Origin of the sequence: Collinsella sp. An271 (assembly GCF_002159695.1) — a bacterium.
GTDB classification, from domain to species: Bacteria; Actinomycetota; Coriobacteriia; order Coriobacteriales; family Coriobacteriaceae; genus Collinsella; species Collinsella ihumii.
This window is the reverse complement of the sequence record NZ_NFJE01000013.1, coordinates 1-57,671: the sequence shown is the minus strand read 5'-3', so window position 1 is coordinate 57,671 and position 57,671 is coordinate 1. Positions and strand designations below refer to the sequence as shown.

Genomic DNA, 57,671 nt, shown 5'->3' with positions numbered 1-57,671 from the left:
GGTTGTCGAAGGGATCCCAGCGGACGCCGTCGCACGCCGGCTCGAGCTCCGCCTGGAACTGCGTGTTCGCCACCATGCGCCACGGATCGAGGTTGCCGAAGTAATGCAGGCGCCTGGCCTCGTCGCCCTCTCGACGCGCCGAGGACCCGAACGAGCAGTCGGCCCACAGCCAGCCGTACTCTTCGGTATAAAACATCGCCCAGTCATGCGGGCCCACATGGTCGGGCGCAACGTACAGGCCCGACTGCCAACGCGCGGGGATGCCGGCGATGCGGCACATCGTGATGAACGTGAGCGCCATCACGCCGCAATCGCCGCGCAGGGATTTCGCGCAGGTGTCGGCGATGCAATCGAGCTGGGCGTACGAGGGCTGGTAGCGGTAGTCGACGTTCTTGGTGATGTAATCGTAGACGGCGCGCGCCCGGTCGATGGGCCGCTCGATGCCTGCGACCACACGCTGGGTCAGCGTGACGAGATAGGGCGTGAACACGATATGGGGAGCGAGCTCGCACAGATCGGCATCGGTCACGGTGTCGTCCGGCACCACATGCTTCTCCGGCGCGGGCGCCAACGTGTCCACATACGGCGCGCGGATATGGTAGGCGTACGTCGCCTCGAAGTCGTGATGCTCGCGCGAACCCCAAAACGCCGTGCGGGAGGGCGCTCCCTCCTTCCCCACCAGCACGCCGGGGGTCCAATCGGTCACCTCGATGTCGGACTGCTGGGGGCATGCGGTGGGAACCGGCAGCCAAGCCCGCAGCATCTCGCCCAGTTGAGCGCCCGGAACGGAGATCGACGCCTTGAGCGTGATGACGCGCTCGGCGCCCCCGTGCTCATGCATGTCCTCGAGCATGGCGGAGCGGGCGGCGGTATCCACGGGATCCGCCGGCTTGAGGCCAGGGACCTCCTTGGGATAGACGCGCAGCGAGTCGATGAAGTTCTCGAGGAAGCGCTGCTCCCCATCGATATAGCGCCAATCGATGCGCCTGCACGCGATCAGGCCGTCAAGCTGGCCCTCGTCGAACTCAGGCCACTCCCTGCGGATCGCCTCGAGCGCCGCGGCACGGGTCACGCAGAACTGCTGCGCAAGGCGTCCCATGCGATGCCGTTCGACGCGAAGGCAGGCCGCCATCTCCGGTGTCGGATCCTGCGCGAGCAACGCGTCGCAGGCCTCGATCGCCTGGGTGAGATGGCCCGCCGCCTTGAGCCGCTCGACCTCGGGCGGAAGCCCTATCACCAGATACGGATAATCCGCGTTGGAAACCTCATCCGTGCAGCCCACGGGCCCCGACGTCACGAGCTTCCCCTCTTCTGGCCATACCGTTTGAACAGCCATGTTCTCCCCCTTATGCATGTGCGCCCCCGGCGCACGTATTCCTGACCGCCCCATTGTACGCAACGGATCTGAGCAAAATCGACCCCACCCCAAAAAGCGCCAAGAGACGAGAAAGGCCCGTCGGAAAATCCCGACGGGCCCAGATGCGAGCTCAACGAACAGGCGGAATCTACGCCTTGTTGACGGAACCGAACTCCTCCATGAGCTCCTTGGTGCGTGCGACGATCGCGTCGCGACCGGGCTTGAGGAGCTTGCGGGGGTCGTAGCCCTTGCCCTGCTGGTCCTTGCCGGCCTCGATGTACTCGCGCGTAGCGGCGGCAAAGACGAGCTGCAGGTCGGTGTTGACGTTGATCTTGGAAACGCCCATGGAGATGGCCTTCTGGATCTGGTCGACGGGGATGCCGGTGCCGCCGTGAAGGACGAGCGGCAGGTCGCCGACCTTCTCCTTGATCTCGGCCAGACGGTCGAAGGACAGGCCCGCCCAGTCGGCAGGATAGACGCCGTGGATGTTGCCGATGCCGCAGGCGAGGAAGTCGACGCCCAGGTCGGCGATCTGCTTGCACTCGTCAGGATCGGCGAGCTCGCCGTTGGAGGCCACGCCGTCCTCGACGCCGCCGATGCCGCCGACCTCGGCCTCGATGGAAATGCCCTTGGAGTGGGCGAGCTCGACGAGCTCCTTGGTGCGGTCGAGGTTGATCTGGAAGGTCTCCTCATGGGAGCCGTCGTACATGATGGAGGTGAAGCCCGCCTCGATGCACTTGAAGCAGTCCTCATAGGAACCGTGATCGAGGTGCAGGGCGACCGGGACGGTGATGCCCAGGGCCTCGACGGCGGCCTTGACCATGTCGGCGCAGACCTTGTAGCCGCCCATCCACTTGGCGGCGCCGCCGGTGCACTGCATGATCAGCGGGGACTTGGCCTCCTCGGCGGCGGCCAGGATGGAAAGCGTCCACTCCAGGTTGTTGGTGTTGAAGGCGCCGAGCGCGTAGTGGCCGGCCTCGGCCTTCTTGAGCATGTCTGCTGCATTGACGAGCATGTAAAACCTCCCTGTAGGTTTGCTCTGGTACTCCGATTGATTTTACCACTGTCCAAACTGGCCAGATATCGCAATTGAAGAACCTAGGACCGGATAACACCTACCATGTTGCGACCCGCCCCCGTCAAGCGGCGACCTCTTTGGCCCGCATGCTCTCGTGGTACCTGCCCTCCACACCGATCACGTCGCGCACGAGCCGCATGTAGAAGCCGGCGAACTCCGCTTCGGGCTTGCGCAGGTAGTCCTCCGGATGCATCTCCCCCGGACCGTCGGACTGGTACGCCGACGGGCTCGAGCGGTCGTAGAGGTACACCTGCCCGACCGCCTGCCACGCACCGTCCACGCATGCGATCCGCACGCCGATCGACCCGTCGACCCAATGCTCCACCTCGCAGATATGGGGGTCGTACACGTCGTAGCGCCTGTCGGTCCGCACGTCCACAAGGACTACCATGCCCGTCTCGCGGTCCTTGTCCTTGATGGCGAAGCGCGAGAACAGCTGTGTCTCGTCGATCTGGCGCAGCACGTCGGCAGCGCCCGCGGGCGCGTCCGAGGGAGGCTCGTCGGCGAGCATCTGCAGCGGCGTCCTCCCCCGGCGCAGCGGACGCTCGAACAGGACCCATTCGGTGAAGCACATGTTGAGGTAGACGACGTCGCCCTCCGTCAGGCAATCCTGATAGCAGACGGCCGGATCGACGAACTCCATGAACTCCTCGTTGGCCTCGTTCAGAAACGTCCATTTCCGCTTGACCCACCACTCCGCAGCAAACTGAACGGCATCTTTGACATCTTGATAATTTCCCATGATTCGTTCCTTTCGCTTTGGATTAATTGGGTATCCAAAGCTTACGTGCCTGACGATGGAACGAACCGAGACTGGGATAATTAGGGATGTGGACGCTGACGCATCTCGCATGCATCCTTGCGTGCATCCGGCCCGCATCCGACAAGGACCCTACAAGCGCGGGTCAGACGATGAGGCCCGGCATCTCGCAACCGAGATGCCGGGCCCCGCCTCATGGAACCTATCGAATCTGCACGCAGGCACAAAATGCCGGCGGCGGTCAGTAGCCCATGCTGAGGGCGCGCCGGACGAAGACGTTGTTCTCGAGCTCGGCGGACACGGTCGTGTTGTCGTTATGGCCGACCAGGCAGAGCGTGTCGGGCGGCAGCAGGCGGAACATGTGCGCCAGCGAGTGCATGATGGTGGTCTCGTCGCCGCCGGGAAGGTCGGTGCGCCCGTGGCTGCCCGAGAACAGCGTGTCGCCGCAGAAGGCCACGTTGCCGGTCTCGGTCGCGGCGAACAGCACGATGCCGCCGGGCGTGTGCCCCGGGGTGGCGATGACCTGGAGGCGCACATCGCCGAACGCGACCACGTCCCCCTCGGCGAGCAGGCGATCGGGCGCCGGGGGCTGATCGGTCGCGATCCCCCACATCTCGCGCAGGGAGGCGGGATGCGTGGCCGCCGTCTCGACATCGTCCGCCGAGATCATGAAGGGGATCTTCTCGCCCAGGACCCGACGCAGTCCCGCCAAGCCCCCGGTATGGTCGGCATGGCCGTGCGTGCAGACGAACGCCACCGGGCGCACGTCGGGATGGCGCGCCGTGAAACGGCGCGCGAGCTCCTCGCCCTCCCACGCGGGATCGATGATCACCGCCTCGTCACCGGAGATGACGAAGTACGTATTGGTCTGGATGGGACCGTTCACGACGCGCTCGACGGCAAGCGAGCCGTGCGGCGCCATATCGAGCTCGAACGGCGTGGTATCCATGGAAATCCTTTCTGATGGGACGACGCGGCGGCGCTACCCGCGGCGGCGCATGGTGATGTTGCCCTCGCCCGGCATGAGGCGGCGCACATCGTAGACGCTCTCGACGGCGGAGATGGCGGAGAACAGCGGCTCCAGTCCGCTCGCGTCGGAGATCTCGACGAGGAAGCGCAGCGTCGCGATGCCCTCGCGGTCGGTGGCGGTCGCCGCCGACAGGATGTTGCCGCCCGAATCTCCGATGGCGATCGTCACGTCCTTGAGCAGCCCCATGCGGTCGAGGCACTCGACCACGATCTCGACCTGGAACAGGGCGTCGGCGTCGTTGTCCCACGCCACGTCGATCATGCGCTCGGGATGCTCCATGAGGCCCTTGACGTTCGGGCAGTTGGCACGGTGCACCGACACGCCGCGACCGCGCGTGATGAAGCCCACGATGTCGTCGCCCGCCACCGGGTTGCAGCAGTGCGCCAGGCGCACGAGCAGGTCGTCGCCGTGCTCGCCCTTGACCACGACGCCGCTTTTGGACTTGCCGGCGCGGGGCTTGCGGTTGGAGCCGCGCGGGGGCTGCTTCACGGTCTCGGCGATGGCCTCGGCCTTGCTGACGGGCGCCTCGGGCTTGGGGTCCAAGATCTGCTCGACCTTGTTGCCCACCATGCGCACGGCGAGCTTGCCCGCGCCGATGGCGGCGAATATGTCCTCGGGGCGCTTGTAGTTGAGCTGCTCGGCGACCGTGTTGAGCGCGCGCGTCGTGCGCTGCGTGGAGATGCCGTAGCCGCGCTTCCGCAGGTCCTTCGCGAGCATGTCGCGGCCGGCCGCCGCGTCCTCGTCCTTGGTGACCGTCGCGAAGTAGCGGCGGATCTTGGACTTCGCAGACGGCGTGCGCACGATGTTGAACCAGTCGCGCGAGGGCTTGGCCGCCTTGTTCGTCATGATCTCCACGCGGTCGCCCGTCGTCAGCTTGTGCGACAGCGGCGCCACCACACCGTTAACCTTGGCGCCGACGCAGTGGTTGCCGACCTCGGTGTGGACGGCGTAGGCGAAGTCGAGCGGCGTCGACCCGGCGCGCAGGCTCATGACCTCGCCCTTGGGCGTGAACACGAAGATCTCCTGGTCGTACAGGTCGGTCTTCAGCGTGTGCAGGAACTCCTTGGGGTCCTCGATTTCGTCGGAGGCGACCCAGTCGAGCGAATGGCGCAGCTGGTTGATCTGGTCGTCGAGGCGCTGCGCCTCGGAGGTCTTGGATGCCGACGAGCCGCCCGAGCGCTTGTACAGCCAGTGCGCGGCGATGCCGTACTCGGCCTGCTCGTGCATCTCGTAGGTGCGGATCTGGATCTCGAGCGGGCGCGCGGTGGGACCGATGACCGTCGTGTGCAGCGACTGGTAGTTGTTGAGCTTGGGCATGGCGATGTAGTCCTTGAAGCGCCCGGGCATGGGATGCCACAGGGTGTGCACGGCGCCCAGAGCCGAATAGCAATCGCCCACCGAGCCGGTGATGACGCGAAGCGCGACGAGGTCGTAGATCTCGGAGAACTCCTTGCCCTTGCGCTTCATCTTCTGGTAGATGGACCAGTAGTGCTTGGAGCGGCCGTTGATCTGGTAGCCGGTGAGGCCCACGCGCTTGAGCTCGTCATCGAGCGTCTTGATGGTGTCGGCCAGGAAGCGCTCGCGCACCTCGCGGGACTCGGCCACCATGCGCGCGATGCGCTGGTAGGCCTCGGGTTCCAGATAGAAGAACGACAGGTCCTCGAGCTCCCATTTGATGGAGGAGATGCCCAGGCGGTCGGCGAGCGGCGCGTAGACGTCCATGGTCTCGCGCGCCTTGAACAGGCGGCGGTCTTCGCGCAGGGCCGCCAGCGTGCGCATGTTGTGCAGGCGGTCGGCGAGCTTGACGATCACGACGCGGATGTCGTGGCTCATGGCCAGAAACATCTTGCGCAGGTTCAGGGCCTGCTTCTCGTCCATGGTGTCGACGTCGATGTTCGTGAGCTTGGTCACGCCGTCGACGAGCTCGGAGACCGTGTCGCCGAAGATGCCGGCCACGTCGGTGAGCGACGTCTCGGTGTCCTCGACCGTGTCGTGCAGCAGCGCCGCGCACACCACGTCGCAATCCATCTTGAGCTCAGCCAGGATGATGGCGACCTCGACGGGGTGGTTGATGTACATCTCGCCGCTGCGGCGCCGCTGCTTGGCGTGCTTCTCGGCCGCAAAGCAGTACGCGCGCTCGGCCTTGGCGCAATCCGCCTCGCTCATGTACTTGCGGCAGAGCTCAGCCAGACGGTCGTAGTTGTCCGCCATGATCTCGTAGGGCAGGTCGTCCGCATGGGTGTAGTGCACAAGTGCGGAGTTGGGCTGCAGCGAGCCCCGCTGGTTGGTGTGCTCGACCGGGCGCGCGCCCGTTGCCGTCTTGTTCGCAGAGGCGTCCATAGCGAATCCCCTCTTACATGGTTCGAGGCGTGATGGGTTTGTTCACTCGGTCAAGCATATCAGATGCAGGCGCGCTCAGCGCCCAACTCCTGAACGCGGCGAACTCCATGCGGGCATGGAGCCCCTCGAGGTAGCGGATCGAGCAGGTGAGGTCGACGCGCCCGGGATGCTCGGTCATCTGGATGCGCCGCCGCTCGTCGGCACCCGTCACGCGGGCGAAGCCGAGCTCCTCGAACACCGCGAGCCCGCACGACACCATCCGCTCCTCGACGGGGCGGCGGGCATCGATGGCGAGGCACATCTGGGCGATATCCAGATCGGACGCCTGGAAGCTGTCCTCGCCGGTGCGCGAGCGGTTCGCGCGCCACATGGTCTGCAGGGCGCGGTACAGCGTCACGAGCTCCTCGCGCTCGGGCGCCGCCGAGTCGAGCAGGCGCTCGTTGATGCGCGCGTCGCGCGTGGAATAGAGCAGGTGGATGCGCGCCGGCTTGCCGTCCCTGCCCGCACGGCCGCTCATCTGATTGAACTCGATCGACCCGAACGGCATGTGGTAGAGCACCACATGGCGGATGTCGGGGAGGTTGACGCCCTCGCCGAACGCGGAGGTCGACACGATGCAGGACAGCGCGCCGCTGCGGAACGCGTCCTCCACCCGCCTGCGGTCCTCGCGCGGAAGGCCGGCGTTGTAGAACGCGATCGAGGCGGCGAGCTCGGGGACGCGGCGGCGCAGCATCCGGGCAAGCGACATGGACTGCTCGCGCGAGTTGACGTACACCACGCACTTCTCGCCGGTCGCGACGATGGACACCAGCCGGTTCTCGCGGCTCGACAGGTCGCGCTCGTCCTCGAGCTCGAGGTTCTCGCGCACCGTGTCGTCCACGATGACCCGGTCGATGGGGATGAGGCGGCGGATCTCGTCGCACACGCGGTCGTCTGCCGTCGCCGTCGCGGCGAGCACGGTGGGGCCGCCCAGGCCCTTGAGGACTTCCGGGATGTCGAGATACGCGCTGCGCTCTCCCCCGCGGGCGAGCCCCGCGTGGTGCGCCTCGTCAATCACCACGAACCCGATGCCCGCGGCCTCGGCGAAGCGGCGGCCGTTGACGACCAGGAACTCCGGCGTCGTGAGGATGACGTCCACCTCGCGGCGCGCCAGGCGCGCGAAGGCGCGGTCGCGCGCGGGACCCAAGGTCTCCCCCGTGAGCACGACGACCCTGAGCCCGAGGTCGGCCAAGGCCGAGATGAGGTGGAACGACTGGTCGGCGACGAGCGCGCGCAAGGGGTACACCAGCACGCTCGCTCTCCGGCGGGCCAGGGCCTCGCGGGCGGCGTGTACGTGGAAGATGAGCGATTTGCCGCGGCCCGTGCCCATCACGGCGAGCACGTTCTCGCCCGCCGCGAGGGCGTCGAGGGCCTCGACCTGCGCCCGATGCGGGCGCGCCGTCCCGATGAACGCATGGATGAGCGTGCGCGTGAGCTCGTCGTAGGAAAGCTGGGACAGGATGGAGCGCCGGTCGAGGGCCAAGACGGGGTCCGCCTCGCGGGGCGCCGCGTGCACGCGGCACGCCTCCTCGAGCCGCCGCTCCGTCTCCTCGCGCTCCGACGCATCGGGGCTATCGCACGAATGGCACAAGATGTCCTTCACCATGAGCTTGGGCTTGACGCGCCCCTGCCAGTGCTCGGCAACCGCCTCGAAGACCAGGTCGACCACCGAGTCGCAGCAGACGCGCTCGGCGATATCGGGCACGCGGAACATGATGGCGGGCACACTCGAGACGCCATCGGTCGCCGTGAAGCGCATGTGCTCTCCCCCGCGGCCGACCTGGGCGCGATCGCACATGGTCACGCCCGTGGCGGCGAGCAGGGGGACCTTGTTGCCCTGGCCGAACGGCTCGAGCCGGCCGATCTGCTCGATGGTGTCGATGTCGAGCTCGGACAGCGAGACCGTCGCGGCGACCTCGTGCTTGTCCTCGAAATCCTCCGCGGGAAGCCGGCCGAGCACGTCGGACAGGCGGGCGCGCAGATCGTCCAGGCGGTCCGCCTCGACGGTGACGCCCACCGCGCCCGCATGGCCGCCGAACCGGATGAGCAGGTCGGAGCACTGCTCGACGGCGTCGAACAGGTTGACCGACCCCACCGAGCGCCCGGAGCCGCGCGCGACGCCGTCCGCGATGGAGAACAGCAGGACCGGCACGTGGTAGCGGTTGGTGATGCGGCTCGCCACGATACCCTTGACGCCCTCGTGCCAGCCCTCCCCGCCCACGACGATCACGCGGCCGCCGTCATAGGTGCGCTCGACGAGCGCCATCGCCTCGTCGGTGAGCTTCGCCTCGATGTCGCGGCGCTCCTGGTTGATCTGCTCGAGCTCGGCGGCAAGGCGGCCGGCCTCGACGGCGTCGGTCGCGAGGAGCAAATCGAGCGCCAGAGTCGGGTCGGCCATGCGCCCCGCCGAGTTCAGGCGCGGGATGAGCGAGAACGACAGGGCGTCGGCCGTGATGGTCGCCAGGTCGGTGCGCGAGATCCCGGCGAGCGCCAGGTAGCCGGGGCGCGAGGTGGCGCGCATGTGGGCGATGCCGTCGGCGACGAGCGCGCGGTTCTCGGGCGTGAGCGGCATCATATCGGACACGGTGCCCAGAGCCGCGATCTCGGTATAGGAGCGCCACAGATCGGGCATGCCGCGGCGCGCGCCGAGCACCTGCACGAGCTTGAGCGCCACGCCGGCGCCGGCGAGCTCGCGGCTCGGGCTTTCGGCGGCGAGCTTGGGGTCGGCCACCGGGATGCCGCGCGGGACGAGATCAGAGGGCTCGTGGTGGTCGGTCACGGCGATGTCGATCCCAAGCGCCGTGAGCTGCTCGACCTCCTCACGGGCGGCGATGCCGTTGTCGACCGTCACGATCAGCGAGGGGCGGCACTCCTCCGCCACGCGGGTGAGCGCGGCCGACGTGAGGCCGTAGCCCTCCTCGAACCGATGCGGGATGAACGGGTGGACCGTAGCGCCCATGGTGCACAGGGCCTCGGTGAGCAGGCAGGTCGACGTGATGCCGTCGACGTCGAAATCGCCGAAGACCGCGATGGACTCGCGCTCGTCGAGTGCGCGCTCGATGCGGTCCGCGACCTCGGCCATGCCGGGGATGATGGCGGGGTCGGCCCAGTCGCGCTCAAGCGACGGGGTCAAGAACAGCCGACCCTCCTCGGGCGTGCGGATCCCGCGCGCGACCATGATGCGCGCGACGAGCGGCGCCACGCCGAGCTCATGGGAGAGCTTCTGCTCCAGGTCGGGATCGTTTTGGGCCACCGTCCAGCGGCGCGATGTCTTAAGCGATGCCATGGCGCACCGCCGATGGCTGAAGCGGCATGAACATGCCGCGCGACGAAAGCATGCTGTGCATGGGAACACGTCCTTGGAATATGGCCCGCTGCGGCAGGCCGTGCTGTTGAACGCCTTCCATTATACGCATGGCGCGGACAGCTGCGCCGTACCTCCGGTCGGCGGTGCCTTTTGGGGCGGGGTCCGGCGCCCCGGGGGCAGATGACCCCATCCCAAACAGGCCCACTGAAAAATGTTCGCTGAGACAACGCGGGAACGGCGCGTTCGCGGCAGCGGTGCGGTAGCATGACTCTCGTTGCCCTTTTTCGCTCATATGGGAAGGTCATCCGTCCATGGCAAACCGCTATCAGCAGCTGGGGTCGTTTCTCCAGAGCCACATGACGATCTGCGTGCCCACGTGCGTCGCCGTCGGCGTGCTGCTGCCGCAGATCTTCGGCCCGGTCTCGGCCGTGGGCCCCCTCATGTTCGCCATCATGACGTTCCAGGGTTCGCTCAACAACACGTTTCGCCAGCTCATGCAGGTGTTTCGCCATCCTTTGCACCTGCTGATCATCCTCGGCGTCATCATGGTCCTCATGCCGGCGCTCGCCTTTGCGTGCGCGTCGGCGCTGTTCGCCGGCAACCCGGACCTCATCACCGGCATCGTGCTGGAATACAGCGTCCCCATCGGCGTGGTCAGCTTCATGTGGGTCGGCATGTACCGCGGCAACACCTCGCTCGCGCTGGCGGCGATCCTCGTCTCGACGGTCATCTCGCCGCTCACCATCCCCGCCACGCTCTCGATCCTGCTCGGCGCCACCGTGCACATCGATGCGCTGGGCATGGTCGTGGACATGATCTTCATGATCGCCGTGCCCGCGATCGCCGGCATGGCCGTCAACGAGCTCACCCGCGGCTGGGGCCATGAGAGGCTCTCGCCCGCCATCAGCCCGGCGTGCCGCGTGCTCATGCTGCTCAACATCACGGCAAACTCCACCAAGATGAGCGCCTACGTGCTCGACATGAACCCGCAGCGCATCGAGGCCGCCGCGTTCGTGCTCACGTTCGCCACGTGCGGCTTTCTGATCGGGCTCGCCGTCGCCCGCCTGCTGCACGGCTCGCAGGACCTGCTCGTCACCATGAGCTTCGACTGCGGGCTGCGAAACATCTCCTCCGGCGCGACGCTGGCCGCGCAGTATTTCCCCGGCGAGGCGGTCTTCCCCATCATGTGCGGCACGATCTTCCAGCAGATCCTTGCAGCGGCCTTCGGGCGCGCCATCGAGCGCATCTGCAGCGAGGACACCGCCGAGCGCGATCGCAAGATCGGGCGCGCCAGGGAGCTGATGAGCGGGCGCCGGCGCTAGCGGCGCCGCGCGATAGCACGAAACCTACGAGAAAGGCAGATGGACCCTATGGAGCAGTGGAAGCAGATGGGTGCGTTCATCGGCAGGCACATGGCCTACTTCGTCCCGCTTTGCGTGGTCGCGGGCGTCCTGTTCCCGAGCGTGTTCGGACCCCTGAAGGCCATCGTCCCGTTCATCTTCGCCATCATGACGTTCCAAGGAGCGCTCAACAACACGTTCAAGCAGCTGATCGCCGTGTTTCGCCATCCCTTGCGCCTGCTGGTCATCCTTGCGGTCGCCGAGGTCTTCATGCCATGTCTGGCCTACCTGCTCGGCTCCCTGCTGTTCGGCGACAACGTGAACCTGCTGACCGGCGTCGTCCTCGAGTACAGCGTGCCCATCGCGGTCATCAGCTTCATGTGGGTCGGCATCTACGACGGCGACGGGCCGCTGTGCCTGGCGTCCATCCTGGTATCCACCGTCATCTCGCCCGTCACGATCCCTGCCACCCTGTCGATCCTGCTCGGCGCCTCCATCCATATCGACGCGATGAGCATGGTCAGCGACATGGTGGTCATGATCGCCCTGCCCGCGCTCGCCGGCATGCTCGTCAACGAGTTCACGCGCGGCTGGGGCCACGAGAAGCTCTCGCCGGTGCTCAGCCCGGCGAGCCGCCTGATCACCATCGTGCTCATCACGGCCAACTCGACCTCCATGAGCGAATACGTCCTGAACATGACGTGGCAGCGCCTCGAGGTCGCCCTGTTTATCCTCGTTTTTGCCACGAGCGGCTTTTTCTGGGGCCTGCTCGCCGCCCGCATCCTGCACGGCTCCCAGCCGCTGCTCGCCACCATGAGCTTCACCTGCGGGCTGCGCAACATCTCGTCCGGCGCGGTGATCGCGGCGCAGTACTTCCCGGGCGAAACGGTCTTCCCCGTCATGTGTGGAACGCTGTTCCAGCAAATCCTTGCCGCCACGTTCGGCCATATCATCGAGCGGCTGTGCGCCGAGGACACCGAAGAGCGCGAGCGCAAGGTATCGGTCGCGCGGCGGCTCGTCGGACGCAAGCACTGAGCGTTCGATGCGCGTGTTGTCGGGCTTGGAGCGATCTGGGGGAGAAAAAGCCGGCCTCGATGGAACTCTGGTGCCAAAAATGACGGAAATGCGTATTGCCTCTATGTTAATAACATTTTAATCTACCAGTGTTGCGCAAAGGTCGTGCTTATATATTCAGTTTTGCTATGGCTAGGCCTGCTCTTGGGCACGTTGAAACTGCTACGTAACATAGAGCAATACGCATTTCCGTCATTTTTGGCACCGAGGCGTCAGATCCTATCAAACATGCACCAGCGCACCGCCTGATCCGCCGGTGGACGGTCAGGTGCTGCGCAGATGTTGCGCGCAACCCGACATGAACGCCGTCACGCAGCCGTCTCCTGGACACGCCTTCCGGCGGCTGCCTCATGCTGTCGAAGACCGCGTCGCACGGTCGTCCTTTATCCAGCGGTCGAACGTGCTCACGCACACGCCGAGCTGCCCCGCGGCGGCCTGGCGCGTCGTCTCCCCGCGCAGATACGACGCCTTGACCGCCGTGTACGACGCGGGTTTCGCCTTCCTCGGCCTGCCGAATTTCACGCCGCGCGCATGCGCCGCGGCGATCCCCTCGGCCTGCCGTTGCCGGATGTTCTCGCGCTCCACCTGCGCCACGTAGGAGAGCAGCTGAAGCACGATGTCGGCGATCAGCATGCCCGTCACGCCATCGTGCTCGCGGCGCGTATCCAGAAGCGGCATGTCCAGCACCACGATGGCCGTGCCCTTCACGCGCGTGATGATGCGCCATTCGTCGAGAATCTCCTCGTAGTTGCGCCCCAAGCGGTCGATGCTCTTGATCACCAGCACGTCGCCGGGCTCCAGCGCGTCGAGCAGCCTGCGGTAGGCCGGCCGCGCGAAATCCTTTCCGCTCGCCTTGTCCGCAAACACCCTCCCCTCCTCGACCCCAAACGCGCTCAGCGCGTCCATCTGCCGATCGAGGTTCTGCTCGCGCGTAGAGACGCGCGCGTATCCGTACACCCTGTCTGCCATGGTTCTTCCTTCCTTACGCGGTACACGAACAGGGGCGGTTGCTCGGCGTATTCGCCAAGCAACCGCCCCTGTGCAACAGCGTAGAAAGGGCACCTGCACTGGGTGGCATGGCAGTGAGGCAAAGGGATTGTCGCCCCGGCCGCTTGATTACTGGCCGGCGGCCTCGAGCAGGGCGGTCTTCAGGTCGGACTCGATCTGGCGCATACGGCCCGCGGCGTCCTCGCGGGCAGCGCGGCCCTCCTGCTGGATCTTGATCGTCTCGTTCAAGGTGTCGATCAGGCGCTTGTTGACCTCCTCGAGCGTCTCGATGTCCACGCTGCCGCGCTGGGTGGCGCGCTCGGCGTCGACCGCGCCCTGCTGCAGCGCCTCGGCGTTGGCACGCAGCAGCTTGTTCGTAGTGTCATCCACATGGTTCTGCAGGTCGAGTGCGGCGCGCTGGTTGGCCAGGCCGAGCGCGATCACCATCTGGGACTTCCAGAGCGGAATCGTGGTCGAGATGGTCGTGTCGATCTTGTCCGAGATGCTCTTGTCGGCGTTCTGCAGCAGCTTGATCTGCGGCGCCATCTGCAGGCTCACGATGCTCACACGGTCCAAATCGTCCAGACGCTTGTCGAACCGGTCGAGCTTGTCCTTGAAGTCCTTCAGCACCTGCGCGCCCATGGCGTCGCCGGTGGATGCCGCCTCGGCCTCGAGCGCGGGGAGCTGCTCGGCGCGGAAATCCGCCAGCGCCTGGCGGCCGGCGGCGATATAGACCTTAAGCGAGCGGTACTGGTCGACATTGCGCTGGTACATGGTGTCGTACATGGCGATATCGGCGATCATCTGCGCCTGTGCGCGCTCGAGCTTCTCCACCACCTCGTCGACCTGCGGGGCCACCTTCTGGTAGGTCCGGCGCAGCTTGTCGATACCCACCACGACCTTGCCGATGATGGGGATCTGCTTCACGCCGGAAAGCTCGGCGCTCTCCACGTCGACCAGAAGCTCGCGCAGCAGCGCCCCGGCCTCGCCCGTAGCCTTGTTCGACGTCTTGGCGAGCACGTTGTCGGCGAAATCCGACATGGACCGCTGGGCGTCGCGCGCATAGGTGCTCTCGATGCCGCTCTTAGTGAAGTCGATCGTGGCGGCGAGCTCGCGGGCGCGCTGCTGGTCGGCAGGCGAGAGCACGACCGCCGGCGGCTCGGCGGGGGCGACGGGCGTCGCCGCCGGCTGACCCGCACGCGCGGCCCCCTGCGAGGCCGCGATATCGGCCAAGCTGACCCTCTTTGCCGGCACTGCCTGCGCCTCGACGGGCATGACCTCGTTATTCGTATCCATAGCACTCCCCTTTCGCGAGAGGTTCTCCAGCGTATCGAAGCGGGCGCGTCACGACCCGCTGACCACCTCGATCAGGCGCTGCATGGCCGCGGGCGCGGGAAGCTCGACCGCCGCGGGCACGCGCTCGGCAATGCCTGCCACCTCAAAGCGCTCGGCGCCGTCGGTGCCGAGCTGGGACGCGCCGCGAAAACCGTGCCGTTCCCAGGCGAGCTTCTGCACCTCGTCGCTTATCAGAAACTCGCTGAGCTGCTCGCCCGCCTCGTCGAGCGCCATCAGCACGTGCGTCGACCAGACCGTAGGCGTGGTGTAGGCCACCACGAGCGTATCGGCCACCTGCTCGAACAGGTCCGGCTCGTTCACGGACAGGTCGAGCACCTGGCTCTCGTAGCCCACCATCATGGGTTTGGACCCCTCGCCCAGCGTGAGGAACTGGCGAAACGAGTCCTCTGAGCTCGTCTCCATCCAGCCGGATTTGGAGAAGACCTTGCGGATGGACTCCGCGTCGCGCTCGACGGTCTCCACCGTGGCGGGCTGCCCGCCGGCAAGCGAGTTGGCGATCAACGCCGCCCATTCGTTACCCGAGTTGGACTCGGCCGGGTCGGTGCTGTCGATGCGGAACTGCCCATAGCCTGCGGCGTAGCCGAGGTCGACCCATGTCTTGTCGGCGAGCATGGCGGAAACCGCCGCGTCGACATCAAGCGTGTAGATGTCGCCGTCTTTGGCCATGATGCCGGAGCCCACCAGCGCGTCGGCAACGTCGCGATAGGTGTAGATCACGATGGGCGAGTTGAGCACGATCTGCTCAGAGACGGGCTCGATCCCCCGCTCGTGGCCGTACTCGACCGCCGCCTGCGACGAGGGGAACAGATAGCTCATGCCCTCGATCGAAGCGTCCATCATGGCGAGCGAGCCCGCCTTGCGGTAGTCGATATCGAGCCCCGCAGCAGCTGCGAGCTCGGTAAACTGCGCGTCCTCAAACAGCGAGACCTTCTCGCCACCGAGGTATCCCGAAACCGTCGTGGGCTCCGCCACGGGCTCCGGTGCGGGCTGGGCCTGGCGCATGACGAACACACCGCCGATGATCGCCACCGCGGCGAGCACGCAGACCAGGCCGACGATCTTGCCCTTGGACCCCTTCATCATCTCTCCCCTCTGCCGGCACGCGCGGCCCCGGCAGCCGTATCGGTATCGCCTTTCACGTCGGCGCCGTCTGGTGCAGCCGGCTCGTCCGGGCGGTAGCCATCCATCTCCATCAGGCGTTTGATGGCCTCCGAGCTCGCCTCGAGATCGGCCGCCTTGGCGCCGGTCGCCCGCGCGAGCTCGCCTTGCGCCGCGCCTTGCAGCGCGCAGAGCGCCTCGATCGCGTCTTCGCGCGCACCGTGCACGAGCTCGGGCGTGGCCAGGCGCTCGACGCTCAGGTACCCGTCGAGCATGCGCACGCACTGCTCGCCGTAGGTAGACAGGAAGTGCGCGAGCCTACGGTAGGTCGCCGGCTGCTCCTCCACGCAGGCGATAAGCGCCTGGATATCGTGCTGCAGATCCTCGGTTTCGCGTCCGACCTGCGCATCGCAGATCTTGGCGCGACGCCGGCCGATCTGGCGATCGAGTTCGCGCGCCGCGTCGATGCGCTCCGTGGCGGCCTCGCCGTCGGGCAGCATGCTTGCCACCACGCCGCCGAGCTTGCGCTCGGGCTTCAGCAGTTGGCCCACGCCGACATAGAGCAGCGCGGCCGCGGCCAGACCGGCCACGATGCCGACCACGCCGCCCACCGCGACGATGCACGCCGCACCCGCGACAACACCCAGAAACGCCCCCAGTACGTACCCCACGGCCGCGTCCCTAGTTGTAGCCCTTGACCTGGCGGAACACATCGGCCAGGTCGCCCTCGCGCCCGTCGAACGTCCGCCCGTTGGTGAGCGTCGTCAGCTCGTCGAGCTGGGTGGGATCCGCTTCGCCGAACATGATGGAGAAGATCGGCACGTCAACGCCCGCCTGCTCGTAGGCGGACACGAACTCGTCGCGCGCGTATGTGTCCGACTGACCGTCGGTCATGAGCACAATCGCCACTGTGTAGCCACCGTCGGCCACAGCCTGGCGCGCCAGGTCGAGCGCAGTCGAGAGGCCCGAGTACATGTCGGTGCCGCCGATCGCCTCACGCGAGCGCGCGTAGTCGAGCAGCGCCGCCGTATCGGACCCGTTGGCGGTAATCGGGCTATCGACCACATGGGTGAACGGGATGAGCACGTTGACGTCGCCCTCGTTGGGCTGGATGAGCGCCTCAGCGGCAAGCGTCGGGTCGAGCGCCTGCTCAAGACCGGCGACGACCCCCTCCTTACCCGCGCCGAGCATCGAGCCGGAATAGTCGACCACCCACAGCGTGTAGGAGGGCTTCTTCAGGCCGGTCTGGTAGAGCGTGAGCGCCTGCGAGATCACCTCGCCCGCAGGCAGCGGGATGGACTTCAGCACACTCGCGTCCGGCACGATGCCCCATGCGGGGTTGAAGGCCGCCGCGACCTCGTCGTCGTCCGCGTGGACCACCTTGCCGCCCAAGCCGCAGCGCCTGCCCACGCGCTCGAGCTCGAGGGTCGCCGTGTCGTCGGCCAGCGCCTGCTGGATTGCGGAAAACGCCGCTTCGACCTGCTCGCCCTGCCCGTGGTCGACATAGGCGAGCGGACTGTCGGACACCGCGATGCCGTCGGCCGGGTACACCACGACCATCGGCTCGTGCCCGGCCTCCTCAAGCTCGCGATTCGCCTGTGACACGAGCGATTCGTAATTGACCATGGCCTGATGCGTGTCCGGATCGGCCACGACCATCTCCTTCAGCCAGTCGGAGGAGCCCGACGAGCGGTCCACGCCCGAAAGCAGGCTCGCAACCTGCTCGGTGAGCCGCCCGTTGGCGAGGTCCTCAGCGGTCAGCGGGCCGTCGGTTCCCGACAGCGCCGTCAAAAACGCTAGGTAGGCCGACGCGCCGCTGTTGGACTGCGTGGCCGATGTCATGGCAAAGGTGAGCTTGCTCTCCTGCACGGCGGCCAGAATCTCGGCGGTCGTGGGCGAGGTCGTCTCTCCGTCCTCGTCCGCCCAGCCGAGCTCGATCGCCTTCGATTTCGCGATGCCGAACACCACCGGCGTGGTCGAGGTCGACTGCGCGTCGCGCACGATATGGTGCGTGTCGCCCATGGTGATCCACATGGAGGACGCCGGCCACACCGCGTCGTAATCCTCGCCGCCCGCCTCGAGCACATCCATGATGTCGAGCGAGCCCATGTAGTGCATCTCGAGCGCCACGCCGGTCTTGCCGACCGCGTACTCGATGGCCCGCGCGGCCTCTTTGTTCTCCGATCCGGACGCGACCCGGATGCGCGTCTTCGCCGACCCATCGGCCGGTTCGAACAGCTGCACGGTGCCCGAGGTCTGCACGTCCACGTCGGCCACGTCGGCTTCCGCCTCGTGCGTGGCCTCCTGCTCCGCAGCCTCGGAACCGCTCGTATCCGGCGCGCCCGAGCACCCGGTCAAAAGCCCCAGCGCCAGACAGAAGACGAACATGCAGGCAATGGCGACAATGCGCGATATGGGCCGCTTCATACGAGACCTCCGAACGTTGTGGTCAGGCCATCGTATCAAACGCACATCAGGGCAATGTAAGCCGGCGTGACCGTAAGGCAGAGAAATAGTCACCCCGGGGCAGTCGGTTAGCCGCCCCGGGGTGACCCTTCCTCTGTCTTGCCGTCACGCCTCAGCTAGCGGATGTTGACGATCTTGGTTCCATGGGCCTCGGGCGCGCCGATACCGGAGACAACCTCGTCCACGTTCTCGTAGGTGATACCGGCACCCGGCAGGATGATGAGGCGGCCGGCTGCATACTCGGTGAGCTCGCGCAGGCGGTCGATGTTGCCCATGATGGGGGTTCCGGCCACGCCGCCGTGGGTGAGGATGCGCGTGACGCCGAGCTCGGCGAGGGCATCGATCGCGGGCTTCTGGGCCTCGGGCGGCAGCGCGTCGAAGGCCATGTGGAACGTCACGTCCAGATGCTCGAGCTCGAAGGCGTCCGCCGCGCTCTCGGCCACGGTCATCACACGCGCGCAGGCCTCCTCGTCCAGCCTATAGCCCTGCTGCTCGTCGCCGAGCAGGCAGCCGAACACGATGCCGTCGGCCTCCGCCTCGCATGCCGAGAAGATATCGGTCTCCATCATGGCGAGCTCGACATCGCTGTAGACGAAATCGCCGCCGCGCGGACGGATCATGCACATGACGCGGGCACCGTTCTCGTGAGCATAGGCCACCGTCTGCTCCACCACGCCGAGCGAGGGCGTGGTTCCGCCCACGGCCAGGTTATCGCACAGCTCGATACGGCGCGCGCCCGCCTCGATGGCAGCCGGCACGTCCGTGAAGTTCTCGGCGCAAAACTCGCGCAGGATGTCGCTCATCTGGATCCTTTCCTCATGTCGATCGGCAAAGCGGCAGGGCCGGCCTCAGTGCGGGTCGTCCTTCTGGTCGGCGACCCAGCAGATAGCCAGCGCGATCGTCAACACCAACCAGTACGGAACCATCGCGACCTCCCGCCTCTTTCCGACAGTGTAGCGCGAGTCGGCGCGCTCGCCGCGGTCAAGGGCGAACGGCGGCACGGTGTCGGCACCGGCGCTGGCGCAACACGACACCGGCACCGATGCCGAGCAGGCCCTCGCCCGCGCCAGCGCCCTCCAAGCGCACGCCCCTACCCTCACGAAAAACGCCCGCCGCCGCCCCATGAGGACAGCCGCGGGCACATGCACACCAAAAACGCGCCCCCAGCCGCCCGGAATCGGGCCGCTGGGGGCGCGTGTCGCGGCGGGTGGCAGGCGTGTCAGCCGCCGAGGTACGCCTTGCGCACGTCGTCGTTGTGCAAAAGCTCCTGACCGGTACCGGAAAGCGTCACCTTGCCGGTCTCCATCACGTAGCCGCGCGTCGCGATGGACAGCGCCGCCTGGGCGTTCTGCTCGACGAGCAGGATCGTGGTGCCCGCCTCGTGCAGCGCCTGGATGATCTCGAAGATCTGTTCGACGAGAATGGGCGCGAGGCCCATCGACGGCTCGTCGAGCATGAGCAGCTTGGGGTTGGCCATGAGCGCGCGGCCCATGGCGAGCATCTGCTGCTCGCCGCCCGACAGGGTGCCGGCGATCTGGCGCCGGCGCTCCTCAAGGCGCGGGAAGTGCGCGTAGACGCGCTCGAGGTTGTCGGCGATGGTCTCCTTGGGCTGCGTGTAGGCGCCCATGTCGAGATTCTCCTCCACCGTCATCTGCTGGAAGATGCGACGACCCTCGGGTACGTGCACGAGCCCGTGCTCCACGATCTTCTCGGCGGACATGTGCATGATGTCCTCGTCCATGAACTTGATGGAACCCGAGCGCGAACGCAGCAGGCCGGAGAGGGTCTTCAGGGTCGTGGACTTGCCGGCGCCGTTCGCGCCGATGAGCGCCACGATCTCGCCGTCGTTCACCTCGAAGGAGACGTTCTTGATGGCGTGGATCGCCCCGTACCACACGTTGATGTTGTAGACGGACAGCACTATGCCTCAGCCTCCTTCTGCTTGCCCAGATAGGCCTCGATGACCGCGTCGTTTTGCTGGATCTCCTCGGGCGTGCCCTTGGCGATGATCTTGCCGAAGTTCAGCACGCAGATGCCCTCGCAGATGTTCATGACGAGGTTCATGTCGTGCTCGATGAGCATGATCGCGATCTGAAACTGGTCGCGGATCTTGACGATGTTCTCCATGAGCTCAGCCGTCTCGGACGGGTTCATGCCCGCCGCGGGCTCGTCGAGCAGCAGCAGCTTGGGGTTCGTGGCGAGCGCGCGCACGATCTCCAGGCGGCGCTGGGCGCCGTAGGGCAGGCTGCCCGCCTCGTGGTCGGCCAGGCCCGCCATGTCGAAGATGTCGAGCAGCTCGAGCGCGCGCTCGTGGTAGAACTTCTCGCTCTTCCAGTGGTGGGGCAGGCGCAGGATGCTCGTCGCCATGCCGCAGTGGTGCTGGTTGTGCAGGCCCACGGCGACGTTCTCCTCCACCGACAAGGTGTTGAACAGGCGGATGTTCTGGAACGTACGGGCCACGCCGAGCTGGTTCACGCGCGCCGGGTTCATGCCGGCGGTGTCGTGGCCGTCGACCATGATGGTGCCGCGCGTGGGCTGGTAGACCTTGGTGAGCAGGTTGAACACCGTGGTCTTGCCGGCGCCGTTGGGGCCGATGAGGCCGCAGATCTCGGTACGGCCGACGGTGATGTTGAAGTCGTCGACCGCCTTCAGGCCGCCGAAGTCGATGCCCAGGTGCAGGCACTCGAGCGCAGGGGCCTTTCCCAGGTCGCGCTCGGGCATGATCGACACGCTCGGCACCGGGACCATCTTGGTGTTCTCGCGACGGGCGCGGGCGAAGTCGGTGAACTTACTCATCGGCCTCACCGCCCTCCACGGCAACGGCGGGCGCCTTGGGCCCCTTGCGCAGGCGGCTGCGGACCGCATCGGCCAGGCGCTGGTAGATCTTGGTGTGCGGCACGACCATCACGAGAATGAGCACGACGGCGTAGATGAGCATGCGGTAGTTGTTGATCGGGCGCAGGACCTCGGGCAGGACCGTGAGGAACGCGGCCGAGACGATGGAGCCGGAGATGTTGCCCATGCCGCCGAGCACCACGTACACGAGGATGAGGATCGACTGGTTGAAGTCGAACTGCGACGGCGTGATCGTGGAGTAGTTCATGGCGTACAGCACGCCCGCGGCGCCGGCCAGCGCGGAGGCGACCGTGAAGGCCATGAGGCGGTACTTGGTGACGTTGATGCCCACGCTCTCGGCGGCGATGCGGTTGTCGCGCACGGCCATGATCGCGCGGCCGTCGCGGCTGTGCATGAGGTTCAGCACGACGGCGACGGTGACGAGCACGAGCAGGATGCCGAGCACGAACGTCGAGATCTTGTCGATGCCGACCGCGCCCTTGGGGCCGTTGACGAGGATGACGCCCTGGTTCATGCCGAGCGACGCCGTGTCGGTCATGGAGAAGTGCAGGCCCGCGTCGTCAACGCCGATATAGAAGTTGTTCAACAGGTTCTTGATGATCTCGCCGAACGCCAGGGTCACGATAGCGAGGTAGTCGCCGCGCAGGCGCATGACCGGGACGCCGACCAGAAAACCGATGATGCCCGCAGCGATGGCGCCGACCACCGCGGAGCCCACGAACAGCAGGATCTCGGACTCGACGCCCATGCGCGCCAGGCAGCCGGCGACGACGACGCCGGTGAAGGCGCCCACGCTCATGAAGCCCGCATGGCCCAGCGAGAGCTCGCCCGACACGCCGACGACGAGGTTCAGCGACACGGCCAGCGACACGTAGGCGCAGATGGGGACGAGCTGTCCGGACAGCGAGTTGGAGATGAGGCCCATGCCGTCGAGCAGGGTGACGGCCACGAACGCCACGATCACGATCGCGTAGGTGATGATCGTGGAGCGCGTCTGGGGCTTTAATGCCTTGATTCCCATGTTCCCACCTACACCTTCTCGTTCACTTGCTTGCCGAGCAGGCCGGCGGGACGGATGAGCAGCATGACGATGAGCACCGCGAACACCACGGCGTCGGCGAGCTGCGTGGAGATGTAGGCGCGTGCCAGGATCTCGATGATGCCGAGCAGGATGCCGCCGAGCGCCGCTCCGGGGATGGAGCCGATGCCGCCCAGGACGGCCGCGGTGAACGCCTTGATGCCCGGCATGGAGCCCGTGGTGGGCATCAGCGTCGGGTAGGCGGAGCACATCAGCACGCCCGCGATGGCCGCCAGACCGGAGCCGATGGCGAACACCATGGAGATCGTCGAGTTGACGTTGATGCCCATGAGCTGTGCGGCGTCGCGGTCCTCGGAGCAGGCGCGCATGGCCTTGCCCATCTTGGTCTTACCGGTGAACAGCGTGAGCGCGACCATGATGATCACGCACGCGAGGATGGTGATTACTGCGGTGGCGCTGATGGTGAGACGACCGTCAAAGAGCTGCAGCGCAGGCAGGGCGATGATGGACGAGAACGACTTGGGGTCGGAGCCCATGATGATGAGCGCCGCGTTCTGCAGAAAGTAGCTCACGCCGATGGCGGTGATGAGCACGTTCAGCGACGGGGCGTTGCGCAGGGGCTTGTAGGCGAGACGCTCGACCAAGATACCGAGCACCGTGCAGCCGACGACCGAGAGCAGAACACCCGCGAGAGCTGGGAGCCCCAGGTAGCTCACGGCGCAAAAGCAGATGTAGGCACCGACCATGATGACGTCGCCGTGCGCGAAGTTGAGCATCTTGGCGATGCCGTACACCATGGTGTAGCCCAAGGCGATGATGGCGTACACACTGCCCAGGCTCGCGCCGTTGATGATGTTGGCGAGAACTTCCATGGCCCCTCCTTTCTTCCAATTCATAAACCGAAAGCGGAGGCCGCCCTGCGGCAGGCAGCCTCCGCTCAATCCGTACGTATGCGTTAAGCCTTAGGCATCGAGCGGCATGTAGACGCCGTCCTGAATGACCATGCCCATGGGCTGCTTGGAGATCTCGCCGGTATCGGACCAGGTGGCAGCCTCGCCGGCGGTGGTGAGGCCCGTGAACGAGAAGTCACCGGAAGTGAAGACCTCGACGAGCGCGTCGCAGATGTCGGAGTAGTCCGTATCGGGGGTGACACCAGCCTGCTCGAGCGCGCTCTTCAGCGCGTAGATGCAGTCGTAGGCGTCGGCGGCGAACTGGTTGGGGGTCTCGCTGGCGACCTCCTCGAACTTGGCGACGAAGTCCTGGGTGGCCTCGTCCTCGGCGGTGGCGACGAACGGGGTCAGCAGCATGCAGCCCTCGGCGAGCGAGGTGTCGAAGCCCTCGACGGTCAGCAGGCCGTCCATGCCGTCGACGCCGAACCACTTGGGCGCATAGCCCATCTGGTTGGCCTGGGTGAGGATCAGCGAGATCGGGGTGTAGTAAATCGGCAGGAACACCAGGTCGGCACCGGCGTTCTTCGCGTCGTTCAGCTGCACGGAGAAGTCGGTCGCGGAGTCATCGGTGAAGGTGGTCTCGGACACGATCTCCAGACCGTCGGCCTCGGCCTCGGCCTTGAAGCTGTTGTAGATGCCGGTGGAGTAGGTGTCGGAGTTGTTGTAGATGATGGCGATCTTGGTGCCAAGCGCCTGCTCGGAGATGTACTGCGCAGAGGCCGCACCCTGGTTGGGGTCGGTGAAGCACATCTGGAAGACGTTCTCCTTGCGCGGCGTGGAGATGTTGCCGTCCGCGTCGGGCTGGCCGCCGATGACGTCGGTCGAGGAGCCGGACGGGGTGATCTGGAACATGTTGTCGGCGTTGGTCTCGGAGGACACGGCCACGCACGGGGTGGTGGTGACGGTGCCCATGAGGATCTGCATGCCCCAGTCCTTGAGGTTGTTGTAGGCGTTGACGGAGCGCTCGGCGTCGTTCTCGTCGTCCTGGAAGTTGAGCTCGAACTGGATGTCGCCGCCCTCGGCGTTGATCTCGTCGACAGCGATCTGGGCGCCGTTCTTCACCGCGTTGCCGTAGATGGCCGCAGCGCCGGTGGTGGGTCCGATGCCGCCGATCTTGAAGGTGGCGCCGGACGCGGAGCCCGACGAGCTGCCGGCGGACGACGAGCTGTCGTCGTTGGAACAACCGGCGAGCACGCCCGCGGCGCTCAGGCCGACGAGGCCCGCGACCAGGGTCCTACGGCTCATCGACGGATTGAAAATACGGCTCGACATGTGCTTCTCCTCTCACATGAAGCCGGGCCTCATCGGCCCTGCGTTATCCCCTACAGATGCCACGGCGAGCCGAGAGGCCATCTTCCCGAAATCTCGCGTCTCGTGGTTCGGTTTACCTTACTCGTTTTGTGTAAAAAACGTAAGGTGGCTTTTGACAAAAGGGCGTGTCCGCGCAGGTGAGTGCTTGCTCGCACTAAAGTCGACCTGCGGTTTTGGCGCCCTTATCATGCAGACCCCCTGTGTTACATCTTGGTTACGCGCGCGCGAACCTAAAAGACATTTGGGCGCCGGGCCGCTCAAATGGGTATGCGGCACGCAACGCCGTCGTTACAATTACGAGGGTATCGAATCCGAGCGAAGGAGCACCTATGGACAGCACCGCACGCACCGTAAACGTCGGCCTCATCGGCCTGGGCACCGTGGGCGGCGGCGTTGCCCGCCTCATCGAGCGCCATCGCGACGAGTACCTCAAGGCCTACGGCATCGACCTGCGCCTCAAGAAGGCCAGCGCGCTTGAGCCCGGCCGCGCCGCCGAGCTCGGCATCGCGCCGGAGAACTTCACGACCGACTGGCACGACGTCGTCGCCGACCCCGATATCGACATCGTGATCGAGCTCATCGGCGGAGACCACCCCGCCACCGAGATCTTCGAGGCGGCGCTGACCTCCGGCAAGCACATGGTCTCCGCCAACAAGGCGCTGCTCGGCCGCCATGTGGAGCGCCTGGCCAAGCTCGCCGCCGAGCACGGCGTCCAGATCCGCTGCGAGGCCTCGGCGGGCGGCGGCATCCCCATCGTGAACGCGCTCGAGCACGCGCTCGTGGGCAACGAGATCCTGACCGTGGCCGGCATCCTGAACGGCACGACGAACTACATCCTCACGCGCATGGCCTCCGAGGGCCTCGACTTCGCCGAGGTGCTCGCCGACGCGCAACGCCTGGGCTACGCCGAGGCGGACCCCACGGCCGATGTCGACGGCTTCGACGCCGCAAGCAAGGTGGCGATTCTGTCCTCCATCGCCTTCCACACGCGCGTCACGACCGATGACGTGTTCCAGGAGGGCATCCGCAACGTGTCGGCCGCCGACATCGCGCAGGCGAAGAGCCTGGGCTACGTGGTGAAGCTCCTGGGCATCGCCCGCAACACCGCCGACGGGGTCGACGTGCGCGTGCACCCCACGATGATCCCCGCCGACCACATGCTCGCCAGCGTGAACGGCGCGATGAACGCCGTGTACGTGGTGGGCGACGCCGTGGGCGAGACCATGTTCTACGGCGCCGGCGCGGGCTCGTTCCCCACCGCCTCTGCCGTGGTGGGCGACGTGCTGGCGCTCGCCGACGCCATCTCCCACAACGACAAGGTCCAGGCGGAGATCGAGCCCTACCAGCGCGTGCTGCCGCTGCGCCCCATCGACGAGCTCGAGACCCGCTACTACGTGCGCCTGCTCGTGAAAGACGAGGTGGGCACGCTGGCGCCGGTGGTCGACGCCTTCGCAGCGCACGGCATCTCGATCTCGCAGATCAACCAGCTGCAGGACGGCGACGGCAGCCGCTGCTCGGTCGTGTTCCTGACGCACACGGCGCGCGAGCGCGACATGGCGGCCGCGCGCGCCGCGCTCGAGGCGCTCGACGCGGTGGAGTCCGTCGCGAGCGTCATCCGCATCGAGGACGTCGCCTCCTGGGCCGACGGAGCCGAGAAGAACAACTAGGCATGAGCGCCTGCGCCTGGGGCGTGACGATTCCTCCGTCTTGTCGTCACGCCCCGGCAAGACGGGCCGCCCCTGCATCCACGATGGCCTAGCAGAGGTTCGGGCGAAAGCGGCTGAAAAGGCACGTCCACCAGTTTTTACGCTTGATCCCGAAATGAGCCTCGTTCATTCATGAATGAACGAGGCTCATTTCGGGATTTCCGCAGGAAAAATATAATTGACCCATGCCTTCATTCATGAATGAAGGAAGTATACGTAAAAGGTACGTCCCCGATTTGCCGGTAGCCGGCGTGACGATTCCTCTGTCCTCTTGTCACGCCCCGACACAGCGGGGGCGTCGTCCGAATCGAGAGTACGCATACGGAACATCGACCCGCCGAGAGTACGCTATGGGAACGCTTTCAGCCGAAAAACGTTCCCATAGCGTACTCTCGATGGACCCGCGTTCCATATGCGTACTCTCGATCGACGACCGGTCCCCCTCTCCGCTCGCACGGTGCCCAAAGCCGGGCCGGGGCGGCGAAATGGGTTGAAACGAACCCGTCCCCAATCAACCCATTGTGGTACGCATAACAATTCCCGTGAGCCGAAGGGGGCATAGAATGGTCTCTTACTCTTAGGTCCGCACATCTCAAGGAGCACTATGGCCTGGATTCTCACCGCCGTCGTCTACGTGCTGGTCGCCGGCGCCTCGGCGTTCGCCGTCTTCTCCGGATCGCCGTTCAACCTGGTCACCCTCGCGGCGGCCTGCCTTGCCGCCGGCTTGCGCACGGCGTTCATGATGCACATCTACAAGATGCAGGGCGCGCTTCCCGCACGCCATCACGGGCTGTCGCTCAACGTTCTGGTGGCCGGCGTGTGGATCTACATCGAGACGGCCCTCGCCTGCGTGCTCGCCGTCTACGGCATCGGCCTGGTCTGCGCGCACGAGACCACGAGCTCGGCGGCCATCGGCGTCGCCTTCGCCGCGTTCCCGGTGGGCCTCATCCAACCCTGGAAGGCGCCGAGCGCGACCGAGGGATAAAGAAAGCGAATCGGAGACGGGCGCCTAATAGCCCATCGCCTCGAGAACCGCCTCGTCGTTGCCGAAGAAATGGCCGATTTCGTGGATCACGGTCTTGCGAACCTCGGCGTGGATGGCCTCGCGCTCCTCGAAACACCGCTCATGGGGCCCTTTGAAGATCGTGATCACGTCGGGCACGTCGCCTTCGCCGTAATACACGCCGCGCTCGATCAAGGGAATGCCGTCGTACAGGCCGAGCAGCTCGTCGTCGCACACCTCGGCCAGATCGCTGTCGATCGCGGCGAGCTGGTCGTCGTCCGGCTCGTCGGCAACCGTCACGATCACGTTGTCGAGCGCCTCGAACAGATGGTCGGGAATCTCGTCGAGAGCATCGGCCACGACGCCCTCGAACTCTTCGTCGGTCATGCGATACATCGGCATCAGTCCTCGTCCAGCCACTCGAGCGCCAGGTCGAGCCAGCGCGCCACGTGCGCATCCACGTGCTCCTCGTCGGCGCCGGTCTGGTCGGTCGCGAGCGACAGGCCGTGGCGGCCATGGTGGAAGATGTGGCAGTCGACGTCCACGCCCACGCTAGTGAGCGCCTCGACGTACACCAGCGTGTTGGACACCGAGACGAAACCGTCGTCGGCCGTGTGCCAGATGAACGTGCGCGGCGTGTCCTTCCCCACCAGCATCTGCGCCGCAGCGTATCCGGCGTCGTCGGTCAGCGCCTGCGCGTACACGTCGTCATTTGGCCAGCCGCAGGAAAAGTCGATCACCGGGTACCCCAGGATCTGCGCCGATACGGACAGGTCGCGCCCGAGTCGGCCCATCTCCAGCGCGAACGGCCAGTCATGGGCGACCGAGGCGTACACGGCGGCCAGGTGCCCGCCGGCGGAGAAGCCCGCGAGCACGATACGGTCCTCGTCGATGTCCCACTGCTCGGCGTTCTCGCGCACCTCGAGCACCGCGTGCGCCAGGTCGCGCAGCGCATAGGGCAGAAGCGTCTTGTCTTGGGCGGCCTCCGCCGGATCGAGCACGGTGTAGTCGAGCACGAACGCCTGGAACCCGCGCGCCGCGAACGCGAGCGCCACCGGTTCGCCCTCGCGCTCAGAGCACATATGGTAGCCGCCGCCCGGGCAGATGATCACCGCGGGGCGCAGCCGGCCCGCCTGGGCGGGGATGTTGTCCTGGAGATAGCAGGTGAGCGTCGCCACCTTGTCGCCGTAGTCCTGACGCGGCAGATCGATGGTCATGAAGCGCATGGGGTTTCCTCTCGTGTTGTCGACAGTCTAAGAATACCCGCTCGCGCCCCGCTCATTCCGAGGCTATTCACCCGTCCACATCACCTGTCCCGCCTCATCGATCAACCCGGTTGCCAGCGCCTCCCAATCACGCTGACGATACGCCTGGACGTGGCGCTCGACAAACTGAGCCGTGATGTCGTCACCTTCGTCATCCAGGACCTGAACGTCCCGTTCGGAAGCCTGCTCGAACACGATCTGCATCGTCTCGCGAAACTTCTCGCTCTGAGCAATCTCACGTACCAGCTGCTCTTCGGAAACGGTAGGCGGCTCCCACGTCTGCCGCGCGGGCGCAAGCACGTCGCGGGCCATGGCGCCGAAACCGATAACAATGGCGACGGCGATAAGAATCCCTATGATCGATTTCGCACGTTTCATCATCTGCCCCCTTAAGCGAGATCTCCACTCATTCTGCCGCGCAAACACATCTCTATGATGCAAGGGCTCATCGACGACCCTGTTCGACCATGTACAGCAATGCCTCGGCAAGCTGATTTCTAGAATGAACACCCAGCGTGCGATATGCCGATCGAAGCTGGGACTTCACGGTGTTCTTGCTGACAAACCTGTCTGATGCGATGCCGTTTGTCCGAGTTCCACTGGCGTACGATACCGCGACTTCAGCCTCCGCCCGAGAAAGGCCTGCCTGCTGGGCGATCTCGACGAGCGCCGCCCGACCACGCCTCACTAAATCGCTGCGCACGCCCTCTTCTCTCAACAAGGAAACCAGCGCCCAGCATCCCATGGGCACCGCAAGCGAGAACAGCACATACACCGCATTGCCGGCGCTTCCGGCAAACCATCCGAGAACAAGCGTTGCGAATGGAGAGGCTGCGACACCTACAAGAAGGGGAATCAGCATCGGAAGCATGACCGCCCGCCCTGCGCCCTGAGGCATACTCTCGAATGCAAGGGCACCCTGAAGCACGGCCCCCATCATCGCAATGGATATGATTCCCCATCCAAAAGCATCGATGAAGCCGCCTGATGCGCCTAAAAAGATGAGCGCGCATGGGACCGCCAACAGGGAAACGAGCGCTGGGCGCGTGCGGAGCAGGCTCGTCTGAGCCAGCCGACCCTGAAGGAGAAGCATGACGATGCGGGTCATCAATCCAATGACGCATGCAACGAGCAACGAGCCGATATCCGAGCGAAACGGCACCCCACCCCGGGCAATCGCCAATCCGACGCACCCCTCCCACATTCCACATGCAAGCAAGGCGAACTGCCGAAGCGCATCGATGCGCTTCCATTCCGTGAGACGGCACGGCATCGAACCTGTGGGCGATGCGGTCTTGTCCGCACAGTCAATCCCGCCTTGGACGCTGTCAATCCCGCCGCAAGCGATGAGGCGAGCCGCAATCGAGCACATTCCAGACAGGGCGATACACGCGACCGAAACGAACATGTCTGAAGCGCCAAGCGCTCCCGCGATCAGCAGGGCGATAAAGGCAGAAGGGATGGAGGCGATCCAAGCCCAACAAGCATGGCGTAACACAAGCGCATTCGTGCGGATCACAAAGGTGGCGTGGAATCCTATGAGAGCAATCGACACCAGTGCAGCCAGCAGGCTTATCCCCGAGCGCACATGCGATATGTCAAAGAGGTTGCGCACGGCATCTTGCGTATCCAAGGGTCGATCCTCTGGAAGCAGCAATACCCATACCACCAGGCAGAGCAGCAGACAGCACCCAAAGCATCCCATGAGGCGGAATCGACCAGCACTGTCACCCGTGATAATCTTGCCTCCCGCGCGCTTCGCGGAAACAAAGTCCCTACCAAATATCGAGCACGCAATCACGAGAAGCATAAGACCGACCGGCACCTGCTCTGCAATAGCGCGGAAGTAGGAGGCCCCCTGCAGCGAAACTACGCGCATCGCCGCAGCAAGCCATGAAACCGCCAGCGCTATCACCGCCGCAGCGGAAAGGGCTTGCCCAACGCGCGTCGTATTCTCTGGAACCAGCGTTTCCCTTGGTGAAACGAGGTTCTTCGATGCCCCCTTGTGCCATTCGGGCGTACGATCTTCGATGTAAAGCGAAACGGCATCTTGTGGGATGTCTCTCGTCATCTTATCGATCGCCTCGGCCCGGTTCTTCACACCGAGCTTTACATAGGCGCGCGACGCATAGCTCGCCACGGTCGACTTTGCCAGGCCAAGGCTCCGCGCGGTAGCCGCGAGCGATTGTCCGTCACCGATGCAGGACAAAACTCGAGCTTCTCCGGAAGACAGCGCCCAGTTTTCCCTCATCCATTGCACACGCGACCCATCAGCGCCCTCTCCATCCGGCCCGGCCGTTCCCTCAACGTGATCAGGATCATCAACGCAGCCATCGGAACGACGACGTAACGCAAGCATTCCTATTGCATACAAGGCCAAAAACACAATTCCGCAGCTCAGGATATCGCGCGTCGTCGCCGCATAGAGCGCGGACGTAAGAAGCATCGCCGCAACTGAATATACGGGAAGCAGTATGAGGGCGCGCGCAACCGCCGGAGCGTCAATCCCGTCAGACTCGCCATGTACGGCAAGCCGCATCATCGCTACCGTCACTAACGAAAGAGCCGCATGAACAAGCGCGGCGTCGTGCCCGCCGCAGAATCGCGCCACTTCGATTCCAAACGTCCACACCGCCACACAGCAAAACGTGCGCAGAACCGATGCGCCGTCCACCTCAACGTGCCAATAGCGAGAAGACAGGGTCATCGGCATGACCACCAGCAGCGCTCTGAGAACGATGAAAAGATACGGATGCGATTCCGCTCCCCACGGCATTTGTGCCGTGGCGTTCACCGCATGTGCGACCTCACCATATGCAGCGCAAAGCATGAGCAGCGGGAGGCTCCGCAGCATGATATCGGGCACGTGCAGCACATAGCGAATTTGACCGTCAAGCGGCTGAGCGCGCCTCCGTCCCGCACCAATAGAAATCGCTCGGCACGCAAAACCGAATCCGACCACGTAATACGCCGACATTCCGCCAAGGAGGAGGAGAACGAACAGCCCTATGAAAAGGGTGGTCGCCGCAGTCATCAAGAAGCGCGGTCCACGCCCCTTCGCAATTGTCACCACGTCGCAAACCAGCACGCCCAACGTCAGCACGCGCAAGATTCCAGTGACCGCAACCATGCAGCAGGCAGCTGTCAGCGCCGAACCGATATGCGCTGCAGATAGCAGCACATACACAAACAATCGCGTGGCAGAAGCCGAGCCCCACGTCCTCACGCGGTACGAGCGCCACCAAAGCGTGCAGACGAGAAGAGCCGTCAGTCGAACGACAACATGGTAGGCGGGAAAATCAAGGTCGATGCTCCACGCCACAAAACCCGACAGGAAAAGATCCTGACCGGAGAGATTGACAAGCCCCACGCAAACCTGCGCAAGATATCCGACGGCGAGGGCGAGATATACCGCATCGGGAACGTTCGACAACTTAGGCGACACTGCCCGAATCGTTCTCATGCTTTCTCCGCCCTTTCCAAAGCGCGCCATGATGGTGACAACACGCCGCCGATCGAGCCCCCTATCAATATGGCGAACAGGGGCCCTTCATCTTCTTCAAAGTGTATTGATGTTCCAGCACGCGTATGCCGTACGGCAAGGGTGAAATGCGGTTTTCCCAGACCTTTGCGAGATCTGCGAGTGGCCACCGTCCTTGACTATCCGAAATCCCGCCTTGCAGATACATCTGCTCCGGCTCATCCCCGTGAAACACCGGGCACCGCATGGGCTCTCCGCGCGAATGTCCGTGCGGGCGCACCGTGCCCGTAGCATCTGTCGTATCATGAAAGGGTTATCAAACCGCATGGCTGAAGGTACCGGGCGCCCGCGCGCCATCCGGCATCCGCTGCCCGCGGGACATGACCGCATCTGCACAGGAAGGCAGGAATCAATGGTCCAACGCATCTATGTGGAGAAGAAGCCGGGCTTTGACGTCGAGGCCGCGCAGCTCAAATCCGAGCTCGTGGGCATCCTGGGCGTCGCGCGCCTCGAAGGGCTCCGCCTCCTCAACCGCTACGACGTCGAGGGCGCCGACGAGGAGCTGTTCGCGCGCTGCACGCCTGTGGTGTTCTCCGAGCCCCAGGTCGACGTCACCTATGATGAGCTGCCCGAGGTGCCCGGCGCCACCGTGTTCGCGGTGGAGTTCCTTCCCGGCCAGTTCGACCAGCGCGCCGACTCCGCAAGCGAATGCATCCAGCTGATCTCCCAAGGCGAGCGCCCGACCGTGCGCTCCGCCAAGGTCTACATCCTCACCGGCGAGCTCACCGATGGCGACGTCGAGGCCATCAAGCACTACGTGGTGAATCCGGTCGAGGCGCGCATCGCCTCGCTCGACAAACCCGAGACGCTCACCACCGAGATCCCCGATCCCGAGCCGGTCGAGGTGCTCCATGGTTTCTGCGAGCTCGACGAGGCGGGGCTGTCCGCGATGATCTCCGACCTGGGCCTTGCCATGGACGAGGCGGACATCGCGTTTTGCCAGGAGTACTTCCGCGGCGAGCATCGCGACCCCACCATCACCGAGATCCGCGTGATCGACACCTACTGGTCCGACCACTGCCGCCACACCACCTTCGGCACCGTGCTCGACGAGGTGAAGATCGACGACGCGGTGGTGCAGGCCGCCTTCGACCGCTACATGGAGATCCGCCATGAGCTCGGCCGCGACGAGAAGCCGGTGTGCCTCATGGACATGGGCACCATCGGCGCCAAGTACCTGAAGAAGACCGGCCAGCTCAAGAACCTCGACGAGTCCGAGGAGATCAACGCCTGCACAGTCAAGGTGACCGTCGACGTGGACGGCGAGGACCAGGACTGGCTGTTCCTGTTCAAGAACGAGACCCACAACCACCCGACCGAGATTGAGCCGTTCGGCGGCGCGGCGACCTGCATCGGCGGCGCCATCCGCGACCCGCTCTCCGGCCGCAGCTACGTCTACCAGGCCATGCGCGTCACCGGCGCCGCAGACCCCACCGTCCCGGTGTCCGAGACGCTCGCCGGCAAGCTGCCGCAGCGCAAGCTCGTGACCACCGCCGCCGCGGGCTATTCGTCCTACGGCAACCAGATCGGTCTGGCAACCGGCCAGGTCTCCGAGCTCTATCACCCCGGCTACGTGGCCAAACGCATGGAGATCGGCGCCGTCGTGGGCGCCACGCCCGCCGACCACGTGCGCCGCGAGTGCCCCGCGCCCGGCGACAAGATCATCCTGCTCGGCGGCCGCACCGGCCGTGACGGCATCGGCGGCGCCACCGGCTCGTCCAAGGCGCACAACGTCGAGTCCATCGAGAAGGACGGCGCCGAGGTCCAGAAGGGCAACGCCCCGATGGAGCGCAAGCTGCAGCGCCTGTTCCGCCGCGGCGACGCGTGCCGCCTCATCAAGCGCTGCAACGACTTCGGCGCGGGCGGCGTGTCGGTCGCCGTGGGCGAGCTGGCCGACGGCCTGTACATCGACCTGGACCAGGTGACCAAGAAGTACGAGGGCCTGGACGGCACCGAGCTTGCCATCTCCGAGAGCCAGGAGCGCATGGCCGTGGCCGTGGCCGAGGACGACGTCGACGAGTTCATGGGCTATGCCGCCGAGGAGAACCTCGAGGCCAACGTCATCGCCGAGGTCACCCATGAGCCGCGCGTCCGCATGGCGTGGCAGGGCGTGGCCATCGTCGACCTCACCCGTGAGTTCCTCGCCTCCAACGGCGCCCCCAAGCACCAGGCCGCACATGTCGGCGCCCGCTCCGTGTGGCAGCCGGCCTGGGGCGGCGAGACGCTGTCCGAACGCATGAGGAACCTGGTCGGAGACCTCAACGTGTGCTCCAACAAGGGCCTCTCCGAGCGCTTCGACTCCACCATCGGCGCGGCGACCGTGCTCATGCCCTTCGGCGGGCGCACGCAGCTCACGCCGGCCGAGGCCATGGTCGCCAAGTTCCCCGTGGACGGCGAGACCACCACGGCGTCCGCCATGGCATGGGGCTTCAACCCCTACCTGATGGAAGCCGACCAGTTCGCCGGCGCCTACCTGTCGGTCGTCGAGTCCGTCTCCAAACTCGTGGCCGCGGGCTTTGCGCACGAGGACGCCTACCTCACGTTCCAGGAGTATTTCGAGCGCCTGCGCACCGAGCCCGAGCGCTGGGGCAAGCCCGTCGCGGCGGTGCTCGGTGCCCTTATGGCGCAGGTCGACCTCGGCATCGGCGCCATCGGCGGCAAGGACTCCATGTCCGGTTCGTTCGAGGATCTCGACGTTCCGCCCACGCTCGTCTCGTTCGCCGTGGCCGTGGGTGAGGCCTCCGGCGCCGTGTCACCCGAGTTCAAGGGCATCACGCACCGCGTGGTGCGCATCGCCCCGTCCGTCTACGGCGAGGACTGGCGCCCCGACGCCGCCCAGCTGCTCGACACGTTCAAGCTCGTCGAGAAGCTCGCCGACGCGGGCTGTGCGCTCGCCATCTCCACGCCGGGCTACGGCGGCAGCGCCGAGGCGCTGTTCAAGATGTGCCTCGGCAACCAGATCGGCCTGGAGCTCGCCGAGGACGTCGACATCGACAGCCTGTTCGAGCCGATGTACGGCAGCTTCATCGTCGAGCTTTCCGACGACGCCGACGAGGTGCTCGCCGGCGCGCCCGACGACCTCGTGATCGAGCCTATCGGCACCACGGTCGAGGCGTACGTGCTCGACACCGCCGACGAAACCATCGACCTCGCTGAGCTGCAGGAGGTCTGGGAGAGCGCCATCGAGGGCGTGTTCCCCTACCGCACGCCTGCCGACGAGGCCTCGCAGCTTCCCACAGTGGAGCCTGTCACCTTCAGGGCTTCCGCGCCGCATGTGTACACAGGCGAGAAGTTCGCACGCCCGCGTGTGATCATCCCCGTGTTCCCGGGCAACAACTGCGAGTACGACACCGCACGCGCCTTCCGTGCCGCAGGCGCGGTGGCCGACACGTTCGTCATCAACAACCTCACGCCCGAGGCGGTCGCCGAGAGCACGCGCGAGCTGGCGCGCCGCATCCGCGAGAGCCAGATCGTCATGATCCCGGGCGGCTTCTCTGGCGGCGACGAGCCCGACGGCTCCGCCAAGTTCATCACGGCGTTCTTCCGCGCGCCTGAGGTAACCGAGGCGGTGCGCGAGCTGCTGCAGAGCCGCGACGGCCTGATGCTCGGCATCTGCAACGGCTTCCAGGCGCTCGTGAAGCTGGGGCTCGTGCCCTACGGCGACATCGTCGACGCCACGCCGGATGCGCCCACGCTGACGTTCAACACCATCGGCCGTCACCAGAGCCGCCTGGTGCGCACGCGCGTGGCGAGCAACCTGTCGCCCTGGCTTTCCGCCTGCACGCCCGGCGACGTCTACACCGTCGCCATCTCCCACGGCGAGGGCCGCTTCGTCGCCAACGACGAGGTGCTCGCCAAGCTCATGGCGGGCGGTCAGGTCGCCACGCAGTACGTGGACGAAGCCGGCGTGCCCTCCATGAACCTCGACGTGAACCCGAACGGATCGGTCGCCGCCATCGAGGGCATCACCTCGCCCGACGGGCGCGTCTTCGGCAAGATGGGCCATGTCGAGCGCCGCGGCGAGGGCCTGTACGCCAACGTCCCGGGCAACAAGTTCATGCCGATCTTCGAGAGCGGCGTGGCGTACTTCGCGTAACGAGACGTTCCTGCCCGCAAGGGTATTGTTGGAGCGCTGGGGCGGTCCGGAAGTGAATCCGGGCCGCCCTCTTTTTGGCACATCGGGCCCGCAGCACCGACCCTGCGCAATGGGTTGGTTGGGGACGGGTTCGTTCCAACCCATATCGACCCCGGAAGGCGTCCAGAGGTGGCTCCGCCGCTCAGAATTGCTGAAAAATCGACGTTATGAGCGGGTGGGATCCGAGGGCCGATGAATCCGCACCCGCCGCGCGGCCGCGACCTGCGGAAACCCCGGAGCGGAAGGCGCCGTTTCCGGCGGGTCCGGAATCAACCCGCTCATAACGTCGATTTTTCAGCGATACTTCCGCCCGAAACCGCCGCTGGGTGCCGCGGGCGGCATGCGCCCCGCCCCGGGCATCCCGTTGGCGCCGGCCGCCCGCCGGACCGGCTGGGACGAGACGGATCGAACAGCGTTTCCCAGACTGGGGCCGATGACACAGGGCGGACGGTCTGACACGCTAACAGCAATTTGCAGACCCCCTATAGCGTGTCAAAGCGTCCGCTCTGCAACATCGGCCCCGTGGTGAAAGCCTTAAGTCAGTGTTTCCCAAGGACATCGTTGAACACGCCGCCCCTTCTCAGGGCGGGAATCGATTCGGAAACACGCGCCTGCTACCATCGTGATCAGGGGCCAATGTTGTGCCCGTTCCACACGAGAAAGGACGACCCATGAGCCTGTGGACCGAACTCGACAAGCTGAAGAACGCCACCTGGGTGGAGCTTTCCCATCCGCTTACCGACGACAGCCCGTACTGGGCGGGTATCCCGGCGGGGTCGGTGGAGCTCTGCCGCACCGTATTCGACTACGACGAGGAGATGCTCTCCTGCCGCATCCATACCTATAAGTTCCCCGGTCAGTTCGGTACGCATGTCGACTTCCCCAACCACTTCACGCCCGGCGCTGCCGGTGCGGAGGCATACGGTGCCAACGATATGGTCATGCCGCTCGTCGTGATCGACCTTACGCCCAAGATTGCGGCAGAGGGGCCTGACGTGGCCATTACAGTCGCTGACATCGAGGCATGGGAGGCCGAGCACGGTCGCATCCCCGCCGGCGCGTTCGTGGCGCTGCGCACCGACTGGTCGAAGCGCTGGCCCGACAACGATGCGCTCAACAACTTCGACGACAAGGGCGGCGAGCACTGCCCCGGATGGTCCATGGAGGCGCTGCAATTCCTCTACAACGAGCGCGACATCGCCATGAACGGCCACGAGACGTTCGACACCGACGCGAGCTATCTTGCCGCCGAGGCAGGCGACCTCGCCTGCGAGCGATGGGTACTCGACAACGGCCACCTGCAGGTCGAGGTGATGGACAACCTCGACAAGGTGCCGGCGACCGGTGCCATCGTGTTCGTGAGCTGGCCGCGCATCGAGGGCGCCACCGGCCTGCCCGCGCGGGTTGTCGCGGCTTATTAGTTTTTGCTTTGGTGAGATTGAGGACCGTCCCCGCCTCCGGAGCGCTTGATGCCGCCGGGGCGGGGCTTTTCATGGTTTGGGGCTTCCGAAACGCGTGAGGGAATCGCTGTACCCGCCCGTGCACGAAACCGCACCTTGGTAAAAGGTTTTAGCAAGGTGCGAGAGCACTTCGTTTTGAATTTGGTATCAACTCTTGGGCAATAAGGGCCGCTTTTGGGCGAATCGGAGGCGCCTCCCGGGCCCCCTGAGATAAACCAAGCAGAGAACCCGCAGGTCACAGGCTTGTCAGATATGGCCGTTTTCCATCTATACTTCCCGATTTGATACCAAATTCATTTTCTGAATATAGTAACCCCCTCTGTCCTGCGGTTTTGCGGCGCGATTTCCCCACCGCGCTCTTAACGGTAGCTTCGGATAGGCCTACAAGCCCTTTTGAACATCGCTCTCAGAAGCGATGTTCGGTTGCGACCCCGCTGCCCCATCACGCCCTCCGCTCTGCATACAGATCCATACCCAGCATCGTCAGCACGTTGAGGGCTTTGCCTATCTCGGCGGTCTCCTTGCCGTTTTCCAGCTGCGAGAGATACGTGATCCCCACGCCCGACACATCCGCAAGTTCCGTTTGGGTCATGTGCTGCCGTTTTCGCTCGTCTCTGATAAGGCGGCCAAGGTCGGCTGTGTCGGAAAGCGGGATCATGAGGACTCCTTATGCGTTCGCATAAACTGGCAATGATACGAGTTTGCCTTATGCGAACGCATAAGGCAAACTGATGCGTATTGGCTGTTGAGATGCTCCGGGATCCTCGGCGAAGTCTGTTGCGGTCCTCGTTTTATCAAATCTAACAGTCTAGAAAACGGGTGATGAAAACAAGACGGTGAGCTGGCCCTTTCGCGTCCGAAGAAGGCGATTGCGCAGCAGAGGCTTTCAAAACTTGTTTTCAAGAACTAAGAATCAGCAGGTTGTCGGCTGATATCGCTAAATATAATCACCCATGTCCTTGACTGTTGGATTATCATAATAGCCTTATGCCAACAATTCATTTTGTATATACTGCCGCGCGCGACGGCAGCTACGTCCGCCAAGCGCATGCGAATCGAAGTTCACCGATTCTGGAACATGGAGCACCGCCTGCCCAGAAATGTAATGGCATCACGGGCGATCTCACGCGCCGACTTCAATGAACAATCGGCTAACTGATTGACACCCCATATCAGTGGTATCATGCTAACGAGTGCCCCGGTGCGACCGCTGCTTGCAAGCCCCCGGGGCCAAGCGCTATCTACAGGAGGCGCCTACATGCTGGAAGCAACCGAAATCGAGCAGTAGCCCAATCTGGTAACGCCAATCAGCTCGAACGGTACCGCGAGTAGGCTCCCGTGGTACCGATGCGACTTCCTCCGCTTCGCGAAGTACTCGCGCATGTTCGGCCCGTCGAGGTCGATGCGGCGCGTTCCGGTCGCCATCTTGTTGAGGATGGAGTCGGCCGTCAGCTCGCCCTCGATCCTGAGGCATCACTCGTCGGGCTCGGACTGGGAGGCGATGAGCGGCCGCGTGCCCTTCCTTGGCCTCCATGATCTCGAAGAGGTCCATGGCGCTCCGCATCGAGATCGGCGCGGTCGGGAAGTCATCCGCTATGAGCAACTGCACCGTTTTGTACAGGTCCATACATTCGCAGTGGCCACCATCACCGGTGGATCGGCACCGGTTCAGGTCGCCCATCATGTCGGCCAACCTGGCGTAGCACGCGGTGAACAGCCCGCGGCACACGGCGTCACCGAGCGTCCGCCCGAGAAAACTCTTGCCGCACCCCATCTTCGAGATCATGGCGACGACCTCGCAGACCTCGACCCGCTCGCACGCCGAGAGGCGGGCGACGCGGTTGTGGCCGAGCTTTCGCTCCCTCGGGAACGCGACGCCCTCGAAGCAGGTGGAGGGGGGCTTGAAGTGGGCGTCGCGCACGAGCTTGGCGACCTTGCGGTCGCGACAGGCGGAGGCCTCCGCCTCGATCGGCATCTCCATCCGCTCCTCGAAGGCATGGCGATCGCAGAAGTCATCCTCGACCGTTTCGCGGAGCCTGTCATCCATCGCTTGAGTGGCGATATTGGCTGTCAATCAGCTCAATCGGTTGTTTCTGATGCATATACATAGTGATTATAGGGTAGATTGCTATATAGTTAAAATAGTCCAGTAGAAAGAGCTGACCATGAGTACAACCACCATCACACTTGATGACGACGTTAAGCGCCAGACCGTCGAAATTCTCGACTCCATCGGCATGTCGCTGAGCGGCTACTTCAACCTCGCCGCGCGCCAGCTCTGCATCACCCGGCGCGTACCGTTCGACATCGTCGCGCCCGAGCCCGAGCCTACCGAGAAGACGAGGCGCGCACTCGTCGCTGCAGAAGCCAAGTCCCTCGGCCTTATCCCCGACGACGCCCCCGGCTTCACCGATGCAGACGAACTCATCTCGTTCCTCGACAGCCAGGGAGAGTAACCGTGTATGAGGTCAAACCCGAACCACAGTTCCAGACCGACTACCGGCGCGTGATGCGCGAGCACCCCGAGCTGAAATCTGAATTCCGGGCCGCCGTCCGCGAACTCATGCAGACGGGCAGCGTCTCGGAACAGTACCGGCCCCACGTGCTGCAAAACCCCGGAGGAAACTACAACGGGCATATTGATTTCCATCTCTCCGACGGCAAGACAGATGTGATCGTCCTCTACGTCCCCCACAAGACGAACCCGATAATCCGTCTCGTCCGCATGGGATCGCATGACGAGCTGTTCCATAGCAGGGTGAAATAAGTGGACGGCGCACGTCGATGCATGCATCATCGACGTGCGCCATGGGAAAACCCTCCGAATAATACAAAAAAGGTCGTTGGATGGAGCGCTCGCAAACGCCATCCAACGACCTGTATACTGAATGACTGTCGGACGGGCTTAAGCCTGATGCCGACGCCCGCTCATAGAGCTCCGTCTGCCCACGGAGCTCTATCTCACTCTACGGACCCTGACCCTACTGGTCACGCGAATGCGCAACGGCATCATCCGGAACCGAAACCTATATACTCTCATAACCTCTCACCTCCCTCACACTGATCGCGGTTCAGCCCTTTCAGCTGACTAATGGTGGCGGGCCTTGTGATTTGCAAGCGTCCTGCCATCCTTCGACTTCTGCTTAGCCGAAGTCGAAGGCGTTGCCAAGCGCTTTGCCGCAGCTCCGACCTTACCGCCAGAATGACGAGCCATACCAACCTCCTTTCTTCTCGAGACGGATGTTGCACTACCACTATAGCAGAAATCGTTTCTATTATTCAAGAATACGAATACATTCTGTCTCATTCTGTCTCTAGCTGCTATACTCTTATTTGAGGAGAGGAGATATCATGAAGCGCGCTGATATTGTCAGGCTCATTCGTGCCCACTGTGACCAAGATAATGTCGAGTTCAACAGTATTGCCCATACCATCGCCCAGGAATTCGATGCCGCCGGTGCTCATGAGCTTGCTTCATACATCATGTCGCTCATCGCCCAAACAAGAACTTTCGTTCCGCAGGACTTTGGCGAAACGCATACCTATCTCCAGCCAGTGGATATCGATGGTGGCCCTCTGCCGATTCCCGCTTGTATCGCCGATGATTTGATGGGAATTATCAACGCCGCCAGCAGAAACATCGGTGTCAACACGTTTTTGTTTCAGGGCCCTCCCGGTACCGGCAAAACCGAATCTGCAAAACACCTGGCAAGAATCCTTCGTCGCACGCTCTATATGGTGGACTTTAACGCGGTGATCGACAGCCGCCTCGGAGAGACTTCGAAGAATATTTCCGCCCTGTTCGAGGAAGTCAATCAGACCGGAGGAAGCGCAATCGTCCTCTTTGACGAAATCGATGCACTTGCTCTCGACCGCATCAATCAGCATGATGTTCGCGAGATGGGTCGTGCCACGTCAACACTGTTAAGAGAGCTTGATCGTCTGAGCGAAAACGTCGTGCTTATCGCAACTACAAACCTTTATGAGAGCCTCGACCGCGCGCTTGTAAGGCGTTTCGACACGTCAGTGGATTTCAGCCGTTACACGCATGAGGATCTCGAAGAGGTCGGGAGTTCCGTCATGGTCCAGTACGCCTCTAAGGTGCCGTTCGTTCGCAGCGACCAGAGACTATTTAAGAAAATCCTCCATTGCGCGCCCAAGCTTCCCTACCCTGGCGAACTGTCAAATATCATCAAAAGCTGTATAGCCTTTAGCGCGCCCGACAATCCATACGACTACCTTAAGCGCCTTTACATGGCTCTGATGCCTAACCCCGATCTGTCCGTAGAAAATCTCTCCGCACTTGGATTCACTCTACGCGAGATTGAAACCCTCACGGGAATTCCGCGCAGCACGGTCGCCCGTATGACGACAGGAGGCAAAGCATGAACAGCCTACTTAATCTGCAGAGAGACTTCGAATCAAAGTCCGCAACGGCACCCTCACATCCGACCATCTCCACCAAAGCGATTGTGTCATCAGCCACACTGCGCAATCTCGCGATGTCTTTACGCAGCACCATCGACGCATGGCCGCAAGACGCCCCACTGCAGTGGATGCTCATCAGTGTTGTCTACAACAGCATCGTCGCCAAAAGCAATCGAATCAAACGTATCTTTGCCGAAGGGTCCAAAGATCCTGAAACCAGTATCCGCGGAGCACATTACGAAGGGCATTCGAGCGAGCAACACCATGTTATCACCCACTATGTGCCTCAAGTTGTTGCCGAATCCTCCGTGCGGGAACTCGAACTTGCTGCAGCACTGGTCGACCAGCACTTCGGCGGGGCAATCAATAAACAGAAGCTCGACAGCCTATGGGACAAAAAAGCGGGCAACACCAACGAGTCCTGGAAAAAAGCCACGGGTGAAGCGCTTTCACGCATCAACTTCGCGCGCCTCATTCACGACGCATGCTACGTTGATCGATTCGAGATTCCCCATCCCCCCAGCAAGGAAGGGGACCAGATTCTCACAACGCTATACCAGACGGACAGCTCCGCATTTGAAATGCTCAGGACTCTCGGCATCGACGTTCTGTTCCTCAACACACTCGAGAACAGCGCCGTGCTTACCAACGCCCAGTATCGCCAGCTCTATTTGCGCGCCCCATATCTCATCGCAATGTCGACGGTCGACTTCTCACGTCTGGACGAGATTGACCCCGCGGACCCCTTGGTGTATAGAGGGCCGCTATCGCTGGGAAGTCCCTCGAACGAACCGACCATCGGAGTAATCGACACCCCGTTCGATTCTGAATATCCCCCCTACTTCAGTGCGTGGGTCGATGTGCGCAACGAGTTGCCCAATAATCTGCCACCGCGGCAAAAGGACTATGTACACGGAACCTGCGTTACCTCCCTCATTGTGAATGGTCATCTTATGAACCGGCAGCTGGATGATGGCTGTGGCTGTTTTAGGGTCCGACATTTTGGAATAGTCCCCGCAGAAGGCATGAGTTCATTTGCGATTGCGCGCAAAATCAGCGATATCGTTGAGGCGAACCCCGACATACGGGTCTGGAACCTCTCTCTGGGTTCCGACGAGGAAACGGAGTACTTTTGCATATCCCCAGAGGCCGAGGTTCTCGATCGGATTCAAAACACCAAAGATGTATTGTTTGTGGTCGCTGCGACAAACAGCCGGACCGGAGAGGCGCGCAGAATCGGTGCGCCGGCGGATTCGGTCAACTCCCTCGTAGTCAACGCCGTAAGGCCTGATGGGGTCCCCGCGAGCTACGCCCGCAGCGGTCCGATTCTTGACTTCTATCGCAAGCCCGATGTCTCGTACTACGGAGGAGACAAGGGCTGCGAGTTGAGCACCTGCTGCGGAACGGGAGAAAAGCGATGCATGGGGACTTCATACGCTGCACCCTTTATAGCTCGCAAGGCAGCATATCTCATTGAGGTGATGGGGATTCCGCGCGATGCCGCCAAGGCTCTCCTCATCGATGCGGCCTGCGGATGGAGCAATGGTGAGCCCAATCCTGTTACCGGCTACGGGATCGTACCCATCAACATCCGAGACGTTCTAAAGACCTCAAACGATGAGATCAAATTCTATGTGGCAGGCAATGCCAAGGCGTACGAGACGTACACCTACAGCCTCCCTGTCCCAAACATAGGATCGTCGTTCCCGTTTCTGGCGCGTGCCATGCTGTGTTATGCCCCGCCATGCAACAGGAACCAAGGGGTCGACTACACATTGACAGAGCTCGACCTGCACCTCGGTCGCCTCAGATCGGGTAAAGTTGTCTCCGTCAAACCCAATACACAAGGCGAAGAGCAGGACAGGACCACCGAGAAAGATGCGCGAAACTATCTAGGCAAATGGGATAACGTCAAACGGATCTGCGACAAGGTCGTCTCACGCCCGCGTGCGAGAAAGATGTATGACAGCAACCTATGGGGCATCAAGATTCGCAAGACATCACGTTTGAGCACCGGAGATCGGTCTCCCCAGATATTCGGTCTCGTAGTAACACTCAAAGAAATCAACCATGTCAACCGCATCGAGAGCTTCATCCAGCATTGCATAGCCGAAGGCTGGCTGGTGAGGCCTATCGACATTGACACACAGGTGCGCATCTACCAAGACGAGCAGATCGAAATCGAGTTCGAGTAGCCGCATGATGTCGCAGCAATCATTGAGGCACGTGCACTGGCCGCAGCTTCTATCGCTGAAGCAGCGTCGGAAAGCCATCGAAAAGAGATCTTGAACTACAACCAGCTATAAAGTCTTGAATCAGGACCACCCCTAAAAGAGGTGGTCCTGCTCTTAGCTCTTAGGGTATAGCCCTTGGGGCGCCGGCGCACGTCTAAAGGCACCGGCCTTCACGGTGCTCGGGCCGCATTGCGATTTGACCCGTGACTAGCCGGTCAAACCGGCATCAGTCCCTCTTCTTCGGACCCCTTGAGAACGGGCCCTTTGCTCTTTGACGCTCAACCGGTCCAGGGCCATGTCGGCCGCCTCCTGCTCTCGGATGCACTTGGCGATCGTCACCTCGTTCAGCCCCACGGTAGAGGCGCTGTGGCCAGTCGACCAGAACCTCCTGTTGCCGAACTTGTACTTGAGTGAGCGATCGTCCTTTTCAGTACCGGGTGCAGCGCGAATCGGTTCCGTTCACAGCCCCGACCATTATTCCTGTGAGCAAGGACCCGTAGAGCTATCTGGGCGTGACACTGCTGGACGCGTAACACCCCGAGCCGAGCCGCGGGACCGCCGGAAAACTCGCAAGAATCTTGGCTGACCCGATGGGAGGTTGGATTTGCGAACGGAAAGACGAAGTGGAGGTAGCCGCATAAGGAGCATAGGACCTGTGGGCAGGCGGTGAATCCAGCATCACGGGTATAATCTGCATCAAGGCATTAAGGAGGTGGCGTCGTGCTCCAGATTTCGACCATTCGCGACGCGGCAAGCCGCACCGCGCAAAAACACGGCCTCGCGAAGGTGACGCTGTTCGGAAGCCATGCGCAAGGAGACGCCGACGATACGTCCGATGTCGACCTCGTAATCGAAACGTCGGCGCCGTTGGGATTTGCGCGAGGCGCGATCTATAACGAGCTTGAGCAGGAGCTCGGATGCCCGGTCGACCTCATTTTCGGTGCTTCCAACCTCTACCCCTTCGTTCGCGAGACATACGACAGAGAGGGCGTGACCCTCTATGAGGCGTGAGCGCTAGGCTCCTGAAAACGCAAGGGCATTCATCATTCAGGAGGTTATCCGCAACGCCGAGTTGATTAATCGCAGGATTGAAGAAAACTGCATCACGAAGGGCTCCTTCGCGCGTTCCACCGATTATCGAGATTTGCTGACCATGCCCATGCTTAGATTCTGCGAGCTCGCGAGCGAGTATACGAACGTATCTGAAGATATCGATCCCGAATATCCTTGGCGCGATGTCGCAAAGATGCGGAGCAAGATCGCGCGCCCCTATGGCGAATTCGACTTTGACTTAGTATGGAAGGCAATTCAAGTTGATTTGCCGGGTCTAGTCGCCGTCTGCAAGCGGGCAATATGCTGAGCCCGAAAACGAAGCGCCGGAACGCACAGACTAGGCGCGCCAACACTCCGCACGCGCGAAAAGCAGCTGAGAACATCGTCGATTCGCAACCGGAGCTCTGGGAAACGCTGATTAATTCCACCCGGCACCGATGCCGAGGGCGGCCCGCCGAGACCGACAGCGGGAATAAATCAGCGTCTCTTTGGCATAGGTAAACCGTGTGTCTCAGATGCACTAGCTCAACTTCTTAACCGCAGCAGATAAAGGCCCGCGAAGGCCGCGCCACACACTCAGAAACCCAACGCAGCGTCAGGGCATCGGATGCATAGGTCAATTAGATGTAGTTGGTCGCGATGCGAGCAGCCCTGTCGACACTGTAATTCTTCATCGCAGCGCTCTCGTGCATGAGGACCGCGGTTTCTTGACGAAACCCATTGAGCTGCTCCTCCGTCATAGTGAAGCGGCTGCCGATCCTCTCGGGCTTGGCCCCTGCATATCCCGCGGCCTGTAGTCGCCGCGTTACGAAATCTACCGTACCTGCCATGTGTAACCTTTTCCGAGCGCGTGAGGCACTCTTTCTCTTCCGATGCATAGATAGATGCATACTTTAGCGCATCGGTGTATATGAATCTATCCCTATATTAACTAAGATTATTTTATGATAAATAAAAATCTTAGGGTAATAATACTCTACACGATATACAGATTTTCCTGTTGATGTCAAGACATGTCTTCTCAAACGGTCAGATTGCCTAGCATCCTAAATCGTCGCTGGGGATGACATCCATCCATCCCAAATCCTAGATGCCTTTTAGATTCTGATCATAAGGCGCTACTCCGCAAAACGCATCACAGACCGCCCGATTGGTTATAGTGTGGGAGCCTATGGAATCGTCCTCGTATGACGAAATCACGTATACCTCCCCATCGGGATCCCGATATGCTACCCGCTCAGGAAAGTTCCAGAACACAACAGCGGTATCAGAACCCCTGTTCTTGCCATAAGTTGCATCCACGACAATTTCGGCAAATGCATGATTGCACAACTGGGCCGTACCATCTTCCACAAGATACAACTCACATACCCAAAGGAAATGCGGAAGCACTACGGACGAGACAAGAGTCGAACGCAACAGATCGCCGGAATTGTAATACGACCTCGAACGAGTGGCTTTGTATCTTCGAGATGACGCGAGGAAAAGGCGCATGGCAACCGTAAAGTCGCTATCGCCAAACTTATTTCGGAGATACTCGCCACCCCAGTTAAAGAGGCCCGTAATTCCATTAGATAGATTCTGCACCACAACGTCTTCGGCATCGCGTGCGTCGAGCATGATGCCTTTATGAAGCGCTACAAGCACCACGCTATTCTCCATGGTCTCAAAACGAGATAAGCTGTCGAAACCACGCACACGGTATGGAGCCTGATTGTCATCGACCACGACGTACTCATTGCATAAATCCGCTGTCATGACAACGGAACACACAGGGGATTCGTCCCATTCCTGCAGAACTTTACGTGCGTCGTCAACGGCAGACGCTCCGTCATCAGACTGTTTTGCCGCACGGACCGCCTGAGCATAACGAGAGCCCGGGCTCGTATCTCGGAAAGTATATGCCGGATCGCAACCTGTAATCGAAGCGTCTGCCAGTACGCCGCCCGTGCCGATACAAACAAGCGAATGGCCAACAGAACCTGCAGAATCAGATAGGTTCATGGCAACCGGTATGCCAGACTCGATATAGTGATGGAATATTCGCTTGAATCTGATTCGCTCGTCAGAATCCTTCATGGCACCATGCAGCGACGCTTGAAAACCAAAAGTTGACAGCAGCTTCGACGCGGTGAGATAGCTTATCCCCTTAGCAGGAATCGTGCGTTCGTTCAAAAACTCCGCCTCCGCCTCATGAATCCTGCTTGGAAGTACGAACCCATAATCACCATACTCGTTTGAGTAGTATTCGATCATGTTGACAAGGGTGATTTCGACGCACCTCAGAAAGAGGCCGTCTTGGCTGCGATACGGAAATGCATCCACTTCCAGAGGAATGCCCATAATGGTGGTCTTAAACCGCGAGGTGCGAACGGCGGCACGAGGAATCTCCTCGTCATCAAGACGGCGCGACAAAAGGTACTTCGGCTGGATTAGCGTACGACCGATAGAGCCCGATGCGACAGGATTGAGCACGACCGACCCGATAAATCGTTCCTGCAAGCCATCGCCGTCACCAAGCAATAACTCCTCGCTGAGCCCGCCCAAAAAGAAACTGAGCCGCTGGGAAAACCGTGGCGTATCGAGATGCTGCCGCGAATAGCAGGTGTAGTAACAATCGCGGTAGACCGCATCAACATGAAAGCGCTCGCGCACGATGGTAAGACAACTTTCCTCACCAATGATAGACACCGAATATGCCACGCGGGCAATGATGGCACTCAGACATGCCGCTCCCCCGCCAGACATAGCGCCTGTAACATCGATTGTCGGAGATGCAGGAGCGCCGTTGGAACCAACGGAGGATAATCCCGGCAACCAGAATCCGTCCTCACGCAAATCCGTAAGCAGCTCGGCCAGTTGGGTAACGAGCGAGGCTGTAAATTCCGCCCACCCGGTCTTCTTCGTATCGACGTAGTAGAGGTACCTGCCCCCTTGCGACGGAACCTCTTGCGCACCGACCTCCTCACGGACAAGGCGCCCCATAGCCAACACCCCCGTTCCTTACACGTTATACCGGTATGCCTTGAGCTTGCCCTCATGCCCCTCTTGTCGGAACATCCCTATCTCTTCAAGACGTTTCAATACGGATGCGCATCGTCTCAACTGTTCATCCGTAGACCCACTCTTAAGGGAGAGCGAGTAGTCGATTGTTTCAGACGTAAACACCTCATAACGCTTGACAATCATCGTGATGGCCTCGGAAATCCCTTGAGCAGCAGTCTCCACATCCGGATCGGCCATACGTTCCGCTCCTATCAACCCACTCACATAGTCAAATGCAACGCTATCGGGTGAATCTTGCAAATCATCGCCATCGGAAGCCAGGCAAGCTTCCATGAGGCTTAAAGCAGTGACGGTCTTTGTGTGAATGGCGAACCCAAACGCATTGCCGCAGGACAACTTCACCGCCATCCTGACAAGCGGATAGTCTCCTGCAGGTATTTTGTTAACACCTTTCTTGAGATCCGAGATGCTAGGGGTACCCCAAGCCAACGTGACACCTTCTGAAGCGAAACCGATGGCATCCACTGTTTCTTCGGGTAAACCAATGACCCCCTTGAGCGCGCTCTGCACCATGCTGCTGCAACATAGGCCAGCGAAGAAGCGGAGCCACAACCCCACTCGTACGTTCCACGACCCCAACAATAGCTTGCTTCTCCCGACAGGTATCCCTTTATCACTATCGCGTTCGGCATGGGGGCCATCAGGGAGAGAAAGACCGGTCGGAAGCTGAACTGCAATAGAGCTATCAGGCAATTCCAAGCATAGTCTTCTGGCCATTTCCATGCCCTTATCGAGCTGTTGAACACTTCCGGAAGCCTTGCTGTCGCTAAGGGAGCAGGCCAAAGCCTGTAAGCGGTCGAGCAGCACTTCGGCATCGGCGCGCAGCACCAGCTCTTCTGATCGAATTACCTCATCGGGAATTATTTCAACAGCCATTGATCCTCCTTTTTCTCTCGTCGGATTCTCAAATTATATATTATGGATTATTGGCTGAATATCTTTATCTTATATGAGAGTTCATATCATCGATAATAATTCGACGAGTCGAACTATCGGGATATACCGCCATGACGCGGCGCATCAAAGCACGCGACGGGAAGCTTCGGGAAACCCCGGTCTAGACGGAGATTCCAGCTCTCCCCGAAGCCCGTCTAGTCATTCGCTTCCCCGGCCTCGTTATCAGCGCTGTCAATCCCGCACATTTTCAGAAGGTCGTTGAACGCATCGTCATCCAGTCCGAGAATCTGGGAAAGCTCGACATGCTCTCCTCGAATGAGCTTGTCGACCAAACTCGCGGCAATATAACGCCTTCCATTTGTAGCAACTGGCATATCAACCACTCCAGCCCATCAATCAAATCGACCGTCAAACGAGTCGTGAATCATCAGCTCGCATCAAGTTCGGAAAGACGGCCCTTAACCCTGTCGATGAGCTCACGAACTTTAATCACATCTACATGTTCGTCGCTTTGATGCCTTTCCAAAAGTCGATGCTCAGCAGCTGTCCCGCATTCCAAAGCCATTCGCAGATATTCAGCACGTTTTAACTGGCAAGCCTCAGAGGCTGATTCATAGGCGAACGCAAGCCTCTGCATGCAGCGTGCGAATTCCGGATGCCGCTCCTGGCCCTTTCGCACAATATCGACCCGCACCAACTCCAGCTCCTGGATTGCCCGCGCGTAACGGCCCTCGGTATCCCATGGCCTATCCCCCAATCCACGGGAAATCTGCTCGAACGTACAATCGGCATGCGTGATGCGCGCCGACCATGTATCACGCACCTTCAGGCTCAACTGGCAGAGCTCCTTTGCACGCTCGAGAGCTTCGGAAACGCTGCACGCCAGCTTTTCGAGCCGGGGCGTGCTGCCCGACGACACATGGCAAGTTCCCTCAGTATCAAAGTCTCTCACATAGGCAAGATAGGCGGTGGCACCGCTTCTGAGCGCCCTTGCCTTCACCTCATCCTCGATATCATCGAAATGGCTCTCGATTAACGAGCAGCAGATCTCCCTCAATGGAAGGCTTACATCGTATCGTCTCAAACGATACTGAGAGATCGACATCGCGTTCAGCATGTTGCACAGGAGAGTAAGGTCGTCTGGGGTCGCAAGGCGGCCCTTACCGATGACATGGCCAACGATACTCTCCGCCGCCTCAAGTTCGTACTGCATCGAATTCACCTGATAGGAGTAATCCGATGTGAGCTTGTACATCTCGGTTGCGACCGCCGCAAACTTGCGCAAGCGCGCCGCGTAATCCAGAAGGACCGCCTCACGCCGCATGTTCCCGTCCTCTGGAGAAAGCGTCCTGCGGAACCACGAATTCGCAAAGTCCACGATTCTCCTGCAAACATCGATAGCGTCTTGGGCTCGCTGGAAAGAGAAAGTCGGATCAACGTATTCGTAAAGCAGAGCATAACGCAGCTCAACCTCGCTGTAATCCAGCAGGGCCTCAAGATAGGAATCGACAGCGGCGCGGCAACCATCATCCATCGCCGAATAGTCCATAATCCCGATGAGATCGAGGATATCGCCGCAAGCGGAGAGCGATATTGACTCGTCCAACGGGTTGTTGCGAAGGATGAGCTTACGGCACAGCGCGTGGACGCATTCTCTCACACGATTGCCCGCGAGAGCCACCAAGGCCTGGGTAAGAGCTGTCACCTCTTCCGCTCCTACCGATCTGTCGTTTAGTCGGCCCTTGACCTGCCGCTCGAGTTCTCCGTTAAAATCAGATTTGCATATCTCCCGAATAGCCGATGCAACAAGCGCATGGACGGCATATCCTCCTCTTGCGGATGAGCCGACGTAACTCAAGTTGGCGAGTTCCTTTTCGGCGAATTCGTCAAGTATGGGAATAGAGGGTATACAGCCGCTTCGCCAGCTCCCAATCCATGCCATGGCCTTGAGTTGCCGAGCGACGTGCTCGTGCATCTGGGCCAGCTGGTCTCTCATAAAGCGTTTTAGAACCTCGAACTGTCTTTTCGGGTCTCCATCGCCTTCTATTGAGAGCTCATCGAACATGCCCCAATCGCCCATGCCAGTTTTCGCGATGATGACCCCGAGACCGGGAACTTGGTCGCAGGAGCGGGCAATTTTCTTGGCATCTCCCCTGTTTAGACCGCAAACAATAAGGCCTTCGGCAAAAGCCTTCCGATCAACGGAACCAAGATCGAGCTCAACGCTTTTTGCTAGGTCAAATTGCTCTGGAACGCGACGACCGGCCACGACTAGAAAAAGATTGGGTTTTCCTGCAAGCATCTCGACCCATTTTGGGCTATCATCCACTTTGTCGGTGCCGTACACGACCTCGAAAGAATCGATGACCAAGCAGATCCTACCCGGAGTAGCATCCACATCCTCTGCGAGATACGCTGGAAACTTGGAATACACCTCTCTGAGATCAGGTGAGCTGAGAGAATCCGATGCCTCCCTCCACTCTTGCTCTGCCCTGCGCAAATCCTTCTCTCGCCTATAAACCACCTTGGCACCTTCTATTGCCACTCTTGCAATAGAAGCGCCAATCGCTCCCGCCACGGGGTTAGCTCCAGCAAAGATCGTGCTCACCATTCCGTCGGCTACGCAATCGAAGAGCTCCTTCGGCACTTCAAGCTCGCCGGACCCGAAGCGGGACAGGCCGCCATGAGTCAAGACGTTGTATTTCCTCAAACCTTGATCGAGTACTGGAGTGGGAACTTGATGCCTGTTAAGGGCGTTTCTGATGAGAAGCAGCGCCTCGATCTCGCGAACCTCGTGCTTCCGCGCAACATCAAGGTCGCAGTACACATAATGAAAAGCAGCGGTCCTGTCCGCCCTATTCTCTGCACCAACCAACTCCTGCCGTGCCTCATTGAGCAAGAAGCTCGTCTTGCCTGTCAGACCGTTTCCGCAGATGGTGACCACCTTGGCTGGTTGCGGGACAGTGTCGAAACGGTTCCGCCATGCGAGGTATCGGCTGGCAAGCTGGCGGGCCGCAATCGGGCGCTCAACGTGAAGCGCTTTGAACCTTGCGTCCAGCAGGACTCGATTGATCGGATTGGATGACATGAAACGCGCCTCCCAGATTAATGAAACCGATAATTCCAGATAATCACTTGTTCGAAAGCAAGCGCTGGGCTATCCATGCAAACAATCTCCGCCCATCTACAACCTCGCACTCATAAGTGAGGAACTACCCCTGATGAGCCATCGGTTGAAATGATGGCTGGCGGACGGTTGAGGAAACAATCGTTTTACCGACAACTCGTAGCCTGTCCATACATAAGGACAGAAAAGATAAATCAATTTGCATTGGATATTTGACAGATATCCGTGGAAGTGCGTCTGATACCCCTCACACGTTTCCGAAATATCAAACAGCAACAAAGAGAGAAAACGAATTGGCTATAGCGACGACGTTGTGATGGTGTCGAGATGCTTAGCGCACTCTCCAACAATAATCCTATCCCCAACCGTGTCGTAATAGACGCGCACAAATGTCCCGCTACCAGGGTTGCCAGTACCAGATTTCAAGTGCCGCTCAATGGCAATTGGTTTACCGTCATACACATCATCGCGCTGCTTCATCAACGCCGGGTTGGAACGGGTTTGAGCGCTTTCACGTGAAATCTCAAACGCCGACTTCTGCCTAAACAGTTTTCCGACGTTTTCTCCAGGTTTGTCCACGTACAAAGGCTGCAAGACCACGCACATATCGTAAAGTGCTTGCCAAAGGACAAGAGGGTTTGTGCAACAGTCCTCGAGCGATTTCCAGCCACGTTTGGTAAAGTCGATGCGGTTGGGGAACAGCAGGACGATGAGCTTTCCGACTGTCTTGCAATCAATCTTCTTGGCTGTTTGAAGCAGAGAACGAACCTCATCGTTGACGACACTAGAATTCTTTCGGCTATTAAGAGCCCCCTCAAACGCATCGCATTTGGCTCTCAGCGCTGCATTCGTTGCTTCAGATTCCTTAACCCTTCTCTCTAGTGCTTCCTGCTCAGCGAGGAGCTCCTCAATCTGATCTTCGTATCCGATCATGTCTTCGAGTATTTTGTCCTGATTTCCTAAGTACTGGAGCCTGATTTCCTCGATCTCTCTTCTTCGATAGGACTCCCTGTTGAGCCGTCGCACATCCTCGATCCGGACCATGGACTGCCAAATCGATACATCTTGCGCAATAGCCTTTCTGAGCATGGAAACTAACCAGGGACCCCCTCTCCGCTCAAGCTCCGAAGATGGAATGTACCTGTGCCTCAGGTAATCAGATAGATTCCCGGGATGCGGCCTCGCAGCATAGACACGCACCGCTCCCAAATAGCACTCCATCCCAACGCGTCCAAGCTCGTCGTTAAGTTTCCTCACGTACGCCGGATCGTCCGCATAGTACACAAGGGCATTGGCAGACAGGGTTTCGCTTAGCAGCTCAGGACTGACCGGAACTGCGCCATCTCCGCTACAACAAACGAGGACAACGGGCACTTCACGGTCTTCTTTAGTTATTATGGACAAGGTTTCGGCTAAAGTGCCGTCATTCACCCTGATGAGACGTTCCCTAAGATCGATTCCCGAGATACTGCTTCGAATGGAGTGGTCGCTTAGGAGGTTTTTCACAAGGTTTGGAACGCTGTCTTCCGGCTCATCTTGAAGCGGTCCGATAAAGCCCGGGCGATCCCCGTAGGAAAGAACAATCGATAGGCTGCCCTCCGAAAGCCCCCACCCCTCGAAGCCAACTTCCGTTACCCATTGTCTCGGTGCCGTACCATCACGCAGGTCCACGTTTTCAACCAAGCGGCATGCCCAGGAGCAGTTGTCCCCGTCCTTGTGGAAACAGGAATCAAGTGAAACATCAGCGCCCTCTGCCTGCAGTTTCCCGCTGTTTTTGATGCTGGTCCATACCCTCGGATCGAGGGGAATTGAGTAGCCAGATCTCAGCGCCTTTCTGCGAACCCATTCGCGCACCTGGAGAACAACCTTCCAGAGAACATCACCTCCATTGACATCCCGTACATCAAATTTGGTACGGAAGAACATGGTTCGGTTCAGGTCGACTACGCTCATGGGGAAATCCTCCTCGATTATTCGAATTGATAATCATCGGATAATCCTTCATATCAACATATGAAAGAGCTGCCGCTTCCAACAAGGAGCGAGAAGCCGAGTTTGCGGATGCCGAAGCGGCGAACTTCTCTTTGGTGCACTACGAACAGCCCACCAGTCGTCAAGCACTCGTCGCTTTCGCAGCCATATCTGAAGGGATTACCCTGTTGACCCCGACAACGGTCGCACCGGGGCGTCGATGTCCACGGACACGCAAGCGTTCGCCCCGATCCTGACTCCATCCGCTATGACCCCCCACAGCTTCGCGCCGGGGCCGATGTAGCACCCGTCACCGAGACGCGGCGCCGCCCGCTCTCCCGGGCGTACTCCGATGCTCACGCAGCTGTTCAGCGTGCAACGGGCCCCGATCGAGCTGTGCCGGCTGACGACGACGCTCCCTGTAATGGAGGATGGTGAGCCCGGGACCGCACACGTTCAAAGGGACGGAGAAACCCAACCTCGCGCTCTCCCTCTGAAAACTCCACCTGAGGAGCGTCCGGACTGGCTTCCACAGGGCCCCTCTGCGGCAGTTCTCCCAGTACTCGGCCCTTCTGGGCAGTCTCTTCCACCTGGCTATTGGGTCGGTGAGCCCGCCATGGAGTTCTCCGGCGCCACGAGCGGGAACCGTGAGCTCACCCCGAGCGCCTCCATGTCCTCATGGACGTAGCTCCTGTAATCTGCCCTGGGCTCGATCACCGATCGGCCCCTTGCAGCAGACGGCCCGTTCTCGCCCATGAGCCAGCGCGCATACTCAAGGTCGACCGGCTCGTTTATGTCGAGGGCCTCGCGCTCGTCTATGACGTAGGCGTCGACGTTGTGACCGAGGACGCTGCGCGTCTCGCGGAGGGCGTCTGCCGCCGTGATGTACAGGCAGCTGTCCTCGACGTACACGGGCCTGCGCCCCTGGCGGCGGCGCGGCTCGTCGGGGAAGAGCCTGCGGAACCCCGCGTCGTCGCGGACCCAGTGGTCGGCGACGCTCTCGTGCAGCGTCAGCATGGCGTCGCACCCGCCCTCTTCGCGCAGCTCGGCCCAGCGGGCCAGGAAGCCCCGTACGGTCCCCGGCGTCCTGAACGGCGAGGTCGGCTGCACGGTGAGGACCGCGTCGTAGGGTGCCCCCGTCTTCGCCTCCATGCGGTCGAGGGCGTCGATGAGGGCGTCCTCGGTCGCGGCCCTGTCGCCGCTGATCGAGTCGGGGCGCCTGAGCGCGCGCACGCCCCCGTACTCCCGCGCGACGTCGAGGATCCGCTCGGAGTCCGAGCTCACGGCGATGTCGAGGTCGGCCCCGGAGTCGAGCAGGCACTCTATAGCGTAGGCGAGCAGGGGCTTGCCGGCGACCGGCTGTATGTTCTTGCCCGGTATGCCCTTCGAGCCCCCGCGGGCGGGAATGACCGCCAGGCAGCGCCCTTCCGCCTTCACGTCACTCATCGCCGCCCTCCTCCAGGTACGAGATGACGTCCGCCGGCGTGATCACGTCCACAAGCCCGAACGCCTCGTCGATCACGGGGATGAGCGTCACGCCCTTCTCCTTCACGAGGTCGCGGGCCGCCGCCATGTCGCGCTCTCGGAGGTAGATGAACGTCGGCGAGTACAGCCCCTCGATGGGCTGCAGCAGGTCGGCCCCCCGGCAAAGCGCGCGCACGGCGTCGCCCTGGCTGAGGATTCCGACGACCCTGCCGCCCTCGACCACGAAGACGTTGCGGTTTTTGCTCTCTGTGATCTGGTCCAGCGCCTCCCTGAGCGTGTAGCGCGGGGTCACGCAGTACATCGACAGATCCATTCCAGCCCCTTTCAGTAGGTGAGCCTCTTGACCATCCAGTGCGAGTCGGCGACCGTGCCCATCAGCAGGTCGAGGATCCGCTCCGAGGAGTGCCCGTCCCCGTAGGGGTTCTCGCAGCCCGCGAGCGACGCCTGGAACTCAGGCGAAGTTGCGCGCGCCACCGCCTCGAGGATCGCCCCCCTCTCGAAGGGCACGTCGATGACGTTCGAACCCCTGAAGCGCATGTCCTGCCTGCGGCCGATGTTGACCGCCGCGGTCTTGAAGGTCGGCGCCTCGAGAAGGCCCGAGCTCGAGTTTCCGACGATGCAGCGGGCCTCCTTAAGCAGCCCCAGGTAGTCCTCGCGCGGGATGTTGGAGAACAGGTGCCAGTCCCCGCGCCGGTTGGCGGTTATCGCCTGGCGTACGCTGAGCGAGCCGGCGTCGTTGTTGGGCAGGATGGCCATCTTCGGGGCGTCGAGCTCGTTCAGGGCCTCCACGAAGACGCGCGCCTGCTCGCCGGCGCTCGAGGCCTCCTCGGTCACGGGGTGCATGACCGCGAGGTAGAACCCGCCCGACAGCGACACGCTGTACTTGCGCTCCAGCTCGGCGAGGCCGGTGTACTGCGCGGCGACCATCTCGTCGACCTGGGGGGCGCCGACGTTGAAGACGCGGAACGGCTCCTCCCCCAGCCTGACCAGGCGGTCGGCGGCGTCCTGGTTCGCGGCGAAGTGCATGTGGGCGAGCTTGCCGATGGCGTGCCGCGTCATGCCGTCGATGTTGCCGGAGAGCTCGCCGGCCTGGATGTGGGCGACGGGCGTGTAGGTGTAGGAGGCCGCGATGGCGCCCATGAGCTGCTCGCCGCGGTCGCCCGCGAGCACGACCCAGTCGGGCCGCTCGACGTCCAGGATGTCGGGCAGGGCCTCGAGGCACACGCCGAGCGACTTCGCGTGCGCGACGTGGTCGCCCCCCTCCACCGCCATGCGCACCTTGTGGTGGATGGTGAAGCCGTCCGCCTCTATCTCCCGGTAGGAGCTCCCGTAGGCGGGGAGCAGGTGCATGTTGGTGACGACGAGGCGGTAGTCGACGTCGTCGCGCTTCTGTATGAGGCGCAGGATGGGGCGGATGTAGCCCCACTCCCCGCGCGAGCCGGTGAGGAACAGTATCTTCTTCATCGCACTACACCAGGTCCTCCCACGAGACGAGCGAGTTCGCGGGGATGTCGCGCGCGGCGGCGCGCCCGACGACCTCGTCCATGCGCCACGAGGGGATGCCGGTGCCGGGCCGCTTGCCCCAGACCATCTCCTGGGTGATGGCGGTGCCGGCGGGGATGTCCTCGAGGGACACCACGCTTCGATGCGCCCACTCGCGGATGCCGCCCTCGCTCTCGTGCACCCTCTTCTCGCTGCCGAGAGCCGCCTCGACCTTCCTGGTGCCGTCCACGAGCGAATGGAGGTCGGTGAAGTCGATGGACACCGACTGGTCGGGGCCGGGCGTGCGCTTGTCGAGGATGATGTTACCGCTAATCTAAGATTCGCCGTTTAGGCCAACGGGCGGCGCCGATTCCGCCAACGTATATCCGCCGATCGCACCAACGTACTTTCACCGATTCGACCAACGGGC

At 62.3% G+C, this 57,671-nt stretch carries 45 protein-coding genes and 1 pseudogene (1 of these 46 running past the window's edge); 11 read left to right on the top strand and 35 right to left on the bottom strand.

Features of this window, described 5'->3' with window-relative positions; all coding sequences use genetic code 11:
* The 6 genes from B5F74_RS10615 to recJ all read right to left on the bottom strand — a co-directional run.
* On the bottom strand, positions 1-1,336 hold the 5' portion of the coding sequence (locus B5F74_RS10615; protein ID WP_087202327.1) for a transglutaminase-like domain-containing protein. It extends 89 nt beyond the left edge of the window; the window shows 1,336 of its 1,425 coding nt (coding positions 1-1,336); its start codon is at positions 1,334-1,336; its stop codon lies beyond the left edge, outside the window.
* A 169-nt stretch (positions 1,337-1,505) separates the two neighbouring features.
* The gene (fba, locus tag B5F74_RS10610; protein ID WP_066833210.1) at positions 1,506-2,372 is read right to left on the bottom strand and encodes a class II fructose-1,6-bisphosphate aldolase; all 867 of its coding nucleotides are present in this window, start codon (positions 2,370-2,372) and stop codon (positions 1,506-1,508) included.
* 124 nt (positions 2,373-2,496) lie between these two features.
* Entirely contained in the window at positions 2,497-3,177 is a 681-nt protein-coding gene (locus B5F74_RS10605; RefSeq protein WP_066833213.1) for a hypothetical protein, read from the bottom strand.
* Between the two features lie 259 nt (positions 3,178-3,436).
* Positions 3,437-4,144, bottom strand: coding sequence for an MBL fold metallo-hydrolase (locus tag B5F74_RS10600; RefSeq protein WP_087202325.1), 708 nt, complete (start codon positions 4,142-4,144; stop codon positions 3,437-3,439).
* 33 nt (positions 4,145-4,177) lie between these two features.
* Positions 4,178-6,565, bottom strand: a complete 2,388-nt coding sequence (locus B5F74_RS10595) for a bifunctional (p)ppGpp synthetase/guanosine-3',5'-bis(diphosphate) 3'-pyrophosphohydrolase (protein WP_079989226.1) — start codon at positions 6,563-6,565, stop codon at positions 4,178-4,180.
* Between the two features lie 13 nt (positions 6,566-6,578).
* Complete coding sequence (gene recJ, locus B5F74_RS10590; RefSeq protein WP_087202323.1) at positions 6,579-9,890, bottom strand: single-stranded-DNA-specific exonuclease RecJ; 3,312 nt, start codon at positions 9,888-9,890, stop codon at positions 6,579-6,581.
* 332 nt (positions 9,891-10,222) lie between these two features.
* Between recJ and B5F74_RS10585 the strand changes: the two genes are divergently transcribed.
* Together B5F74_RS10585 and B5F74_RS10580 are read left to right on the top strand one after the other, a co-directional pair.
* The gene (locus B5F74_RS10585) at positions 10,223-11,233 is read left to right on the top strand and encodes a bile acid:sodium symporter family protein (RefSeq protein ID WP_087202320.1); all 1,011 of its coding nucleotides are present in this window, start codon (positions 10,223-10,225) and stop codon (positions 11,231-11,233) included.
* 48 nt (positions 11,234-11,281) lie between these two features.
* Positions 11,282-12,286, top strand: coding sequence for a bile acid:sodium symporter family protein (locus B5F74_RS10580; RefSeq protein WP_087202318.1), 1,005 nt, complete (start codon positions 11,282-11,284; stop codon positions 12,284-12,286).
* Positions 12,287-12,673: 387 nt separating this feature from the next.
* On the opposite strand, the gene B5F74_RS10575 is transcribed toward B5F74_RS10580, so the two are convergent.
* The 12 genes from B5F74_RS10575 to B5F74_RS10520 all read right to left on the bottom strand — a co-directional run bounded on the left by B5F74_RS10575 (position 12,674) and on the right by B5F74_RS10520 (position 24,349).
* Positions 12,674-13,294 (bottom strand): recombinase family protein, encoded by a 621-nt coding sequence (locus B5F74_RS10575; protein WP_087202316.1) that lies wholly within the window; start codon positions 13,292-13,294, stop codon positions 12,674-12,676.
* Positions 13,295-13,441: 147 nt separating this feature from the next.
* Complete coding sequence (locus B5F74_RS10570) at positions 13,442-14,608, bottom strand: toxic anion resistance protein (protein ID WP_204212566.1); 1,167 nt, start codon at positions 14,606-14,608, stop codon at positions 13,442-13,444.
* Between the two features lie 48 nt (positions 14,609-14,656).
* The gene (locus B5F74_RS10565) at positions 14,657-15,748 is read right to left on the bottom strand and encodes a hypothetical protein (RefSeq protein ID WP_087202314.1); all 1,092 of its coding nucleotides are present in this window, start codon (positions 15,746-15,748) and stop codon (positions 14,657-14,659) included.
* Positions 15,748-16,437, bottom strand: a complete 690-nt coding sequence (locus B5F74_RS10560; protein WP_066833235.1) for a hypothetical protein — start codon at positions 16,435-16,437, stop codon at positions 15,748-15,750. The genes B5F74_RS10565 and B5F74_RS10560 overlap by 1 nt, the downstream gene beginning before the upstream one ends.
* Before the next feature lie 10 nt (positions 16,438-16,447).
* The gene (locus tag B5F74_RS10555; protein WP_204212564.1) at positions 16,448-18,193 is read right to left on the bottom strand and encodes a VWA domain-containing protein; all 1,746 of its coding nucleotides are present in this window, start codon (positions 18,191-18,193) and stop codon (positions 16,448-16,450) included.
* A 155-nt stretch (positions 18,194-18,348) separates the two neighbouring features.
* The gene (locus B5F74_RS10550; RefSeq protein WP_289827692.1) at positions 18,349-19,035 is read right to left on the bottom strand and encodes a copper homeostasis protein CutC; all 687 of its coding nucleotides are present in this window, start codon (positions 19,033-19,035) and stop codon (positions 18,349-18,351) included.
* A gap of 45 nt (positions 19,036-19,080) precedes the next feature.
* Entirely contained in the window at positions 19,081-19,374 is a 294-nt protein-coding gene (locus B5F74_RS10545; protein WP_087202312.1) for a hypothetical protein, read from the bottom strand.
* Positions 19,375-19,451: 77 nt separating this feature from the next.
* Positions 19,452-20,153 (bottom strand): ABC transporter ATP-binding protein, encoded by a 702-nt coding sequence (locus B5F74_RS10540; RefSeq protein WP_087202310.1) that lies wholly within the window; start codon positions 20,151-20,153, stop codon positions 19,452-19,454.
* A complete protein-coding gene (locus tag B5F74_RS10535) occupies positions 20,153-21,028 on the bottom strand; it encodes an ABC transporter ATP-binding protein (RefSeq protein WP_087202308.1) in 876 nt (291 codons plus the stop codon). Before B5F74_RS10535 ends, B5F74_RS10540 begins: the two co-directional genes overlap by 1 nt.
* Positions 21,021-22,109 (bottom strand): branched-chain amino acid ABC transporter permease, encoded by a 1,089-nt coding sequence (locus tag B5F74_RS10530; protein WP_087202306.1) that lies wholly within the window; start codon positions 22,107-22,109, stop codon positions 21,021-21,023. The genes B5F74_RS10535 and B5F74_RS10530 overlap by 8 nt, the downstream gene beginning before the upstream one ends.
* 8 nt (positions 22,110-22,117) lie before the next feature.
* Entirely contained in the window at positions 22,118-22,999 is an 882-nt protein-coding gene (locus B5F74_RS10525; RefSeq protein ID WP_087202303.1) for a branched-chain amino acid ABC transporter permease, read from the bottom strand.
* A 90-nt stretch (positions 23,000-23,089) separates the two neighbouring features.
* Entirely contained in the window at positions 23,090-24,349 is a 1,260-nt protein-coding gene (locus B5F74_RS10520; protein WP_239283464.1) for an ABC transporter substrate-binding protein, read from the bottom strand.
* A gap of 368 nt (positions 24,350-24,717) precedes the next feature.
* Between B5F74_RS10520 and B5F74_RS10515 the strand changes: the two genes are divergently transcribed.
* Together B5F74_RS10515 and B5F74_RS10510 are read left to right on the top strand one after the other, a co-directional pair.
* Positions 24,718-26,055, top strand: coding sequence for a homoserine dehydrogenase (locus tag B5F74_RS10515; protein WP_087202301.1), 1,338 nt, complete (start codon positions 24,718-24,720; stop codon positions 26,053-26,055).
* Between the two features lie 643 nt (positions 26,056-26,698).
* Positions 26,699-27,079, top strand: coding sequence for a hypothetical protein (locus B5F74_RS10510; RefSeq protein ID WP_087202299.1), 381 nt, complete (start codon positions 26,699-26,701; stop codon positions 27,077-27,079).
* A gap of 24 nt (positions 27,080-27,103) precedes the next feature.
* Here the strand turns inward: B5F74_RS10510 and B5F74_RS10505 are convergent, their stop codons facing one another.
* From B5F74_RS10505 to B5F74_RS10490, 4 genes are all read right to left on the bottom strand, one after another.
* The gene (locus tag B5F74_RS10505; RefSeq protein WP_239283463.1) at positions 27,104-27,499 is read right to left on the bottom strand and encodes a metallopeptidase family protein; all 396 of its coding nucleotides are present in this window, start codon (positions 27,497-27,499) and stop codon (positions 27,104-27,106) included.
* A complete protein-coding gene (locus B5F74_RS10500; RefSeq protein WP_087202297.1) occupies positions 27,499-28,323 on the bottom strand; it encodes an alpha/beta hydrolase in 825 nt (274 codons plus the stop codon). Before B5F74_RS10500 ends, B5F74_RS10505 begins: the two co-directional genes overlap by 1 nt.
* Before the next feature lie 63 nt (positions 28,324-28,386).
* Entirely contained in the window at positions 28,387-28,743 is a 357-nt protein-coding gene (locus B5F74_RS10495) for a hypothetical protein (RefSeq protein WP_087202295.1), read from the bottom strand.
* A 64-nt stretch (positions 28,744-28,807) separates the two neighbouring features.
* Positions 28,808-31,825 carry a LuxR C-terminal-related transcriptional regulator gene (locus B5F74_RS10490; protein ID WP_158095762.1) on the bottom strand — a complete coding sequence of 1,006 codons (3,018 nt, stop codon included), beginning with the start codon at positions 31,823-31,825 and terminating at the stop codon, positions 28,808-28,810.
* Positions 31,826-32,255: 430 nt separating this feature from the next.
* Between B5F74_RS10490 and B5F74_RS10485 the strand changes: the two genes are divergently transcribed.
* Positions 32,256-35,999 (top strand): phosphoribosylformylglycinamidine synthase, encoded by a 3,744-nt coding sequence (locus tag B5F74_RS10485; protein ID WP_087202291.1) that lies wholly within the window; start codon positions 32,256-32,258, stop codon positions 35,997-35,999.
* Between the two features lie 710 nt (positions 36,000-36,709).
* The gene (locus tag B5F74_RS10480; RefSeq protein ID WP_087202289.1) at positions 36,710-37,459 is read left to right on the top strand and encodes a cyclase family protein; all 750 of its coding nucleotides are present in this window, start codon (positions 36,710-36,712) and stop codon (positions 37,457-37,459) included.
* Between the two features lie 481 nt (positions 37,460-37,940).
* Here B5F74_RS10480 and B5F74_RS10475 read toward each other — a convergent pair whose 3' ends face one another.
* Both B5F74_RS10475 and B5F74_RS10470 read right to left on the bottom strand, forming a co-directional pair.
* Positions 37,941-38,156 (bottom strand): helix-turn-helix domain-containing protein, encoded by a 216-nt coding sequence (locus B5F74_RS10475; protein ID WP_187119135.1) that lies wholly within the window; start codon positions 38,154-38,156, stop codon positions 37,941-37,943.
* A 579-nt stretch (positions 38,157-38,735) separates the two neighbouring features.
* Positions 38,736-39,572, bottom strand: a complete 837-nt coding sequence (locus B5F74_RS10470) for an ATP-binding protein (protein ID WP_143753862.1) — start codon at positions 39,570-39,572, stop codon at positions 38,736-38,738.
* A 91-nt stretch (positions 39,573-39,663) separates the two neighbouring features.
* On the opposite strand from B5F74_RS10470, the gene B5F74_RS10465 reads away from it, so the two are divergent.
* From B5F74_RS10465 to B5F74_RS10450, 4 genes are all read left to right on the top strand, one after another.
* Positions 39,664-39,954: a type II toxin-antitoxin system RelB/DinJ family antitoxin gene (locus B5F74_RS10465; RefSeq protein ID WP_204212562.1), complete on the top strand. Its 291-nt coding sequence runs from the start codon at positions 39,664-39,666 to the stop codon at positions 39,952-39,954.
* Positions 39,955-39,956: 2 nt separating this feature from the next.
* A complete protein-coding gene (locus tag B5F74_RS10460; protein ID WP_087202284.1) occupies positions 39,957-40,265 on the top strand; it encodes a type II toxin-antitoxin system YafQ family toxin in 309 nt (102 codons plus the stop codon).
* 584 nt (positions 40,266-40,849) lie between these two features.
* A complete protein-coding gene (locus tag B5F74_RS10455; RefSeq protein ID WP_087202282.1) occupies positions 40,850-41,887 on the top strand; it encodes an ATP-binding protein in 1,038 nt (345 codons plus the stop codon).
* Complete coding sequence (locus tag B5F74_RS10450) at positions 41,884-44,121, top strand: S8 family peptidase (RefSeq protein WP_087202280.1); 2,238 nt, start codon at positions 41,884-41,886, stop codon at positions 44,119-44,121. Before B5F74_RS10455 ends, B5F74_RS10450 begins: the two co-directional genes overlap by 4 nt.
* A gap of 246 nt (positions 44,122-44,367) precedes the next feature.
* On the opposite strand, the pseudogene B5F74_RS12685 reads toward B5F74_RS10450, so the two are convergent.
* Positions 44,368-44,574: pseudogene (locus tag B5F74_RS12685) on the bottom strand (hypothetical protein); the annotation flags it as partial.
* 306 nt (positions 44,575-44,880) lie between these two features.
* Here B5F74_RS12685 and B5F74_RS10440 point away from each other — a divergent pair.
* A complete protein-coding gene (locus B5F74_RS10440; protein WP_087202278.1) occupies positions 44,881-45,171 on the top strand; it encodes a nucleotidyltransferase domain-containing protein in 291 nt (96 codons plus the stop codon).
* A 662-nt stretch (positions 45,172-45,833) separates the two neighbouring features.
* Here the strand turns inward: B5F74_RS10440 and B5F74_RS10430 are convergent.
* The 10 genes from B5F74_RS10430 to B5F74_RS10385 all read right to left on the bottom strand — a co-directional run bounded on the left by B5F74_RS10430 (position 45,834) and on the right by B5F74_RS10385 (position 57,560).
* Complete coding sequence (locus B5F74_RS10430; protein WP_087202274.1) at positions 45,834-46,043, bottom strand: hypothetical protein; 210 nt, start codon at positions 46,041-46,043, stop codon at positions 45,834-45,836.
* Between the two features lie 256 nt (positions 46,044-46,299).
* On the bottom strand, positions 46,300-48,198 hold the full coding sequence (locus tag B5F74_RS10425) for a hypothetical protein (protein ID WP_143753860.1): 1,899 nt from the start codon (positions 48,196-48,198) through the stop codon (positions 46,300-46,302).
* Between the two features lie 18 nt (positions 48,199-48,216).
* The gene (locus tag B5F74_RS10420) at positions 48,217-49,155 is read right to left on the bottom strand and encodes a hypothetical protein (protein WP_087202270.1); all 939 of its coding nucleotides are present in this window, start codon (positions 49,153-49,155) and stop codon (positions 48,217-48,219) included.
* 215 nt (positions 49,156-49,370) lie between these two features.
* Positions 49,371-49,550 (bottom strand): hypothetical protein, encoded by a 180-nt coding sequence (locus B5F74_RS10415; protein ID WP_087202268.1) that lies wholly within the window; start codon positions 49,548-49,550, stop codon positions 49,371-49,373.
* Positions 49,551-49,603: 53 nt separating this feature from the next.
* On the bottom strand, positions 49,604-52,264 hold the full coding sequence (locus B5F74_RS10410) for a hypothetical protein (protein WP_087202266.1): 2,661 nt from the start codon (positions 52,262-52,264) through the stop codon (positions 49,604-49,606).
* Positions 52,265-52,600: 336 nt separating this feature from the next.
* Positions 52,601-54,256: a hypothetical protein gene (locus tag B5F74_RS10405; protein ID WP_087202264.1), complete on the bottom strand. Its 1,656-nt coding sequence runs from the start codon at positions 54,254-54,256 to the stop codon at positions 52,601-52,603.
* A gap of 612 nt (positions 54,257-54,868) precedes the next feature.
* On the bottom strand, positions 54,869-55,720 hold the full coding sequence (locus B5F74_RS10400; RefSeq protein ID WP_087202262.1) for an acylneuraminate cytidylyltransferase family protein: 852 nt from the start codon (positions 55,718-55,720) through the stop codon (positions 54,869-54,871).
* On the bottom strand, positions 55,713-56,072 hold the full coding sequence (locus tag B5F74_RS10395) for a CBS domain-containing protein (protein WP_087202260.1): 360 nt from the start codon (positions 56,070-56,072) through the stop codon (positions 55,713-55,715). Before B5F74_RS10395 ends, B5F74_RS10400 begins: the two co-directional genes overlap by 8 nt.
* An 11-nt stretch (positions 56,073-56,083) precedes the next feature.
* Complete coding sequence (gene neuC, locus B5F74_RS10390) at positions 56,084-57,223, bottom strand: UDP-N-acetylglucosamine 2-epimerase (RefSeq protein WP_087202258.1); 1,140 nt, start codon at positions 57,221-57,223, stop codon at positions 56,084-56,086.
* A 4-nt stretch (positions 57,224-57,227) separates the two neighbouring features.
* Positions 57,228-57,560, bottom strand: coding sequence for an SAF domain-containing protein (locus B5F74_RS10385; protein ID WP_255375123.1), 333 nt, complete (start codon positions 57,558-57,560; stop codon positions 57,228-57,230).
* Between the last annotated feature and the right edge of the window lie 111 nt (positions 57,561-57,671).

Excerpts from the sequence above, each read along its gene's own strand:
- fba (WP_066833210.1), bottom strand. The coding sequence starts at position 2,372 with ATGCTCGTCAATGCAGCAGACATGCTCAAGAAGGCCGAGGCCGGCCAC.
- B5F74_RS10605 (WP_066833213.1), bottom strand. The coding sequence starts at position 3,177 with ATGGGAAATTATCAAGATGTCAAAGATGCCGTTCAGTTTGCTGCGGAG.
- B5F74_RS10600 (WP_087202325.1), bottom strand. The coding sequence starts at position 4,144 with ATGGATACCACGCCGTTCGAGCTCGATATGGCGCCGCACGGCTCGCTT.
- B5F74_RS10595 (WP_079989226.1), bottom strand. The coding sequence starts at position 6,565 with ATGGACGCCTCTGCGAACAAGACGGCAACGGGCGCGCGCCCGGTCGAG.
- recJ (WP_087202323.1), bottom strand. The coding sequence starts at position 9,890 with ATGGCATCGCTTAAGACATCGCGCCGCTGGACGGTGGCCCAAAACGAT.
- B5F74_RS10585 (WP_087202320.1), top strand. The coding sequence starts at position 10,223 with ATGGCAAACCGCTATCAGCAGCTGGGGTCGTTTCTCCAGAGCCACATG.
- B5F74_RS10580 (WP_087202318.1), top strand. The coding sequence starts at position 11,282 with ATGGAGCAGTGGAAGCAGATGGGTGCGTTCATCGGCAGGCACATGGCC.
- B5F74_RS10575 (WP_087202316.1), bottom strand. The coding sequence starts at position 13,294 with ATGGCAGACAGGGTGTACGGATACGCGCGCGTCTCTACGCGCGAGCAG.
- B5F74_RS10570 (WP_204212566.1), bottom strand. The coding sequence starts at position 14,608 with ATGGATACGAATAACGAGGTCATGCCCGTCGAGGCGCAGGCAGTGCCG.
- B5F74_RS10565 (WP_087202314.1), bottom strand. The coding sequence starts at position 15,748 with ATGAAGGGGTCCAAGGGCAAGATCGTCGGCCTGGTCTGCGTGCTCGCC.
- B5F74_RS10555 (WP_204212564.1), bottom strand. The coding sequence starts at position 18,193 with ATGAAGCGGCCCATATCGCGCATTGTCGCCATTGCCTGCATGTTCGTC.
- B5F74_RS10550 (WP_289827692.1), bottom strand. The coding sequence starts at position 19,035 with ATGAGCGACATCCTGCGCGAGTTTTGCGCCGAGAACTTCACGGACGTG.
- B5F74_RS10535 (WP_087202308.1), bottom strand. The coding sequence starts at position 21,028 with ATGAGTAAGTTCACCGACTTCGCCCGCGCCCGTCGCGAGAACACCAAG.
- B5F74_RS10530 (WP_087202306.1), bottom strand. The coding sequence starts at position 22,109 with ATGGGAATCAAGGCATTAAAGCCCCAGACGCGCTCCACGATCATCACC.
- B5F74_RS10525 (WP_087202303.1), bottom strand. The coding sequence starts at position 22,999 with ATGGAAGTTCTCGCCAACATCATCAACGGCGCGAGCCTGGGCAGTGTG.
- B5F74_RS10520 (WP_239283464.1), bottom strand. The coding sequence starts at position 24,349 with ATGTCGAGCCGTATTTTCAATCCGTCGATGAGCCGTAGGACCCTGGTC.
- B5F74_RS10515 (WP_087202301.1), top strand. The coding sequence starts at position 24,718 with ATGGACAGCACCGCACGCACCGTAAACGTCGGCCTCATCGGCCTGGGC.
- B5F74_RS10510 (WP_087202299.1), top strand. The coding sequence starts at position 26,699 with ATGGCCTGGATTCTCACCGCCGTCGTCTACGTGCTGGTCGCCGGCGCC.
- B5F74_RS10505 (WP_239283463.1), bottom strand. The coding sequence starts at position 27,499 with ATGCCGATGTATCGCATGACCGACGAAGAGTTCGAGGGCGTCGTGGCC.
- B5F74_RS10500 (WP_087202297.1), bottom strand. The coding sequence starts at position 28,323 with ATGCGCTTCATGACCATCGATCTGCCGCGTCAGGACTACGGCGACAAG.
- B5F74_RS10495 (WP_087202295.1), bottom strand. The coding sequence starts at position 28,743 with ATGATGAAACGTGCGAAATCGATCATAGGGATTCTTATCGCCGTCGCC.
- B5F74_RS10490 (WP_158095762.1), bottom strand. The coding sequence starts at position 31,825 with ATGAGAACGATTCGGGCAGTGTCGCCTAAGTTGTCGAACGTTCCCGAT.
- B5F74_RS10485 (WP_087202291.1), top strand. The coding sequence starts at position 32,256 with ATGGTCCAACGCATCTATGTGGAGAAGAAGCCGGGCTTTGACGTCGAG.
- B5F74_RS10480 (WP_087202289.1), top strand. The coding sequence starts at position 36,710 with ATGAGCCTGTGGACCGAACTCGACAAGCTGAAGAACGCCACCTGGGTG.
- B5F74_RS10475 (WP_187119135.1), bottom strand. The coding sequence starts at position 38,156 with ATGATCCCGCTTTCCGACACAGCCGACCTTGGCCGCCTTATCAGAGAC.
- B5F74_RS10465 (WP_204212562.1), top strand. The coding sequence starts at position 39,664 with ATGAGTACAACCACCATCACACTTGATGACGACGTTAAGCGCCAGACC.
- B5F74_RS10455 (WP_087202282.1), top strand. The coding sequence starts at position 40,850 with ATGAAGCGCGCTGATATTGTCAGGCTCATTCGTGCCCACTGTGACCAA.
- B5F74_RS10450 (WP_087202280.1), top strand. The coding sequence starts at position 41,884 with ATGAACAGCCTACTTAATCTGCAGAGAGACTTCGAATCAAAGTCCGCA.
- B5F74_RS10430 (WP_087202274.1), bottom strand. The coding sequence starts at position 46,043 with ATGGCAGGTACGGTAGATTTCGTAACGCGGCGACTACAGGCCGCGGGA.
- B5F74_RS10425 (WP_143753860.1), bottom strand. The coding sequence starts at position 48,198 with ATGGGGCGCCTTGTCCGTGAGGAGGTCGGTGCGCAAGAGGTTCCGTCG.
- B5F74_RS10420 (WP_087202270.1), bottom strand. The coding sequence starts at position 49,155 with ATGGCTGTTGAAATAATTCCCGATGAGGTAATTCGATCAGAAGAGCTG.
- B5F74_RS10415 (WP_087202268.1), bottom strand. The coding sequence starts at position 49,550 with ATGCCAGTTGCTACAAATGGAAGGCGTTATATTGCCGCGAGTTTGGTC.
- B5F74_RS10410 (WP_087202266.1), bottom strand. The coding sequence starts at position 52,264 with ATGTCATCCAATCCGATCAATCGAGTCCTGCTGGACGCAAGGTTCAAA.
- B5F74_RS10405 (WP_087202264.1), bottom strand. The coding sequence starts at position 54,256 with ATGAGCGTAGTCGACCTGAACCGAACCATGTTCTTCCGTACCAAATTT.
- B5F74_RS10400 (WP_087202262.1), bottom strand. The coding sequence starts at position 55,720 with ATGAGTGACGTGAAGGCGGAAGGGCGCTGCCTGGCGGTCATTCCCGCC.
- B5F74_RS10395 (WP_087202260.1), bottom strand. The coding sequence starts at position 56,072 with ATGGATCTGTCGATGTACTGCGTGACCCCGCGCTACACGCTCAGGGAG.
- neuC (WP_087202258.1), bottom strand. The coding sequence starts at position 57,223 with ATGAAGAAGATACTGTTCCTCACCGGCTCGCGCGGGGAGTGGGGCTAC.